At 63.0% G+C, this 57,671-nt stretch carries 52 protein-coding genes and 1 pseudogene (1 of these 53 running past the window's edge); 28 read left to right on the top strand and 25 right to left on the bottom strand.

The features are described from left to right. From NTCA1_RS16095 to coxB, 7 genes are all read right to left on the bottom strand, one after another. A protein-coding gene (locus tag NTCA1_RS16095; protein WP_133084846.1) for an SURF1 family protein crosses the window boundary here: on the bottom strand, positions 1–199 show its beginning. The gene continues 368 nt to the left of window position 1, outside the view; 199 of the gene's 567 nt are visible here — the first part of the coding sequence; the start codon lies at positions 197–199; its stop codon lies off the left edge, out of view. Between the two features lie 98 nt (positions 200–297). Further along, positions 298–1,119, bottom strand: coding sequence for a cytochrome c oxidase subunit 3 (locus NTCA1_RS16090; RefSeq protein ID WP_133084847.1), 822 nt, complete (start codon positions 1,117–1,119; stop codon positions 298–300). A gap of 87 nt (positions 1,120–1,206) precedes the next feature. Further along, positions 1,207–1,839 (bottom strand): cytochrome c oxidase assembly protein, encoded by a 633-nt coding sequence (locus NTCA1_RS16085; RefSeq protein WP_086492992.1) that lies wholly within the window; start codon positions 1,837–1,839, stop codon positions 1,207–1,209. Beyond that, positions 1,839–1,970, bottom strand: a complete 132-nt coding sequence (locus NTCA1_RS28990; protein ID WP_255490511.1) for a hypothetical protein — start codon at positions 1,968–1,970, stop codon at positions 1,839–1,841. The genes NTCA1_RS16085 and NTCA1_RS28990 overlap by 1 nt, the downstream gene beginning before the upstream one ends. A gap of 11 nt (positions 1,971–1,981) precedes the next feature. After that, entirely contained in the window at positions 1,982–2,896 is a 915-nt protein-coding gene (locus tag NTCA1_RS16080) for a heme o synthase (protein ID WP_133084848.1), read from the bottom strand. Between the two features lie 118 nt (positions 2,897–3,014). Further along, on the bottom strand, positions 3,015–4,703 hold the full coding sequence (gene ctaD / locus NTCA1_RS16075; protein ID WP_086492991.1) for a cytochrome c oxidase subunit I: 1,689 nt from the start codon (positions 4,701–4,703) through the stop codon (positions 3,015–3,017). A gap of 28 nt (positions 4,704–4,731) precedes the next feature. Further along, the gene (coxB, locus tag NTCA1_RS16070; protein ID WP_133084849.1) at positions 4,732–5,826 is read right to left on the bottom strand and encodes a cytochrome c oxidase subunit II; all 1,095 of its coding nucleotides are present in this window, start codon (positions 5,824–5,826) and stop codon (positions 4,732–4,734) included. Between the two features lie 206 nt (positions 5,827–6,032). Here coxB and pyrE point away from each other — a divergent pair, with 206 nt between their 5' ends. The 7 genes from pyrE to ruvX all read left to right on the top strand — a co-directional run bounded on the left by pyrE (position 6,033) and on the right by ruvX (position 11,517). Further along, entirely contained in the window at positions 6,033–6,617 is a 585-nt protein-coding gene (pyrE, locus tag NTCA1_RS16065) for an orotate phosphoribosyltransferase (protein ID WP_086492989.1), read from the top strand. A 69-nt stretch (positions 6,618–6,686) separates the two neighbouring features. Then, positions 6,687–7,430 (top strand): pyridoxine 5'-phosphate synthase, encoded by a 744-nt coding sequence (locus NTCA1_RS16060; protein WP_133084850.1) that lies wholly within the window; start codon positions 6,687–6,689, stop codon positions 7,428–7,430. A 15-nt stretch (positions 7,431–7,445) separates the two neighbouring features. Next, entirely contained in the window at positions 7,446–7,856 is a 411-nt protein-coding gene (gene acpS / locus NTCA1_RS16055; RefSeq protein ID WP_133084851.1) for a holo-ACP synthase, read from the top strand. Positions 7,857–7,875: 19 nt separating this feature from the next. Further along, the gene (lepB, locus tag NTCA1_RS16050; protein WP_086492986.1) at positions 7,876–8,802 is read left to right on the top strand and encodes a signal peptidase I; all 927 of its coding nucleotides are present in this window, start codon (positions 7,876–7,878) and stop codon (positions 8,800–8,802) included. After that, positions 8,802–9,890 carry an AI-2E family transporter gene (locus NTCA1_RS16045; RefSeq protein WP_133084852.1) on the top strand — a complete coding sequence of 363 codons (1,089 nt, stop codon included), beginning with the start codon at positions 8,802–8,804 and terminating at the stop codon, positions 9,888–9,890. Before lepB ends, NTCA1_RS16045 begins: the two co-directional genes overlap by 1 nt. 32 nt (positions 9,891–9,922) lie before the next feature. Then, positions 9,923–11,050: a DUF3089 domain-containing protein gene (locus tag NTCA1_RS16040; protein ID WP_133084853.1), complete on the top strand. Its 1,128-nt coding sequence runs from the start codon at positions 9,923–9,925 to the stop codon at positions 11,048–11,050. Then, entirely contained in the window at positions 11,032–11,517 is a 486-nt protein-coding gene (ruvX, locus tag NTCA1_RS16035; protein ID WP_086492983.1) for a Holliday junction resolvase RuvX, read from the top strand. Before NTCA1_RS16040 ends, ruvX begins: the two co-directional genes overlap by 19 nt. Before the next feature lie 130 nt (positions 11,518–11,647). On the opposite strand, the gene NTCA1_RS16030 is transcribed toward ruvX, so the two are convergent. From NTCA1_RS16030 to argH, 7 genes are all read right to left on the bottom strand, one after another. Next, positions 11,648–12,544: a transposase gene (locus NTCA1_RS16030; protein WP_236549378.1), complete on the bottom strand. Its 897-nt coding sequence runs from the start codon at positions 12,542–12,544 to the stop codon at positions 11,648–11,650. After that, positions 12,544–13,527 (bottom strand): hypothetical protein, encoded by a 984-nt coding sequence (locus NTCA1_RS16025; protein WP_133084855.1) that lies wholly within the window; start codon positions 13,525–13,527, stop codon positions 12,544–12,546. Before NTCA1_RS16025 ends, NTCA1_RS16030 begins: the two co-directional genes overlap by 1 nt. Positions 13,528–13,535: 8 nt before the next feature. Then, positions 13,536–13,724 (bottom strand): hypothetical protein, encoded by a 189-nt coding sequence (locus tag NTCA1_RS16020; protein ID WP_133084856.1) that lies wholly within the window; start codon positions 13,722–13,724, stop codon positions 13,536–13,538. 111 nt (positions 13,725–13,835) lie between these two features. Continuing rightward, complete coding sequence (locus NTCA1_RS16015) at positions 13,836–14,615, bottom strand: bifunctional precorrin-2 dehydrogenase/sirohydrochlorin ferrochelatase (protein ID WP_133084857.1); 780 nt, start codon at positions 14,613–14,615, stop codon at positions 13,836–13,838. Between the two features lie 13 nt (positions 14,616–14,628). Next, positions 14,629–15,888, bottom strand: coding sequence for a diaminopimelate decarboxylase (gene lysA / locus NTCA1_RS16010; RefSeq protein WP_133084858.1), 1,260 nt, complete (start codon positions 15,886–15,888; stop codon positions 14,629–14,631). 38 nt (positions 15,889–15,926) lie between these two features. After that, positions 15,927–16,166 (bottom strand): hypothetical protein, encoded by a 240-nt coding sequence (locus NTCA1_RS16005; RefSeq protein ID WP_086493060.1) that lies wholly within the window; start codon positions 16,164–16,166, stop codon positions 15,927–15,929. 5 nt (positions 16,167–16,171) lie between these two features. After that, the gene (gene argH / locus NTCA1_RS16000; RefSeq protein ID WP_133084887.1) at positions 16,172–17,545 is read right to left on the bottom strand and encodes an argininosuccinate lyase; all 1,374 of its coding nucleotides are present in this window, start codon (positions 17,543–17,545) and stop codon (positions 16,172–16,174) included. Positions 17,546–17,564: 19 nt separating this feature from the next. Here argH and NTCA1_RS15995 point away from each other — a divergent pair, with 19 nt between their 5' ends. After that, a complete protein-coding gene (locus NTCA1_RS15995) occupies positions 17,565–18,161 on the top strand; it encodes a TlpA disulfide reductase family protein (RefSeq protein WP_086493059.1) in 597 nt (198 codons plus the stop codon). Positions 18,162–18,189: 28 nt separating this feature from the next. Here NTCA1_RS15995 and NTCA1_RS15990 read toward each other — a convergent pair whose 3' ends face one another. The 5 genes from NTCA1_RS15990 to NTCA1_RS15970 are packed head-to-tail and all read right to left on the bottom strand — an operon-like array spanning position 18,190 to position 23,783. Further along, positions 18,190–19,104 carry a glyoxalase gene (locus NTCA1_RS15990; RefSeq protein ID WP_133084859.1) on the bottom strand — a complete coding sequence of 305 codons (915 nt, stop codon included), beginning with the start codon at positions 19,102–19,104 and terminating at the stop codon, positions 18,190–18,192. Positions 19,105–19,112: 8 nt separating this feature from the next. Next, a complete protein-coding gene (locus NTCA1_RS15985) occupies positions 19,113–20,471 on the bottom strand; it encodes an SRPBCC family protein (RefSeq protein WP_133084860.1) in 1,359 nt (452 codons plus the stop codon). A 45-nt stretch (positions 20,472–20,516) separates the two neighbouring features. Next, complete coding sequence (locus NTCA1_RS15980; RefSeq protein WP_236549377.1) at positions 20,517–21,755, bottom strand: MFS transporter; 1,239 nt, start codon at positions 21,753–21,755, stop codon at positions 20,517–20,519. A gap of 1 nt (position 21,756) precedes the next feature. Continuing rightward, positions 21,757–22,170 (bottom strand): EthD domain-containing protein, encoded by a 414-nt coding sequence (locus tag NTCA1_RS15975; protein ID WP_133084888.1) that lies wholly within the window; start codon positions 22,168–22,170, stop codon positions 21,757–21,759. Positions 22,171–22,172: 2 nt separating this feature from the next. After that, positions 22,173–23,783, bottom strand: a complete 1,611-nt coding sequence (locus NTCA1_RS15970; protein ID WP_133084862.1) for an SMP-30/gluconolactonase/LRE family protein — start codon at positions 23,781–23,783, stop codon at positions 22,173–22,175. Between the two features lie 238 nt (positions 23,784–24,021). Between NTCA1_RS15970 and NTCA1_RS15965 the strand changes: the two genes are divergently transcribed. Both NTCA1_RS15965 and NTCA1_RS15960 read left to right on the top strand, forming a co-directional pair. Then, positions 24,022–24,948, top strand: coding sequence for an SDR family NAD(P)-dependent oxidoreductase (locus tag NTCA1_RS15965; RefSeq protein ID WP_133084863.1), 927 nt, complete (start codon positions 24,022–24,024; stop codon positions 24,946–24,948). Between the two features lie 116 nt (positions 24,949–25,064). After that, positions 25,065–26,948 carry an NAD(P)/FAD-dependent oxidoreductase gene (locus NTCA1_RS15960; RefSeq protein ID WP_236549376.1) on the top strand — a complete coding sequence of 628 codons (1,884 nt, stop codon included), beginning with the start codon at positions 25,065–25,067 and terminating at the stop codon, positions 26,946–26,948. A gap of 63 nt (positions 26,949–27,011) precedes the next feature. Here the strand turns inward: NTCA1_RS15960 and NTCA1_RS15955 are convergent, their stop codons facing one another. The 4 genes from NTCA1_RS15955 to NTCA1_RS15940 form a co-directional block, all read right to left on the bottom strand. After that, positions 27,012–27,779, bottom strand: coding sequence for an enoyl-CoA hydratase/isomerase family protein (locus NTCA1_RS15955; protein ID WP_133084864.1), 768 nt, complete (start codon positions 27,777–27,779; stop codon positions 27,012–27,014). Position 27,780: 1 nt separating this feature from the next. After that, positions 27,781–29,052 (bottom strand): acetyl-CoA hydrolase/transferase family protein, encoded by a 1,272-nt coding sequence (locus NTCA1_RS15950; RefSeq protein WP_133084865.1) that lies wholly within the window; start codon positions 29,050–29,052, stop codon positions 27,781–27,783. Between the two features lies 1 nt (position 29,053). Then, a complete protein-coding gene (locus NTCA1_RS15945; protein ID WP_133084866.1) occupies positions 29,054–29,959 on the bottom strand; it encodes a CoA ester lyase in 906 nt (301 codons plus the stop codon). 115 nt (positions 29,960–30,074) lie between these two features. Further along, positions 30,075–31,241, bottom strand: coding sequence for an acyl-CoA dehydrogenase family protein (locus NTCA1_RS15940; protein WP_133084867.1), 1,167 nt, complete (start codon positions 31,239–31,241; stop codon positions 30,075–30,077). Positions 31,242–31,392: 151 nt separating this feature from the next. Between NTCA1_RS15940 and NTCA1_RS15935 the strand changes: the two genes are divergently transcribed. The 4 genes from NTCA1_RS15935 (at position 31,393) to NTCA1_RS15920 (ending at position 39,291) form a co-directional block, all read left to right on the top strand. Then, entirely contained in the window at positions 31,393–32,619 is a 1,227-nt protein-coding gene (locus NTCA1_RS15935; RefSeq protein WP_133084868.1) for a CaiB/BaiF CoA-transferase family protein, read from the top strand. Positions 32,620–32,762: 143 nt separating this feature from the next. Beyond that, positions 32,763–34,538 (top strand): thiamine pyrophosphate-binding protein, encoded by a 1,776-nt coding sequence (locus NTCA1_RS15930; protein ID WP_133084869.1) that lies wholly within the window; start codon positions 32,763–32,765, stop codon positions 34,536–34,538. Positions 34,539–34,708: 170 nt separating this feature from the next. Further along, positions 34,709–36,130: an aldehyde dehydrogenase family protein gene (locus NTCA1_RS15925; RefSeq protein WP_133084870.1), complete on the top strand. Its 1,422-nt coding sequence runs from the start codon at positions 34,709–34,711 to the stop codon at positions 36,128–36,130. Positions 36,131–36,342: 212 nt separating this feature from the next. Beyond that, entirely contained in the window at positions 36,343–39,291 is a 2,949-nt protein-coding gene (locus tag NTCA1_RS15920; RefSeq protein WP_133084871.1) for a TonB-dependent siderophore receptor, read from the top strand. 55 nt (positions 39,292–39,346) lie between these two features. On the opposite strand, the gene NTCA1_RS15915 is transcribed toward NTCA1_RS15920, so the two are convergent. Further along, complete coding sequence (locus NTCA1_RS15915) at positions 39,347–39,613, bottom strand: hypothetical protein (RefSeq protein ID WP_086492964.1); 267 nt, start codon at positions 39,611–39,613, stop codon at positions 39,347–39,349. 491 nt (positions 39,614–40,104) lie between these two features. Here NTCA1_RS15915 and NTCA1_RS15910 point away from each other — a divergent pair, with 491 nt between their 5' ends. From NTCA1_RS15910 to NTCA1_RS15840, 14 genes and pseudogenes are all read left to right on the top strand, one after another. Next, positions 40,105–41,184, top strand: coding sequence for a GSCFA domain-containing protein (locus NTCA1_RS15910; RefSeq protein ID WP_159831177.1), 1,080 nt, complete (start codon positions 40,105–40,107; stop codon positions 41,182–41,184). 23 nt (positions 41,185–41,207) lie between these two features. After that, positions 41,208–42,038: pseudogene (locus tag NTCA1_RS28740) on the top strand (WcbI family polysaccharide biosynthesis putative acetyltransferase). Positions 42,039–42,824: 786 nt separating this feature from the next. Continuing rightward, positions 42,825–44,063, top strand: coding sequence for a capsule biosynthesis protein (locus tag NTCA1_RS15895; protein WP_159831175.1), 1,239 nt, complete (start codon positions 42,825–42,827; stop codon positions 44,061–44,063). An 85-nt stretch (positions 44,064–44,148) separates the two neighbouring features. Further along, on the top strand, positions 44,149–44,328 hold the full coding sequence (locus tag NTCA1_RS15890) for a hypothetical protein (RefSeq protein ID WP_159831174.1): 180 nt from the start codon (positions 44,149–44,151) through the stop codon (positions 44,326–44,328). 198 nt (positions 44,329–44,526) lie between these two features. Continuing rightward, positions 44,527–46,026, top strand: coding sequence for a glycosyltransferase (locus tag NTCA1_RS15885; RefSeq protein WP_236549375.1), 1,500 nt, complete (start codon positions 44,527–44,529; stop codon positions 46,024–46,026). After that, positions 46,023–46,808 (top strand): DUF5672 family protein, encoded by a 786-nt coding sequence (locus NTCA1_RS15880; RefSeq protein WP_305080995.1) that lies wholly within the window; start codon positions 46,023–46,025, stop codon positions 46,806–46,808. Before NTCA1_RS15885 ends, NTCA1_RS15880 begins: the two co-directional genes overlap by 4 nt. Before the next feature lie 85 nt (positions 46,809–46,893). Continuing rightward, positions 46,894–47,841, top strand: coding sequence for a phytanoyl-CoA dioxygenase family protein (locus NTCA1_RS15875; protein ID WP_159831183.1), 948 nt, complete (start codon positions 46,894–46,896; stop codon positions 47,839–47,841). Between the two features lie 141 nt (positions 47,842–47,982). Then, complete coding sequence (locus NTCA1_RS15870; RefSeq protein WP_159831172.1) at positions 47,983–49,128, top strand: hypothetical protein; 1,146 nt, start codon at positions 47,983–47,985, stop codon at positions 49,126–49,128. Between the two features lie 427 nt (positions 49,129–49,555). Then, a complete protein-coding gene (locus tag NTCA1_RS15865) occupies positions 49,556–51,799 on the top strand; it encodes a hypothetical protein (RefSeq protein ID WP_159831171.1) in 2,244 nt (747 codons plus the stop codon). After that, a complete protein-coding gene (locus NTCA1_RS15860; RefSeq protein WP_159831170.1) occupies positions 51,796–53,724 on the top strand; it encodes a hypothetical protein in 1,929 nt (642 codons plus the stop codon). Before NTCA1_RS15865 ends, NTCA1_RS15860 begins: the two co-directional genes overlap by 4 nt. Then, a complete protein-coding gene (locus NTCA1_RS15855) occupies positions 53,721–54,767 on the top strand; it encodes a hypothetical protein (RefSeq protein ID WP_201282515.1) in 1,047 nt (348 codons plus the stop codon). Before NTCA1_RS15860 ends, NTCA1_RS15855 begins: the two co-directional genes overlap by 4 nt. Before the next feature lie 60 nt (positions 54,768–54,827). Beyond that, positions 54,828–55,949, top strand: coding sequence for a capsule biosynthesis protein (locus NTCA1_RS15850; RefSeq protein ID WP_236549374.1), 1,122 nt, complete (start codon positions 54,828–54,830; stop codon positions 55,947–55,949). After that, positions 55,950–56,732 carry an ABC transporter permease gene (locus NTCA1_RS15845; protein ID WP_159831169.1) on the top strand — a complete coding sequence of 261 codons (783 nt, stop codon included), beginning with the start codon at positions 55,950–55,952 and terminating at the stop codon, positions 56,730–56,732. Beyond that, on the top strand, positions 56,729–57,376 hold the full coding sequence (locus NTCA1_RS15840) for an ABC transporter ATP-binding protein (protein ID WP_159831168.1): 648 nt from the start codon (positions 56,729–56,731) through the stop codon (positions 57,374–57,376). Before NTCA1_RS15845 ends, NTCA1_RS15840 begins: the two co-directional genes overlap by 4 nt. A 102-nt stretch (positions 57,377–57,478) precedes the next feature. Here the strand turns inward: NTCA1_RS15840 and NTCA1_RS28735 are convergent. Next, on the bottom strand, positions 57,479–57,671 hold a 193-nt coding region (locus tag NTCA1_RS28735), incomplete at its 5' end, for a transposase domain-containing protein (protein WP_236549373.1).

Raw genomic sequence — 57,671 nt, 5'->3', positions numbered from 1 at the left:
CATGGCGATAGAGCAGGTCTTCCTGCCCGCGGGCGTCGCGCGGCCAGTCCACTTCCTGCGCCAGGCGCTGCGCCCCGGCGTAGTGCGCCAGCAGCGCCTCCTTCTGGTGCAGCCGGTCAAGCTGCCAGAAGCCGAGCGCGATCATGACGGCCACGGCGACAAGGACGAGCACAGTGGCGATGACGGGAATTCGGCGCATGGTGATCCCCCGGGCGCTGCAACGGGAAAGAGGGCAGACCGGCGCGCGGCTGCCCTCTTTGCGAACCTTAGGCGGTAAGTGCCCTTATCCGCCGAACGTCAGTGCGTCGGATAGCCCCAGCCGCCCCAGACGTAGACGGCCATGAACAAGAACAGCCAGACGACGTCGACGAAGTGCCAGTACCAGGCTGCCGCTTCGAAGCCGAAGTGCTGGCGCGGCGTGAAATCGCCGTTGTAGGCGCGCTTCAGGCAGACGATCAGCATGATCGTGCCGACGATGACGTGGAAGCCGTGGAAGCCCGTCGCCATGTAGAAGGCCGAACCGTAAGTGTTCTGGCCGAAGGGGAACGGCGCGTGGATATATTCGTAGGCCTGGATGCACGAGAACAGCACGCCCAGCAGGATCGTCGCCCAGAGGCCTTTCTTCAGCCCGTCACGATCGCCGTGGATCAGCGAATGATGCGCCCAGGTGACGGTGGTGCCCGAGCAGAGCAGGATCAGCGTGTTGAGCAGCGGCAGGTCGAAGGGGTCCATGACCGCCTCGATCGCCTTGGGCGGCCATTGCCCGCCGACCGCTTCGGCGAGGGTCGAAGGGAACAGCGAGAAATCGAAGAAGGCCCAGAACCAGCCGACGAAGAACATCACTTCCGAAGCGATGAACAGGATCATCCCGTAACGCTGGTGCAGCTGCACCACCGGCGTGTGATCGCCGGCGTGCGCTTCCTTGATGATCTTGGAGAACCACATGAACATCGAGGCGATCAGGATGGCGAGGCCCAGCCACGGCACGAACTTTCCGCCCGCCATGTCGTGCATGAACAGAACCATGCCCGAGGTGAAGGTCAGGGCGCCGATGGTCGTGGCCAGCGGTGCAATGTCCGGCGGAAGAATGTGATAATCGTGATTCTTTGTACCGGCCATGGTGCCTTCGTCCCCGTTCTCGACTTCCGTGTTCGATTCGTCCGGTGGGGTAATGCTCCCCCCGTGATTTGTATCCCGTACCGGGACTTAACCGCCCGTTCGGCTGTGGTCCAGTGTCTTTGCGTCCGAAACGCTGGTGACATGGAAGGTGTAGCTCAGCGTGATCTGCTCGACGTCCTTGTTGTCGGGATCGTTCAGGATCGCCGGATCGACGTAGTAGATCACGGGCATCTTCACCGCCTCGCCCGGCTGGAGCGTCTGTTCGGTAAAGCAGAAACACTGGATCTTGTTGAAGTAGCGCGCGGCCTGCTCGGGCTCGACATTGAAGCTCGCGGTGCCGGTGATCACCTTGTCCGAATCGTTCTTGGCCCAGAAAAGCGCCATGTCGCGCTCGCCGATGGTCACCGTGTCGGTGCGCTGGAGCGGCTTGAACTGCCACGGCATGCCGCGTTCGACATTGGCGTCGAAACGGATCGACATCGTCCTGTCGGTCACCTGCACACCCGCAGCCTTGGTCTCATCGGCGCGCTGGGTGGTGCCGCCGTAACCGGTCACCTGACAGAAGATGCGGTAGAGCGGAACCGAAGCGTAGCCGAGGCCCAGCATCAGCAAAGCCATCGACAGGGCGATCAAACCGACCCGCCGGTTGCTGCGACGGCCTTCGGTAAGCGAGGCGGCAGCTTCGGAGGGGGCGGCTTCGGAAGCGGCAGCCTGGACCATCAGCTCATCTTCGCAATGGAGATCAGGAACACCAGAACCACGAAAGCCGCCAGGCTGAGCGCCAGCACCCGGTTGCGACTGCGGCGAATCTCTTCCGGGGTGCGAGGGTCGGGTTGCTGGACGTCTTTCATGCTTCGATCCCTCAGAGGACGATGAAGCGATCCACCACCAGCACGGCGAAGAGTGCGAAGAGGTAGAGCACCGAATAACCGAAAAGCTGCTTTTCCGGCTTCATGCTGTCGTCCGCTCCGCTGCGGCGACGCAGGCCGACACGGATCGAGAGCGCCAGGAAAAGCGAGGACAGCAGGATCGCCGAAACGCCGTAGATCGCGCCGGTTCCGCCGATCCACCAGGGCAGCACCGAAAGCGGCAGCAGCAGCACGGCATAGATCAGGATCTGCTGGCGGGTAGCCTTCTCGCCCGCGACCACCGGCATCATCGGGATGCCGACTTTGGCGTAGTCGCTCTTCACGAAGAGCGCGAGTGCCCAGAAGTGCGGCGGCGTCCAGAAGAAGATGATCGCGAAGAGCAGGACCGGCATGAGCGAGACGTGGCCGGTCACCGCGACCCAGCCGATCAGCGGCGGGAAGGCCCCGGCGCCACCGCCGATGACGATGTTCTGCGGCGTGCGCGGCTTCAGCCAGATCGTGTAGATCACGGCATAGTAGATGATCGAGATCGCCAGGATCGCGGCGGGCAGCCAGCCGACCGCGAAGCCCATCAGGAACACCGAGACCGCGCAGAGCACGCCAGCGAAATCGCGCGCGGTGGTGCGGTCGAGGCGGCCCTGCGGCAGGGGGCGTCCGGCGGTGCGCTTCATCCCGGCGTCGAGATCGGCCTCCCACCACTGGTTGAGCGCGGCGGCGCCGCCCGCACCCATGGCGATGCACAGGATCGCGGTGAAGGCGATGACCGGATTGATCCGCTCGGGTGCGGCAAGCAGGCCGCAAAGGCCGGTAAAGATGACAAGACTCATCACCCGCGGCTTGGTCAGCGCAAGAAGATCGCGCCAGTCGGCAGGCAGGGATGCGGCTTGGGAGGGACTCGTTGTCGTCATGATGGCTGGCCCCATACACCTGCCCCCTTCAACGCGCAAAGCCCAGAAAAGCGAGGTCCTTGCGAATCGAGGGCCGTCCCGGTGCCGCAAATCGCGCGAATCCGGGACGGCGCATCGATCAATGGTGCGCCGCTTCCTCGATCACCGGCAGCGTTTCGAACTGGTGGAACGGCGGCGGGCTGGTCAGCGTCCATTCCAGCGTCGTCGCGCCTTCGCCCCAGTAGCTGTCCTCGGCCTTGCGGCCCGCCAGGAAGGCATAGGCGATGTTGATGAACCAGATCACCAGGCTGCTGGCCATGACCATGTAGCCGATCGTCGCGACGTGGTTCCAGTGCTGGTAGGCTTCCGCATAGTCCGGGTAGCGGCGCGGCATACCCTGCAGCCCGAGGAAGTGCATCGGGAAGAAGATCATGTTCACGCCGACGAAGAAGATCCAGAAATGGACGTGGGCGAGGAACTCGGAATGCATCCGGCCGCTCATCTTCGGGAACCAGTAGTAGAACCCGGCGAAGAGCGCGGTCACGGCACCCAGCGAGAGCACGTAGTGGAAGTGGGCGACGACGTAGTAGGTGTCGTGCAGGACGTCGTCGACGCCGCCGTTCGCCAGCACCACGCCGGTCACGCCGCCGACGGTGAAGAGGAAGATGAAGCCCAGCGCCCAGACCATCGGGCTCTTGAACTCCAGCGAGCCGCCCCACATCGTCGCGATCCACGAGAAGATCTTCACGCCGGTCGGCACTGCGATCACCATGGTGGCGGCGGTGAAATACATCTTCGTGTTCACCGACATGCCGGTGGCGTACATGTGGTGCGCCCAGACGATGAAGCCCACCACGCCGATCGCGACCATGGCATAGGCCATGCCGAGATAGCCGAAGACCGGCTTTTTCGAGAAGGTCGAGACGATCTGCGAGATGATGCCGAAGCCCGGCAGGATCATGATGTAGACTTCGGGGTGGCCGAAGAACCAGAACAGGTGCTGGTAGAGCACCGGATCGCCGCCACCCGAGGGATCGAAGAAGGTGGTGCCGAAGTTGCGGTCCGTCAGCAGCATGGTGATCGCCGCGGCCAGGACCGGCAGCGAGAGCAGCAGCAGGAAGGCGGTGACCAGCATCGACCACACGAAGAGCGGCATCTTGTGCATGGTCATGCCGGGGGCACGCATGTTGAAGATCGTGGTGATGAAGTTGATCGCGCCCATGATCGAGCCCGCGCCGGAAAGGTGCAGCGCGAAGATGCCGAAGTCCACCGCAGGCCCGGGCGAGCCGGAGGTGGAGAGCGGCGCATAGACGGTCCAGCCGGTGCCCGCGCCCAGCCCCGTGCCGCCCGGCACGAAAGCGGAGCACAGCAGCGAGATGAAGCCTGCCACGGTCAGCCAGAACGAGATGTTGTTCATGCGCGGGAAGGCCATGTCCGGCGCGCCGATCATCAGCGGCACGAACCAGTTGCCGAAGCCGCCGATCATCGCGGGCATGACCATGAAGAACACCATGATCAGGCCGTGGGCGGTGATCAGCACGTTCCAGACATGCAGCGTGGAGTTGAAGTCGGGATTGGTGGCGCCGAACCAGCGGGCGAAGATATCCAGGTACTGGATGCCCGGCTCGGCAAGTTCGACGCGCATCATGCCCGAGAACAGGCCGCCGATGATCCCCGCGATGATCGCGAAGATCAGGTACATCGTGCCGATGTCCTTGTGGTTGGTGGACATGAACCAGCGCGCGAAGAAGCTCGGCTTGTGGTCGTGATCGGCGTGCCCGTGGTGATCCACGTGACCTTGGAAATGCTCGGGAGCGGTGGTTGCCATGGTGAGGGCCCTGTCCTTCGATTCGCTCTTATTCGGCTGATGCGGCGGCTGTGGAAGCTGCGGCTGTGGAAGCGGCTGCTTCCGTCGCTTCACCCGTGGCGGCTGCACCCGGGTCCGCGGACGCGGCCGGTGCAGGTTCAGCCCCAGTGGCGGGCGCACCGGCGGGTGCGGCAGCAGCGGGCTGCGCCTGACCGTCGATCACGCCGCCGGCGTGGGTCAGCACCCAGGCGTCGTATTGCGCGCGGGGAAGTGCCTCCACCGCGATCGGCATGTAGCCGTGCTTGGCGCCGCAAAGCTCGGAGCACTGCCCGTAGTAGACGCCCGGCTTCTCGACAAAGAGGACCTTCTCGTTGATCCGGCCCGGAACCGCGTCCAGCTTGAACCAGAGCGAGGGCACGGCGAAGGAGTGGATCACGTCGGCCGCGGTGATCTGCAGGCGGACCGGCTCGCCCACGGGCACGACCATACGGTTGTCCACTTCGAGGTGCGAGGGGCCGTCCCAGGGCTTGGAGCCCACTTCGCGCACGCCGTTGTTGATGGTCGGCTGGCCCGGCAGGTTCAGCATGTTCGACACGACCTCGAAATCGCCGTTATCGGGATAGCCGTAAGTCCAGAACCACTGGTTGCCGGTGACCTTGATGGTCAGCGCGCCCTTGGGAGCGGGCTTGTACTGCTTGGCGATCAGGTCGATCGAGGGCACCGCGATGCCGATCAGGATCAGCACCGGAACCAGCGTCCACACCACTTCGAGGATGGTGTTGTGGCTGGTCTTGGAGGCCACCGGATTGGCGCGGCGGTTGTAGCGCACCGCGATGATCACCAGCAGCAGCAGCACGAACAGCGTGATGACCGTGATGATCGGCATCAGCACGCCGTCATGGATCCACTCGCCATATTCGCCGAGCTTGGAAAACTGCTGTTGCAGGCCGATCCCGCCTTCCACCGGCATGCCGATGCCCGGCGTGGGCTTCATCGGCGTGTAGCTGGCGACGGCCTCGGGAGCGGGCGCTGCGATTGCGGAAGACGCTGCAAGACTTGACGAAAACGCCATGGCCGCGACGGAATAAAGACCGAGAGCTTTCGCAGCCTCGCCCAAAGTACGAACGGTTTTGCCCAATATCATGGTTATAGCGCTTCCGTTTTCTTATGATCGCGCAAGTGAGTCGCCTCCCAAGCGCGCACCCCTATTGCGGAGGCTTTTTGCCCCCGTTCACAGGGGGCTATACGCGGCCTTGCCGCCTGTCTCAAGCGCCTCTAGGGGATTTTTGACGCAAGGGGCCGTCAGCCCCCACCAGAACATTGCAATTTGCACCAAAGGATTACCCCCCGATGCAGGAAGAAGAAGTCCTCTCCGAGTTCCGCGCCAGCAAGGCCTTGCTTGAAGGGCATTTCCTGCTTTCCTCGGGTCGTCACAGCGCATACTACCTCCAGTGCGCACGGGTTCTGATGAACCCCGACCGGGCCGGGCGACTCGCCGTGGCCCTCGCCGCAAAACTTCCCCACGATATTCGCAAGGCGATCACCAAGGTCGTATCGCCCGCCATGGGCGGCGTCATCATCGGCCAGGAGATGGGCCGTGCGCTTCAGGTCGACGCGATGTTCGTCGAACGCCCCACCGGCACTTTCGAGCTGCGCCGCGGCTTCAGCCTGGAACCGGGCGACAAGGTGCTGATGGTCGAGGACGTGGTGACCACCGGCCTCTCCAGCCGCGAGGCCATCAAGGCCATCGAGGAAGCCGGCGGCGAAGTGATCGCGGCGGCATCGCTGATCGACCGTTCGGCGGGCGCGGTGGACCTGGGCGTGCCGTTCTTCCCGTTGGTGGCGCTCAACTTCCCGACTTACGCGGCCGACGAACTGCCGGCCGAACTGGCCGCTACCCCTGCCGTCAAGCCCGGCAGCCGCGCCCAACCCTGATATTGCCCCGGATACTGTCCCGGATATTGCCCACTCACCCGGTGTACCTGAACTAGGGAACTCGCAGACTTGGCCAACGTCCTCACTCCCGCGCGCCTGCGTCTCGGCGTCAATATCGACCACGTCGCCACCATCCGCAACGCGCGGGGCGGCGAGCATCCCGACCCGGCCCGCGCGGCGCGCATCGTCGCCGAGGCCGGGGGCGACGGCATCACCGTCCACTTGCGCGAGGACCGCCGCCACATCCGCGACGAGGATCTCGAACGCGTCGCCTCCGCCACCGGCCTGCCCATCAACCTGGAAATGGCGGCGACCGACGAGATGCTGGAAATCGCGCTGCGGCACCGCCCGCACGCGGCCTGCATCGTGCCCGAACGCCGCGAGGAGCGCACTACCGAAGGCGGCCTCGACGCGGCGGGACAGCACAACCGCCTGGCGCCGATCGTCGCGCGGCTTTCCGACGCGGGCATTCGCGTCAGCCTGTTCATCGCCCCCGAGCCGCGCCAGATCGAGGCCGCGATGAAGCTCGGCGCGCCGGTCGTGGAATTCCACACGGGCGAATATGCCCATGCCGAAGGCGAGCAGGTGGCCATCGAACTGCGCCGCATCGTCGACATGGCCGCGCTCGCCGCGAAGAACGGCATCGAGCCCCATGCCGGACACGGCCTCACTTACGAGAACGTTCAGCCGATCGCGGCGATTCCGCAACTGGCGGAACTGAACATCGGCCACTACCTTATCGGCGAGGCGATATTCTGCGGGCTCGAAACGAGCGTGAAGAAGATGCGCCTGCTGATGGACGAGGTTCGCTGAAAGGACCGTAATTTCATGATCATCGGTCTCGGCTCCGACCTCTGCAACATCGAGCGGATCCAGAATTCGCTCAACCGCTTCGGCGAACGCTTCCTCGCCCGCGTCTTCACCGATGTCGAGCGGGCGAAAGCCGCGCGGCGGCCGCATACCGTGGCGGGCACTCTCGCCAAGCGCTTCGCGGCCAAGGAGGCTTTCTCCAAGGCGGTCGGCACCGGCTTCAAGGCGGGCGTGTTCATGAAGGACATCGGCGTGATCAATGCCCCCTCCGGCGCGCCCACCCTGGCGCTGACCGGCGGCGCGAAAACGCGGCTGGACGCCCTGATTCCGGCCGGTCACGAAGCCGTGGTTCACCTTACGCTCACCGACGATCATCCATGGGCACAGGCCTTCGTGATCATCGAAGCGCGCCCCCTTCCCCAATCCTGACGCCGAGTATTCCCGGGACATGATCCAACAGCCCAAGCCGACCATGAGCCAGGCCCCCGTTCAGGCCCCGCCGGCTGCGGAAAAGGTCAACTGGTTCCAGGAGCTGCGCGGCCTCGCGCTGATGCTGCTGGGCGTGCTGGCATTCCATTCGTTCATCGCCAAGCCGTTCTACATCCCTTCGATCTCGATGATGCCGGGGCTGCTGGTGGGCGACCGGCTGGTGGTTTCGAAGTATCCCTATGGCTGGGACTGGTCCTCGATCAGTTTCCACCTGCTGCCGCGCGGCACCTGGCGCCTGCTCGGCCGCACCCCGGAATACGGCGATATCGTCATCGTCGTGCCGGGCAACCGCAAGGCCGACCTGATCAAGCGCGTGGTCGCCCTGCCCGGCGACCGCATCGCCGTGATCGACGGGCGCATCCGCCTCAACGGCCGGTTCATCCCGCGCGAGATGGTGCCGCCGGTCCGCATCGCCGCCGACGATTCGCTGACCTGCGAAGGGGATGCCGAACCCGGCCACTGCTACGACGGCTTCGGCCAGTTCCGCACCCGCCTGCCGAGCGGCAAGGACGTCTACGAAATGCCGACCTACCGTGAAACATTGCCCAACGGCGCCAGTTATCAGGTGATCGACTACCTGAACCAGGAGCTGGACAATTACGCCGAAATCACGGTTCCCGAAGGCCATGTCTTCCTGATGGGCGACGACCGCGATCGCTCGGCGGACAGCCGCGCCCCGTTCGAGACCGACATGTTCGGCAACCCCGGCGGCGGCCTCGGCGGCCCGGTGCCGCTGTCCGACGTCGGCGGGCGCGCCGAGTTCATCACCTTCTCGCTGGACGGCACCCAGAGCTGGAACCCGCTGACCTGGTGGAGCGCCCTGCGCCCCGGTCGTTCCTTCACCAGCCTGCGACCTCCTGTAGATCCCGCGAAAGCCGCCAACTGATGGCGTCGGGACCGGAGCGGGAGGCGGGAGCCGAGCGTGCCGGTCCCACCGACATTGCCGATCCGCTGATCCGCACCGAGGCGCGCAAGGCCTTCGTCTGGATCGGCATGGCCGCGCTGCTGGCGCTGGCCGTATTCCTTTCGCAATCGCTTCTGGTGATCTTCGGCGGCATCGTCTTCGGTGCGCTGATCGACGGCGGCGCGCGGGTGATCCGTAAGGTCCTGCGCCTGCCGCGCGGTCTCTGCGTGGTGCTGGTGCTGCTCCTGGCCATGCTGTTCCTGCTCTGGGTCGCGCGCTTCGCCGGCAGCCAGATCGCCTTGCAGGCGGCGGAACTGCCCGCCACCATCGAAAGCCAGTTCCGCCACGGGTTGAGCTGGCTCCACGCCCACGGCATCCAGCCGCGCATCACCGATCTTCGCAGCGTCGCCCAGGAGGCGGTCGGCGGCATCAGCCAGGTCACGCGGGTGGTCGGCGGCCTCATCGGCGTGTTCACCACGCTGTTCCTGATCCTGGTGCTGGGCATCTATTTCGCACTGGAGCCGCGGCTCTATCGGCGCGGCGTGGGCTGGATGCTGCCGATCGACCGGCGCGACCACTTCGAAAGCACCGTGGCGATCATGGGCCAGGCCCTGCGCCGCCTGCTGTTCGGCCGCCTCATCGGCATGACCGTCGAAGGCCTGTTCACCTGGGCCATGCTCCAGTTCTACGGCGTGCCGATGGCCGCCCTGCTCGGGCTCATCACCGGCCTGCTGGCCTTCCTGCCCAACATCGGCGCGCCGATTTCCGGCATGATCATGATTCTCGTCGGTTTTTCCGGCGGCTACGAGATGGGGCTCTACACCATCATCGTCTACGTGCTGATCCACCTGATCGACGGCTACCTGATCGTGCCGATGATCGCGCGCAAGACCGTGGACCTGCCCCCCGCGCTGGTGCTGGCGGCGCAGCTCATCATGGGCGTGCTGTTCGGCCTGCTCGGCCTGGCCCTGGCCGATCCGCTGGTGGCGATGATCAAGATCTGGTTGGAACGCGAGGCCGATCGCAACGGCGTACCCTCCCCCGGCGACCCTGTGGACGCCGCCGCTTGACCGGCGGCTCCCCGCGGGCGAGACCCTGAACCATGGCCCGCAAGTTCCTCTACGTCATCGCCATTGTCGTCCTGCTGGTGATCGGCCTGCTGGTGGCCTTGCGGCTGTGGTCCGAAGACCTGACCGAACTGGCTTTCGTGCCGAACGTCGAATATGCGCAGAAAGACGCGCTCGGCCCCGAGGCATGGCGCGATGCCAAGATGTGGCTTGCCCGGCCCGACATGCCGGACGACCCATCCCGCTGGCTGCCCCCCGGCGTGGAGGCGCCCAAGAGCCGTCTCAAGGTGGCGGTGTTCTTCGTCCATCCCACCAGCCTGGTCGCCCGCAGCGCCTGGAACGGGGACGTGACGGACGCCTTCTCGCAGGACCGTGCCGCGCTGTTCGTGAAAGGCATGGCCAGCCCCTTCAACCGCGCCGAAATCTGGGCGCCGCGCTATCGGCAGGCGGCGATCGGCGCCTTCCTGACCGCCGCACCCGAAGCCAACCGCGCCATCGACCTTGCCTATTCCGACGTTCTCGCCGCTTTCGACCAGTTCGTGAAGAGCGTGCCGCGCGGCCGTCCGATCGTCGTGGCCGGACACAGCCAGGGCGCCTTCCTGCTGCGCCGCGTGCTGCGCGACCGGGTGGCGGACAAGCCGCTCGCCCGGCGCGTGATCGCGGCCTATGTGATCGGCTGGCCGGTCTCGCTGGCGCATGACCTGCCGAAGATGGGCCTGCCCGCCTGCGCCGGGGCGGAGCAGACCGGCTGCGTCGTCAGCTGGCTCTCGGTGGCCGATCCGGCCGACACCAAGATGCTGCTGGCCGCCTATGGACGACGCACCGGGCTGGACGGCCAAGGCGTGGCCGCAAGTCCCTTCCTCTGCACTAATCCGCTCACCGGAAGCGAGGGCGGCAGCGCCGATGCGGCGGCCAATCTCGGCACGCTTGTCCCCCAGTTCCGCGCCGATTCCCGCGCCGCATCGGGCACCCTGGCCATGGCGACTGTGCCCGCGACCTGCGGTCCCGACCATTTTCTCCACATCGGACCGCCTCCCGCGCTCGACATGGGGCCTTACGTGCTTCCCGGAAACAACTACCATCTCTATGACGTGACCCTGTTCTGGGCGAACCTTCGCGCAGATTTCGAAAGACGGGTTGCGACATGGCAGAAGGCACAGTGATCACCACCAGCGCGCTGGACTATCGCGATGCCCTGCCGGAATCCGGCGGCGCGCTGCTTGGGCTGGACCTCGGCACGCAGACCATCGGCACCGCCTTCTGCGACGCGGGCTGGCGCTTCGCCTCCCCCGGCAAGACACTGAAACGCGGCAAGTTCGGCGCCGACCGCGAGCTCATGGTCGAACTGATCCGCGAACGCGCGATCAAGGGTATCGTCATCGGCCTGCCGCTCAACATGGACGGTTCCGAAGGCCCCCGCGCGCAATCGAGCCGCGCCTATGCCCGCAACCTCGGCGTTCTGGGCCTGCCGATCCTGCTCTGGGACGAACGCTGGTCCACCACCGGCGCCGAGCGGGGGCTGTTGGAACAGGACATGAGCCGGGCGAAACGCGCCACCCGCATCGATTCCGCCGCCGCCGCCGTCATACTGCAAGGCGCGATCGACGCGCTGGCGGGGGGGATGTTCTGACATTGCGCGCATCGTCCCGGACCTGATCCGGGACCGCTGGCAATTCTTGAGGCGTACGCTAACCGCAAGGCGCCCATCTGCGCGCTCGGCCGTTCACGGCCAGCGGTCCCGGATCAAGTCCGGGACGACGTTATTCTGCCGCCCCCCGCAGCGCCCGTGCCTCGGCGGCGACTAACCGGCTGCCGCACCGTTCCGCCTCGGCCCATACCGCATCGCGCGCCTCGGCGCTTGCCGCATGGGCCGCCAGCGCCTGCCAGGCGACCAGCCGCATGCGGTCGCTCGGGTGCCCCTTGCCGAAGCGCGAGGCGAGATCGCGCGCTTCCTCGCCGCCGAGCGCCACGGCAATGCGCAGGAAGCTCTCGCTGGGGCCATGGCCGTGAAGCCGGGTCACGGCGGCGCGTTCCACGTCGAAATCGTAGCGGTCCAGCCATCCCTGCGCGGGCTCGGTATGGACGAGGTTCAGCGCCACCGACAGCGATTGCGGCGGATACTGGACATGCACGTCGCGCCGCGCCCGGTAATGGATCATCCGCCCCGGTTCGAGCACGACCCGGCCCGTGGGCAGGAGCGTCACGGCTTCCCCCGCGTGACCGGCGACCTCTTCGTAGTCGTATTCGAACTCCTCCGCCGCGTAGCCGGGACCGAAATAGCCCAGAGCCAGCATGTCGCAGCCGTGGTCGTGTCCCCGGCCGTAGCCGAAGGCCTCGGGGCCGCTGGCGCGGTAGAGCGCGTCCTGCTCGCAAGGCCAGATGCGGGCGTTCAGGAAGAAATTGCCCTGCCCCGGCGTCACCAGCATGATCGACTGCGGCCCGACGCCTTCCAGCGCATCGGCGCCGTCCGGCACCGGGGCCAGCCCGGCGATCAGGTCCACCAGCAGATCGCCCAGGAAGGCCCGGTCGTTGCCCAGCCGTTGCAGCCAGTTCGCGGCGTGGGACAGGCTCACCTCGTCACGCGGGTCGAAACCCCAGCCGGACAGGGCATCGACGAATTCGGCCAGCGAGGCGCTCGTCGGATCGCGCTGAGTCATTATCCGCGCCATTGCGCCACTTTCTCCAGCTCGGGCCACTGCGCGACCAGGGCGCGGTGCAGATCCCGCGCGGGCTGCGCAAGGTCGCCGTCCTCCCCGGCGGCCATGGCGCCCAGCAGGACCAGCCCGGCGCGCGTGTCCATCGCCAGGATCGCGCGCAGGGCCTGCCAGCGCAAGGCGGCCGGCCCCGTGCCATGGGCGATGCGCGACAACACCGGCACGGCATCCTGCCGCCCGAGGCCGACCAGTACCGCCATGGCAAGCTCCAGCCGGTTGAATTCCGCCGTCGGTGCCGACTGTCCTTGCAGCGCGCCGTCCGCCAGCGCGAACGCCCTGACCGGTTCGTGCAGCGAGGCAAGCCGCTGCAGGCGCAGGATGACCAGGCTTCCCTCCACGCCGCGAACCTGGATCGCCTCGCGCGCGCCGTCCCGGTGCAGCACGGTTCCCGGGCGCAGTTCCACCGGTGTGCCGGGGAGCAAGGGGCCGGGAAGCAAGGAAGGTGCCGGACAAGCGATGCGCTCCGCCCTGCCGCCGCCGGAGAGCACCCGCCACCAGACTTCCATCGGCGCGAACTGCACCGTTCGTGGTTCAGGCTGACGCCGCAGGCTCTCGCCGTCATAGACCGCCAAGGCCAGCGTCGCGGTTCCCGAATGGGCCAGGAGCAGGGTGTCCGCCTCCTGCCGGTGGGCATGGCGAAACGGCATCTGCCCCAGCGGCAGGTCCGCCAGCGCCGTCACGCCCCGCGTCATGAGTGCGTCAACGAAAGCCCCGGCAGGATCGCCGTCCGCGCCGAACAGCGCGGCCAGCGGCGCGCAGGCTTCCAGCGCTGTGCCCCGCCCGAAACGGTCAAGCGCGGTAAGCACCGGGGCGACATGCGGCAGGGCGCGCCATTCGGAAACGATCCTGGCCAGTTCCCGCTGGCCTTGCGCCCATGCCTCATCGCTGCGGGCAAGCGCTCTCAGGTCCTCATGCACTTTGCCCATCGCCGCGCTCAGGTGCCGGGGTGCAGCTCGTAAAGGCAGGGCATGAGCAGCGCGTGGTTATCGTCGTGGCGCGAACAATCGGCGCGCGATCCATGCAGGCCGGTTACCGCCTTCGGCCCGGAAAAGCTGGCGAGAACCGGCAATGCGGCGAATGCGATCTGCGGCAAATCCAGTGTCGTCACGTCGGGTCGTTGCAAGTCTGTCCCTTTCGGCATTCCTTCGCCGCAAGGGTCGAGGATGCCGCAGGCCCGCGTTTTGAATGAGTTAAATCCCTGAAATCATAAACCCGGATTTAACCGTGCGGGTACTCAGCCCATCCGCAGGACGACGATCAGACCGCCCGCCGCCTGGGTCTGAGCGCCGATCGGGCCACGCGCGGCATCGGCGCGGGCGCGGTCCAGGATCGCAGCGGGGACATCGGCGCCGTGCAGCAGCATGTCTGCCGACCCCAGAAGCCGCGCTTCCCGCAAGGTAAGGTCCTCGGGGTCCGCGCTGCGCAGCACGATCTCGACCCTGCCACCTTCCGGCTCGTCCGCATCGGCCAACCACGCCGCCACCCGTTCCGGCCCGCCTTCTGCCAGGGGATCGAGCGCGCCCCCCTGCCCGAGCGCCGCGTCGAGCGCCTGCCGCCGCTGGCCGGGATCGGGAAAACGCGCCCTCAATGCGGGCCGCGCCGCCAGCAGGCTGCGGGCCAGCACGCCCAGCGATTGCGGCAGCAGGTCTTCGAGCCGCAGGCGCAGCTGCTTGGCCAGCCCCGCCGAAGCGCCGCCCGTGCCGATGGCGACGAGCACAGGCGTCCGGTCGAGAAGCGAAGGCACGGTGAAATCGCAAAGCAGGGGCCGGTCCGGCGCATTGACCAGCAGCCCCGCCGCCTGCGCCTGCCGGACGGCGGCGCGGGCGACCGCTTCGTCCTCTTCCGCGATGAAGGCGATCCGCGCGCCGCGTTCGATGCCCTGTGCTAGGTCGCGAACGACCTGCCCCCCGGCCCGCTCGACCAGCCGCCGCTTCGCCTCGGCCGCCTCTCCGCTGCCGGTCACCACTACCGGACGATCGGCGATGCGGTGGAACAACGGGAGGCTCTCGATCATGGCAGCAGGGCCGTCAGGCGAGCCAGTCCGGCACGGTCTCGGCCGCGAGAATGGTCTCGGGCTCGATACGCGCGGCCACGACCGCCCACTTGTCGCCGTCCACCATGACTTCGGGCACCAGCGCGCGGCTGTTGTAGGTATTGGCCATCGTCGCACCGTAAGCGCCGGCCGTGCGGAAGATCGCCAGATCGCCCGCGCCGACTTCGTCGATCTCGCGGCCCATCGCGAAGGTATCCGAGCTTTCGCAGATCGGGCCGACGATGTTGGCGGTCATAGTCCTGCCGCTGGGCTTCACCGCCGCGAAATCGTGCCAGGCATCGTACATCGCGGGGCGGGCGAGGTCGTTCATCGCCGCGTCCACGACCACGAAGGGATTCACCACGCCTTCCTTCACGCGGACCACTTCGGTCACCAGTACGCCGGAGTTGCCGGTGATCACGCGGCCCGGCTCGAACATCAGGGTGACGCCCCAGTCCTTCGCGACCGAAGTCACCATCGCGCCGTAATCCTGCGGGGTCGGCAGCGAATCGCCTGCCTTGTACGGCACGCCGAGGCCGCCGCCGAGGTCCATGTGGGTCACCGAATGCCCTTCGGCGCGGATCGCCTCCATCAGCTCGCCCATCTTGATGAAGGCGAGGCGCGAGGGTTCAAGGTCGGAAATCTGGCTGCCGATGTGGACGGCAAGGCCCTTCATGTCGAGCCCCGGCAGGCCCGAGAGGCGGGCATAGATCGCGCCCGCACGGTCATAGGCGACGCCGAACTTGTTGTCCGCCTTGCCGGTGGAGATCTTGGCGTGGGTGCGGGCGTCCACGTCCGGGTTGACGCGTAGCGCGCAAGGCGCGCGCAGGCCCAGCGAAGTGGCGATTTCCGCCAGTTCCACGCCCTCTTCCTCGCTTTCGAGGTTGAACTGGCCGATCCCCGCCTTGACCGCGGCGGTCAGTTCGCGGCGGGTCTTGCCGACGCCCGAGAAGACGATGTCGGCGGCCGGAATTCCGGCCGCCAGCGCGCGGTTCATCTCGCCTTCGGAAACGACGTCGGCGCCGTAGCCTTCGCTCGCCAGCAGGCGCAGCACGGCGAGGTTGGGGTTGGACTTCACCGCGAAGGCGATGTGGACGCTGGGCAGCTGCGCCAGCGCCTCGCGAAAGACGCGGGCATGGCGGCTGAGCGTCGCGCGGGAATAGACGTAGACGGGCGTGCCGACTTCGCGGGCGATCGCGGCCAGCGGCACGTCTTCGGCGAAGAGCTCGCCGTTGGTCAGGGCAAAATGGTCCATGGGTGTCTCGGTATCTGGAAGCTTATTCAGCCTGAAAATTATTCTGGAGGCGGAAGATCGAAGGGATCGTCGTTCCGTGGCTCCGAGCGGGTGCGCAATTCGACGCTGCGTTCGGGAATCGCCAGCGTCGGCGTCTGGAGCAGCTCGGTGCTGGCCGGTTTCTGCTCGCGGCCGTAAGGCGCGGGCGGAAGCTGCTGCCCCGGTTTCAATGCCAGCGCCGACCTCTGCCCGCAGGCCGAGAGCGCGAGAAGCAGGATCAGGGCGGCAGTCTTGCGCATCAGGCTCACTCCAGACCGAGCGCGAGCCGGGCTTCGGCTACGCGCAGGCGTACCTGGTCGGGCGCGGTGCCGCCGTGCGATTTGCGCGCGGCAACCGAAGCCTCGACCGAGAGCGCCTTGAATACGCGCTCGTCGATGCGGCTGTCGATGGCCTTGAGGTCTTCCAGCGGCAATTGATCGAGCGCGACACCGCGCTGCTCGGCCAGCTTCACGGCGGAGCCGGTGATGTGGTGCGCCTCGCGGAAGGGAATGTTGCCCTCGCGCACCAGCCAGTCGGCCAGATCGGTGGCGGTGGCGAAGCCCAGTTCGGCGGCGCCGCGCATGCGATCGGTGCGGAAGCGGGTTTCCGCGACCATGCCGGTCATCGCCGCAATGGAGAGCGCCAGCAGACCGGCAGCCTCGAACACCGGCGGCTTGTCGTCCTGCATGTCCTTCGAATAGGCCAGCGGCAGGCCCTTCATGGTGATCATCAGGCTGGTCAGGCAACCGACGATCCGGCCCGAATGGCCGCGCACCAGTTCCGCCGCGTCGGGGTTCTTCTTCTGCGGCATGATCGAGCTGCCGGTGGACAGCGAATCGGGCAGCGCCACGAAGCCAAAGGGCTGGCTGGCCCAGATGATGAACTCTTCGGCCAGACGCGAAAGGTGCAGCGAGCACTGGCTGGCCGCCATCAGGTAATCGAGCGCGAAGTCGCGGTCCGACACCGAATCGAGGCTGTTGTCGGTCGGCGCGTCGAAGCCCAGCGCCTGCGCGGTCATCGTGCGGTCGATCGGGAAGCCGGTTCCGGCCAGCGCCGCCGCGCCGAGCGGGCTGCGGTTCATGCGCCTCCGCGCATCGGCGAAGCGCGAACGGTCACGCCCGATCATCTCGTAGTAGGCCATGAGGTGGTGGCCCAGCGTCACCGGCTGCGCGGTCTGGAGATGGGTGAAGCCGGGCATGATCGAATCGGCATGCTCACCCGCGCGGGAAACGAGCGCCTTCTGGAGCGCTTCGAGCCCCGCATCGGCCTGATCGACAGCATCGCGCACCCAGAGGCGGAAATCCGTGGCGACCTGGTCGTTGCGCGAGCGGGCCGTGTGCAGGCGGCCGGCGACCGGGCCGATCAGCTCGGCCAGACGGCCCTCGGTGGTCATGTGGATGTCCTCGAGGTCCCAGTTCTCGGGGACCCCGGAGACTTCGTACTCGGCCGCAACCTTGTCCAGACCGTCGCGAATCGTGATCGCATCCTCGGCCGAAACCACGCCGCAGGCGCCCAGCATCGCGACGTGCGCTTTGCTGGCCGCGATGTCCTGCCGCCACAATGCCTTGTCGAAGGGGATCGAGGCATTTATCTCGCGCATGATCGCAGACGGTCCACCTTCGAACCGTCCACCCCACATCTGGTTGGAGCCCGCCGCCTTGCTGTCTTCCAAATCGCTCAAGTCGCTCGTCCTGTATTCCGTCGCGGGGGCAGGCGCCCTCCTGATCGCGGGCTGCGATAGGCAAAGCGGCAAGGACGCGCAACAAAAGGCTTCCGAAAGCGCCGCTCCGGCAACACAGGCCGCCGAAAAGCCGACTGGCAAGGTCGATCGCTCGCACAAGGGCGATCCGATGCCCGACGTGACCCTGGTGGACAATACCGGCGAAAGCCTCGACCTCATGTCGCTGAAGGGCAAGCCGCTGCTGATCAACCTCTGGGCCACCTGGTGCGCCCCCTGCATCGCCGAGATGCCGACGCTGGAAGCGCTCGCCAAGGACCCGAACGGCAAGGTCCAGATCCTGCCGATTTCCGAGGATACCGGCGATACCTACAAGGTCGTCGAGATCCTGCGCCGCCGCAAGCTCGACAATATCCAGCCCTGGGTGGACGAGAACGGCGACCTCGGTTTCCAGTACGGCGGCAATCTGCCGGTCACGGTGCTGTTCGACAGCCAGGGCCGCGAAGTCTGGCGCTATACCGGCGGCAACGACTGGTCCTCGCCCGAAGCCGCCAAGCTGCTGGCGGAAGCCAAGTAGGATCGCCCGAGCGTCTGCCCAGCCGGGTTTACGGCTGGGCAGCAAACTCCGCCAGCCGTGATCCCAGCGCCGGATAGCCGGGCGGCGTCGTTTCGGTAAACCAGATCAACCGCCCCTGCGCGGCATCGGGCGCTATGGCGAAGCGATCCTCGACATCGCCGGTCAGCGGCAGGCCAAGGCCGCGCAAGTAATGCGCCGCGCGGCGCGCATCGCGGACCTTGAACGCGAGGTGGCAGATGCCTTTCACGTCGCGGGCATGATGCGCGACAGGGCCGTCTTCCCGGCGATCCGTCAACACTTCCAGCACCGTATCGCCCATCGCGAAGGCCTGACACTTCGCCTCGGGAAGGTCGCGCGGGCCCAACTGCGGCCAGGAAAGTTTCCCGTGGAACAATTCGGCAGCTTTTTCCGGCGAGTCGCACGAGATGCCGATAGCCTGGAGGCCTTCTATCCCGAGCCGATGATCGTCGGCCGGTCGCCATGACGGATCGCGGCGCGGATCGCCCGGCATATCCTGCTTCACGATCTCCAGCCGCATGCCCATGACCTGCCCGCGCGGAACGAGGAAGTAGAACGCCTCCATCCCCGGATCGTAATGCCGCTTGAACCCGCGCGCGGCGAACCATGCGTCGGCCTCCGCCAGATCGCGGACTTTCAGCGCCACGCCGATCCAGCAGTGCGGCGCGGCCGAGCGGCGCAGCATGTCGCCCAGCGGATGGCCTTCCTGCGCCCCGCGACCGGCCGGAGCGATGGGAATCACCATGGTGTCGCCGATCATGAGCAGGCTCTCCTCGCGATCGAGCCCCATCTTCTCCGTTTCCGGCGTGATCAGGATCTCATGCGCGGTGCCCGCCCCGAACACCTCGCGAAAGAAGGCGTCGCAAGCGGGCCGCTGGGCATTATCGGCCAGAGACCAGCTTACGTGGACCAGTGGAAACTGCATGTTCCGGCTCAGTACTTCTCCGGGGAGCCGGTGCCCATGAACCGGGCGAGATTCATGTGCAGCGATGCCACCGATCGCTCCATATAGGGATTGGGCTGCGCGCCCCGGAAACCGACGTTCTTCATGCCCTGCTGGACCGCCGCCATGTTCGCGAAGTCCTGCTGCAACACCGGCGGCCAGTCGGCAGGCGGCGTGTAATCCCACTCCGTCTCGGGCGCCTCGCCCTCTGGCCAGAGTTCGTAGACGGCGGCCTCGAAAATGCACTTGTCCGGGTCGGTGCCGTAGGGCCGCGCCTGATAGCAGAGCATGTTGTTGACCGCGTGCCCGATCTGGAAGTTCGGGAAGATCTGCCAGGCCGTGCCCGCCTGCGCGGTGTGCTGCGGATCGACTTGTGCCCAGACCACGCCGCGCTCCGCGTCTTCCTTGCGCGCGGTGCCGATCCAGTAGGCCGAGACTTCCGCCGCAGGGGTGCCTTCGGGCAGTTCGTCCTTCAGGCGGTTGGCGACGCCGACCAGCGTCATCGTCGTGTTGGTATTGGCGTTGGCCCAGGTGAAATTCTGCATTTCCGCCGTGGTCAGGCGCGGGTCTTCACCGGCGCCGAGGCGGAGTTTGCCGGAGTCCTCTTCCTGCCCCTTCGGCGCATCATAGCCGATGTTGGAATGGAGCCCCTGATTGCGCGCCCAGCCCCGAAACTGGCCGAATTCCATGAATTCCGGGTGCGTGGTGGCGACGTGGTAGGTCTCGCAGAAGGCCTCCATCGCGACCTTCCAGTTGCATTCGAACACCACCCACTTGCGCCAGCGCGGGCGCATGTTTTGCAGGCCATAGGGATCGAGCATGCCCGCCGCCGGGTGCAGATAGTCGGCCAGCGGCATCGAATCGGGGTCCAGATTGATCCAGATCCACCCGCCCCAGGTATCGACCTTGACGACACCCAGGTCGGCCCTGCCGGCACAGAGATGGCCCTGCCAGTCTTCCTGATGCTCCAGATAGGTGTTCGCTCCGTCGAGCCCGAAGGTCCAGCCGTGATAGCCGCAGATGAAGCTGCGACGATGCCCTCGCGCATTGCGTTTTCCGGCCGGGGTATCGATGAGCTTGCGGCCACGATGCGGGCAGACGTTGTGGAAGGCGTGGATTTCGGTTTCGGAGGCGCGGACCACGATCACCGAATCGTCGATGATGTCGAACGTGATGAAATCGCCCACTTCCGGGATGTCTTCCAGTCGCCCGGCCTGGAGCCAGACATTGCGCCACAGCCTGTCACGCTCCGCCTTGGCGTAGTCCGGCGAGATGTAGGCCTCGGCCGGGACGCGGACCGGGACGGTCAGGTCCTCGGCAGCCTGCACGATCCTACCCTGCTCACCCATTGCTTTTTCCATTCTTATTCGCGCGGATTTGCGGCCGTTATCCCACTATTCGCACGCAGCGCCAATCGCCGTGGCGTATTTGCGGTCCCCGCGCGGCAGAGTGCCGATGGCCAGGCTGCTGGCCGCCATCGTGCCGATCGCCAGGTAGAGGAACATCTCGTAGCTGCCCGTTCGGTCATGGATCAGCGCCGCCACCAGGGGGCCGACCGCCGTACCGATCGAGAGCGCCGCCAGCACGCCGCCGTAGAGCCCGCCGAAGTTCCTGAGGCCGAAGTGCCGGGTGATCAGGTAGACCACCACGTCGATCTCCGCCCCCAGGGTCAGCCCGATCAGCCCCGAAGCCAGCGCCAGTGCCAGAAACGAGGTACCCGATCCCAGCAGCAGCAGGCAGCCGATTACCGGCAGCATGAATACCGCCGCGCCCACCAGCGAGGCGGGGAAGCGGTCCAGCAAGACACCCGTCCCCAGTCGCCCGGCGAGCGAGAACCAGCCGACGAACGAGGCGATCGCCGCCGCCGTCATCGCATCCGCGCCCCGGTCCCCCAGGATCGAGACGAAGTGGACGACGATGGCGATGATCGTGAACGTGAACAGCAGGCTGGCCACGAAGAGGCGGTGATAGACGCTGGAGCGCAGCCCTTCCCCCAATGTCGCGCCCGGAAGATCGCGCTTGGCAGGCGCCGGTTCCTTGCGCGCCCCGCGATCGTGCGCGCCGCGAAAGAACAGGAAAATCACCGGGGCCGCCACGACGAACCACAGCCCGCCGTGGACCGCGAAGGCCATACGCCAGCCGAAAGTCTTGATCGCCCAAGTCCCCAGAATCGGGAACAGCCCCGCCGCAATCGACGCACCGCAGAGCGTCACTGCCAGCGCCAGCCCGCGCGATAGTTCGAAGCGCGATGCCACCGCGCTGGTCCAGACCGAGGCCTGCACCGGCAGCGAAACCATCGCGATCAGCCCCCAGAGCAGATACCACTGCGACAGGCTGGCCCCCACCGCGCCGAGCAGCGCGAACGCCACAGTCAGCAGCACGATACCGATCACACCGAAACGGCGCGGGCCAAAGCGGTCGACCGCAAGGCCGATGAAAATGCCGCCGATAGCCTGCACCAATGTGGCGATGGTCAGCCCGAAGGTGACTTCGGTGCGGCTCCACCCCATCGCTTCGGCCACCGGGCCGATGTAGGGGCCGATGCCGTAGATATGGATCACGCTGGTCGCGTAGCCGAGCCCGGCCGCAACCGGCACCAGCCCGAACTGCCGCCACTCGTCACGTGCGGACACGTCAGTCACCGTAGGAAAGCTCGACCCGCGTCGCCTCGCCATTCGGCCCCATCGGCGAATCGTATTCGATGCAGGTGCAGACCGGGTTGGCGTGGCTGGCGAACAGTTTCTCCTCATCCGCCTTGGTCATCGGCAGACGCGCGGGATCGCTGATGATCGCCTGCGAGCGTTCGAAATCCTCGCGGCTGTTCCACCAGATTTCCATCACGCAGTCGTAGCCGGGATCGTGCACTTCGCCGGTGATCGGGTTCTTCTCCGGCACCAGATAGCGCCGCACATAGCGCACCGCGCCGGGGATCGCCGGTGCCGCGCCCATCTTCTTGGCAAGCTGCGAGTGCTGGTTCTCGTAGTAGTCCATGAACTCGTCCATGGTCATGTCGGCGCGCTTGCGGAAAAAGCATAGCTGTTTGAGCATGGTCACGCCCTCCTGAGTGCGAGCACGGTGCCTTCAAGGTCGCCGCAGATCCACACGGTGCCATCCGGCCCCACGTCGAGCCCGGTCATGTTGCCCATCGGCCCGCACATGTGGCCCACACCGCCGAGCGGCTTGGGATCGGTGCCTTCCGGCGGCCCGACCGGCAGACCCAGTGCGATCACTTCGCGCGCGCCGCCCGAAAGGTCCGACTGCACCACTTCGCGGCGCTTCACGTCGAGCACGGTGATTCGGCCATCGCGGATCGCCAGCCCCTCGGGCCGGACCAGATCCTCGATCACCGCTTCCGCGCGCCCGCCGACCAGCTTGACCACCCGGCCCGCGCCGCTTTCCGCGACATAGACCGTGCCGTCCCCGGCCACCGCGACGCCCTTGGGACGGTCGAGCCCGGAGACCAGCTCCTCCACTTTGCCGCCCGCAACCGAATGGACCTTGCCGGTGCCGTATTCGGCGAAGACCACCGCGCCAGAGGGGGCAATCGCCACGCCCATCAGCTGGTCGAACCCGCTGGCCAGCAGCTCCATCGACGGCCCGGCGGGATGGAACTTCGCGACTTCGCCACTGGCGGTCGTCACGATCATCTCGCCCGCTCCCGCCGCGACGACACCGCGCGAATATCCGGGGAAGTTCGGGCTGAACAGCATGCCTTCCAGCTTCACCGCCTCCCCCGCGCGCAGCGAGAAGACGAAGCCGCCATCGGCGATCCACAGCACCCCATCCGCGCCCATCGAGACATCGAGCGGCCATTGCAGGCCCTTCTCGATCAGCGGCTTCACCAGACCGCCCGCAGCCTTGGGCGTGGTGATCTCATGGATCGAGCCGAGAATGTGCGAGATGAACAGCCGGTCGCCCACGAATGTGCAGTTGTCCAGCCCCGCGCCGATATCGGCCAGCACCGTCTTGGCGCCGGTGCGCGGATCGATGCGCAGCACTTGCCCGCTGGCGACCTGGGTGGAGACGATCATGCCCTCTGCATCGAACTTCACCGAATCGGGCACGCCCAGATCGCCGCAGACCACTTCGGGCTCCCCGCTGCCGTCCAGATTGACGCGCCAGATCGCATTGGCGCCCATCACCGGCATGTAGAGCTTGCCGTCAGGGCCTACCTCGAAGGCGTTGGGCATCGGCACATTGTCCGCGATCACGCGCGGCGCGCCGCCGTTCCGGTCCAGTTCGAGCACTTGCGCGCCCATTTCGCAGCCCCCCGCGATCAGGCGGCCCTGCGAATAGGTGATCGGGTTGGCGACGGGCAAGTCGCCGTAGACGACCGCACTGGTGCCGTTCGGGCGCAGCACCGAAACGCGGTCCTCGGTGATTTCGGTGGCGTAGAGGTTGCCCTCCTCATCGAAGGCAAGATCATCAGGCGCGGTGATGCCGCCGCCCATCGGGCTGATCACTTCCACCGCGCCGCTGTCGGGATCGACCGCGCTGATCTGGCTGCCGCCCACTTGTGCGACGTAGATCCGGCCATCCGCCCCGGTGCGCAGGCCATTGGCGCTATAGAGCCGCGTCGGCGGCGTCATGCGGTGCAGCATCCAGCCTTCGGCCGGGCGGGCGGAGACGACGCCGTGGTTGCGTCCTGCGGGTTCGAGCATCGGTGAAATCGTCCTCTCGTCCGGCGCTCTTGCGGCCGTTCTTTTCCCTTCGAGCCTATCCAGCACACCCGAAGCAGGCAACGCGAGGACCCGGGCCAGAGCCTCTCGGGCACGTACTATCGCCCCGGCGACGTTCACAGGGCTTTGTTCGATTGCCCCGCCCTCCCCCGTGCGCATATTCGATCGTCAGACGGAAAAGAGACCGCCTCCATCAGAGACGGTCAGCCGGGAGAGTTCCATGGAAGAGATGCGCTTTGATGGCCGCGTGGCCGTGATCACCGGAGCCGGACGCGGGCTTGGCCGGGCCTATGCGCTGCTGCTGGCCACGCGCGGGGCCAAAGTGGTGGTCAACGATCTGGGCGGCGCGATCCGGGGCGATCTCGACGCACCGGGCGCGGATATCAGTGTGGCGCAGAGCGTGGTGGACGAGATCGTGGCGGCGGGCGGCGAGGCCATCGCCAATACCGATTCCGTCGCCACGCCCGAAGGCGGCAAGGCCATCGTCCAGGCCGCGCTGGACAAGTGGGGCCGGATCGACGTGCTGGTCCATAATGCCGGCAACGTGCGCTACGGATCGATCCGCGAGCTTTCCAGCGGCGACCTACACGCCGTGCTCGACGTCCATCTGCTGGGCGCGTTCCATGTGGTGCAGGCGGCGTTCGGGCCGATGTGCGACGCCGGGTACGGCCGCATCGTGCTGACCAGTTCGGTCGGCGGGCTCTACGGCAACGAGCGCTGCGTGAACTACGGCATCTCGAAGTCGGCGATGCTGGGCCTGAACAACATCGCCGCGCTGGAGGGTGAAGCGCACAATGTGAAGTGCAATGTGATCGTGCCCGGCGCAGTGACGCGCATGGCCGAGGGGCTCGACATCTCGCAGTATCCGCCGATGGAGCCCGAACTGGTCGCCCCGGTGGTCGGCTGGCTTTCGCACGAGGATTGCCCGGTGACCGGCGAGATGATCGCATCGATGGCGGGCCGCGTGGCGCGGATGTTCGTTGCGGAAACCGAGGGCGTCTATCGCCCGCACTGGACGATCGAGGATGTCGCGGCGGCGTCCGACGCCTTCCACGACAAGGCGAAGCTGCACGATTTCGGGCTCCACGGGCATATCGATCACATCGGCTACTCGTTCAAGATGGCGACTGCTGGAGCCGACGCTTGAGGGAACGCCCGATCATCACTAATAAACAACACTGTTGACAACTAACGGGCCGCTGCGCCAGATTCAGCGGTAACGGGCGACCGGAGCAGAGTCGCCGCCAAGAGGATGCCCATTCGATGGAAATGACCTGCCTCAAGTCCGATGTGCCAAGCCCTGAGGAACTCGATATCCCGGCGCTGAAGGCGAAGTATCGTCAGGAGCGCGACAAGCGCATGCGGCGCGAGGGCGGCGAGCAGTATGTGCGGCCGACCGACGACTTTTCGGACAATTACGCCCACGATCCCTTTACCCCGGTGGCCGAGCGTGAGCCGCTGGTGGAGGATATCGACGTCGCCATCCTCGGCGCCGGGTTCTCGGGCATTCTCGCCGGTTATCACCTGCACAAGCAGGGCGTTTCCAACGTGCGCAACATCGATCACGCGGGCGGCTTCGGCGGCGTGTGGTACTGGAACCGCTATCCCGGCGTGCAGTGCGACAACGATGCCTACTGCTATCTGCCGCTGCTGGAAGAGACGGGCTTCATGCCCAGCAAGAAGTTCTCTGACGGCTGGGAAATCCAGCAGTACTGCCAGGACATGGCCGAGCGTTTCGACCTTACCGACAAGGCGCTGTTCCACACGCTGGTCACCGGCATCCGCTGGGATGAGGGGCTGAAGCGCTGGCACGTGACCACCAATCGCGGCGACGACATCCGCGCGCGCTTCGTGGTGATGGCGGGCGGCGTGATGAACATGCCCAAGCTGCCGGGCATCCCCGGCATTCACGACTTCAAGGGCAAGATGTTCCACACTAGCCGGTGGGAGCATGACTATACCGGCGGTTCATGGACCGCGCCGGAGCTGGAAAAGCTGCGCGACAAGCGTGTGGCCATCGTCGGCACCGGGGCAACTTCGGTCCAGGCGGTGCCCTATCTCGCCAAGTATGCGAAGCACCTCTACGTGCTGCAGCGCACGCCTTCGAATATCGACGAGCGGCCCAATCCGCCGACCGATGCCGCATGGGCGGCCTCGCTCCAACCCGGCTGGCAGCAGGAGCGCATGGCGAACTTCCACCGCGCCGCGCAAGCCTTCTTCATCCCCGGCGAGCCCGACCTGATCTGCGACATCTGGACCGAGATCAGCCGCAACCTCGCCATCGAACTGGGCGAGGAAGGCTGGCCCGCGCTCGATCCGCTGGAATTCATGGATCGCCGCGAAGTAGTGGACTTCCAGGTGATGGAACGCCTGCGCCGCCGCGTGGATTCGATCGTGGAGGACAAGGACACGGCGGAGAAGCTGAAGCCCTACTTCCGCTTCATGTGCAAGCGGCCGCTGTCGAACAACGATTACTACCCGGCGTTCAACCAGCCCAACGTCACGCTGATCGACGTGTCCGGCACGCAGGGCGTGGAGCGGATGACCGAGAAGGGCTTCATCGCCGATGGCGTGGAGCACGAAGTGGACCTGATGATCTTCGCCTCCGGCTTCGAAGTGACCAGCGACCTGAAGCGCCGCTGGGGCATCGACACCGTGGAAGGGCGCGGTGGCAAGTCGATCTACGACCACTGGACCAATGGCGCGAGCACGTTCCACGGCGTGATCACCGATGAATTCCCGGCGATGTTCACCATGGGCTACATCCAGGGCGCGACGAACTCCTCCACCACCGAGCAGTTCGGGCGGCAGGCGGAGCATATCGCCTTCATGGTGGGCGAAACGCTGCGCCGGGGCGCCAGCACGATCTCGGCCACGAAGGAGGGCGTCGAAAGGTACTGCGCGCACTGCAAGGAGAACGAAGTCGACATGTCCGGCTTCCAGAACGATTGCACGCCCAGCTACTTCAACAACGAGGGCGACAAGGAACTGAAGTGGGCGCTGTTCCGGGGCTATCTGGCCGGTTGGGACGCCTTCCGCCAGATGCTGGCCGACTGGCGCGCAGGCGGCACCCATGAGGGCGTCACGTTTGAAGATGCTTCATCTTCGCCCCACCAGGCGAGCGCTACCGCGGAAAGCGCGCTTTAAGTGCGCTAAGGCGCCGCGGATAGACGATACCTCTCCTCATGTCCTGGTCGGGAGAGGTTTCGTCTATCGCCCTTTCCATACCGGCTTGCGCTTTTCCGCGAAGGCACGCGGGCCTTCCTGCGCGTCTTCGCTGCTATAAGTGTGCTCATGTGCCGCACGCGCGGCTGCAAGCGCGGCGGAGCGGCCCATTTCGGTCGAAAGCATCACCGTCTCGCGCGCGGCCTTTACCGAGAGGGGAGCGCCTTCCAGCACTTCCAGCGCCAGTTCGATGGCCGCGTCCAGCACCGCGCCGGGCTCGGCAAGGCGGTTGACGAGGCCGATCTCGTAGGCACGCTGGGCGGTGATCGGCTTTCCGGTCAGCATGATCTCCATCATGATCCGCTGCGGGATCATGTGGATCAGCGGCGAGGCCCAGGGGCTGCCGCGACCCACCTTCACTTCGGTAATCGCGAACTTCGCATTGGTGCTGGCGACGCAGAGGTCGCAAGCCTGCGCGATCATCCAGCCGCCGGCGAAGGCGTGGCCGCCCACGGCAGCGATGGTCGGCTTGGTCAGTTCGATGGTATCATAAGGCAGCGCGTAGAGGTCGCGCGGCGGCACCGCCATTCCGGTTTCGACCATCTCCTTCAGATCGCCGCCTGCGCAGAAGGCCTTGTCGCCGCTGCCGGTGAGGATGGCGATGCGGGCGGAGGCGTCGGCCTCGAACGTCGCCCAGGCCTCGCGCAGCCCTTCGCGCACTTCGCGGCTGAGGCAATTGCGCTGTTCGGGGCGGTTGATGGTGATGACCGCGATGCCGTCGTCATGGGCATCGTAGAGGACAGCTTGAGTCACGTTAGAAGCCCCTTTTCTCGATCTCGTGGGCGGTGCGCGACAGGTCTTCGCGGAAGTCGGGATGAGCGATGGCGACCAGCCGCTTCGCGCGTTCGGCCAGAGTCTGGCCCTTCAATTGCGCCGCGCCGTATTCGGTGACGATCACGTCCACCTCGGTGCGCGCGGTGGTGACGGGGCCGGAAAGGGTGGGGACGATCTTGCTCAGTGTGCCGCCCTTGGCGGTGGAGGCCAGCACGATCAGCGAGGCGCCGCCCGGCACGCGCGATCCGGCGCGGACGAAATCGACCTGCCCGCCGGTGCCACCGAGGTAGGTCGCGCCCGATTGCTCGGCATTGACCTGCCCGGTGAGGTCCACTTCCAGCGCGGCGTTGATCGTCACCAGCCGGGTCAGCTGGATGATCGGTTTCACACCGTGGGTGTAGCTGCTGGGCGCCATGCGGATCGCCGGATTGTGCGCGGCCCAGTCATAGAGCCGCCGCGTGCCGATCAGCGCACCGTTGATCGAGATGCCCCGATCGATCTCCTTGCGGGCATTGGTCAGCACGCCGGCTTCGGCAAGATCGACAAGGCCGTCACCCAGCATGCCCGAATGGACGCCAAGGTCGCGGCGGTCGTGCAGCAGGCGCAGGATCGCGTCCGGCACCGCGCCCACGCCGGTCTGCAGCACCGCGCCGTCACCGATGAATTCGGCGCAGTGGCGTGCGATGGCTTGGTCGGTGGGGCCGATCTTCGCAGGCGCCACTTCCACGGGCGCGCGGCTGACGTGGACGGCCACGTCGATCAACGCGCCGGGGATCGTCTCGCCCGGAACGTAAGGCACCTGCTCGTTGACTTCGGCGATCACGAGGCGGGCCTTGTCCACCGCCGCGCGGACGTAGTCGGAGATCAGGCCGCAGCTGTGGTTGCCCTGCGCATCGGCCGGGCTGACCTGAATCATCGCCACGTCGCAGGGCATGATCCCGGCCTCGATCAGGCAGGCGATCTGGCTGACGTGGACGGGGATGACGTCGAGCGCATTCGCCTTGGTCATGCTCCGCAGCGCGCCGATCGCGCCCATGCTGGAGAGGCGGAAGGCGCGCGCGCTTTCGGGCGTGAACAGGCCGGAAAAGCTGGTGGCGATGAAGGCGTGGAGGCCGCCGATGGCCTCCCCCTGTTCGATCAGCGCTTCCACCAGCGTGGTCGGCTCGCCGCAGGCCTGGCCGAACACGATGCGGTCACCCGGTTTCAGGAACCGCGAAAGGTCGAGTTCGGATGCGGCAAGCCGAAGCGTCATCTTACAGCTTCCCTGCCTGCCGCAGCAGCCGTTCGGCGCGGGCGAGGTAGGGACGGTCGAGCATTCCGCCCTTCCAGCCGATAGCGCCCACGCCCGGATTGGCGGCGAAAATATCGACGATTTCCTGCGCCTCGGCGATCTCGGCCTCGGTCGGCGTGAACGCCTCGTTGATCACCGGAACCTGCGCCGGGTGGATCGCCATCATCCCGCGATAGCCGTCGCGGCGGACCTTTTCGGCGCGGGCCTTGAGTGCTTCCAGATCCTTGAAGTCGGCGCTGATCGTCTCGATCGCGGTGACGCCGGCGGTCGCCGCGCCCAGCACGGTCAGGCTGCGGGCCAGTTCGTAGGTGAAGGAGTACGATCCGTCCGCATTGCGGTTGGACGATGCGCCGATGGAATCGGCCAGATCTTCCGCGCCCCAGGTCAGCGCCACCACGCGCGGGGCGCCCTTGTAGTCGCCGGTGTGGAACATCGCTTCGGCCGTTTCGGTGATCAGCACGATCACCGGGGTCGATCCCTGTTCGATGCCGTTCGCCACTTCCAGCGCTTCCAGATAGCGGTCCAGCGTCTCCACATCCTGCCGGCCATAGACCTTGGGCAGCATGATCCCGCCGGGACGCGCCGGCATGATCGCCACGAGGTCGTCCAGCGTGTGCGGCCCGTCCAGCGGGTTGATACGCACCCAGAGACGGCCGCGCTGTTCGGGGTTGGCCTTGATGAAGTCATGCACCATCGGGCGTGCGGCGGCCTTGGCATCGGGCGCGACAGCGTCTTCCAGGTCGATGAGGACGATGTCCGCCTCACCCTCCATGGCCTTGGTCATCTTCTTCTCGCTGTCGCCCGGCGCGAAAAGCCAGGAGCGGGCGGCGATAGGGCCATGTTTCGGGGTTTCGTGGATCACGGGCATGTTCTCTCCAGTCGTCATCCCAGCGAAAGCTGGGATCGCGGGCGGCCATGCCCCGCGCTGCCGATTACGATCCCAGCTTTCGCTGGGATGACGGGGTTTCTCAAGTGGAGCGGCGTCAATAACTCTTGGGCAGTTCCAAAACCCTCTCGGCGATGAAATTCATGATCTGGTGCGGGCTGACCGGCGCGATGCGCGGGATCATCACTTCGCGCAGGTAACGCTCCACATGGTATTCCTGCGCATAGCCCATGCCGCCCATCGACATGACGGCGGTCTGGCACGCCTCGAACCCGGCCTCTGCGGCCAGATACTTGGCGGCATTGGCCTCCACGCCGCAGTCCAGCCCCTTGTCGAACAGGGTGGCGGCCTTGAACACCATCAGGCTGGCGGCCTCCACCTGCATCCACGCCTTGGCAAGCGGGTGCTGGATGCCCTGATTCTGGCCGATCGGCCGCCCGAACACCACGCGTTCGCGGGCATAGCGGGAGGCGCGCTGGATCGCGACGCGGCCGAGGCCCGTAGCCTCCGCACCCAGCAGCACGCGTTCGGGGTTCAGGCCCTTGAGCAGGATGCGGAAGCCCTGACCTTCTTCACCGATCAGATCCTCGTCCGGGATGAACAGGTCGGTGATGAACATCATGTTCGATCCCACCGCGTGGCGGCCCATCTTCGGGATGATCCGCGTCTCGATGTGGTTGCGATCGAGCTTGGTGTAGAAAAGGCTGAGGCCCTCGGTCTTCTTCTTCACCTCTTCCAGCGGGGTGGTGCGGGCGATGATCAGCATCCGGTCGGCCACGTGGGCCTGCGTGATCCAAACCTTCTCGCCATTGACGCGGTAGCCGCCCGGCACCTTTTCGGCGCGGGTCTTGAGGCTGGTGGTGTCGAGGCCGGTGTTCGGCTCGGTCACGGCGAAGCACATCTTCTCCTCGCCCGAAAGGATCGGCGGGATCATGCGCTGCTGCTGTTCCTCGGTGCCGAACAGCATCACCGGCTCCAGCCCGAACACGGGCAAGTGGATGGAGGAGGCCGCGCTCATGCCGCCGCCGCTTTCCGCCACCGCCTGCATCATCACCGCTGCTTCGGTAATGCCCAGCCCTGCGCCGCCCACGCTTTCGGGCATGGCGACGCCCAGCCAGCCGGCATCGGCCATCGACTTGTGGAACTCGGTGGGGAATTCGCCGCTGCGATCCTTTTCCAGCCAGTACTCGTCAGAGAACTGCGAACAGTGCTTGAGAACCGCCTCGCGGATGTTCTGCTGGTCGTCGGTAAAGGCGAAATCCATGGCAATCCTCTTGTCTTCCCGCTGACCGAACTAGCAGCGCGGCCCATCGCTCACAACCATCATCGTGCCGATATGCGTCCAGCAAACGCAAATACGAATGGTTTTCGCTCCGGCGGTGCGTTACCCATAGGCTAACGAGAAGGAGAGGGCCTTGACCGCGAGCAAGGAAAACAAGGGTAAGGGGGCGGCAGGTGGACCGCTGGCGGGGCTGCGCGTGGTGGACCTTACCAGCGTGGTCTTCGGCCCCTATGCCACGCAGATCATGGCGGACATGGGCGCCGAAGTGATCAAGGTGGAGCCGCCGGAGGGTGACAATACCCGCTGGATCACCAAGGGCCCGGTGCCCGGCATGGGCGGCATCTACGTCAATGTGAATCGCGGCAAGCGTGGGCTGATGCTCGATCTGCGGCAGGATCGGGACCGCGAATCGCTGCGCCGGCTGATCGCCACGGCGGACGTCTTCATCCATTCGATGCGCGGCAGCGCGATCCGCAAGCTGGGCTTCGACTACGAAGCGGTGCGCGCGATCCGGCCGGACATCGTCTACACCAATTGCTACGGCTATTCGCGGCGTGGGCCGGAGGGCGACAAGCCCGCCTATGACGATACCATCCAGGCCGAATGCGGCATCCCGCATGTGCAGGGCCTGATGAATGGAGAACCCGGCTATGTCGCCACGATCATGGCGGACAAAGTGGCGGGCCTCCACGCGCTCTACGCGACGATGATGGCGCTCTATCATCGGGAGCGTACAGGTGGCAGAGGGGCGGGAGAGGGGCAGGAAGTCGAAGTCACCATGTTCGAGGCGATGACCTCGTTCATGCTGGTGGAGCACGCCAACGGCGCGATGTTCACGCCGCCGACCACGCCCGCGCACTATCACCGCGCGGTCGAGCCCAACCGGCGGCCCTACAAGACCAAGGACGGCTACGTCGCGGCGCTGGTCTACAACGACAAGCACTGGAGCGCCTTCGTCGAATCGGTGCAGCCGGAATGGGCGCGAGGTGAACTGGGTGATGAGTTCTCCACGCTGGAAAAGCGCGCGCGCCAGATCGGAAGAGTTTACGGGCTGCTGGGCGAAACGTTCCTGACCCGCACCACGCAGGAATGGCTGGATACCCTGCGCGGCCTGCACATCCCCTGCGCGCCGCTGCGTTCCACCGACGAGCTTTTCGATAACGCGCACCTGAACGCCATCGGTTTCTTCGAAGACGTCGAGACCGAGCAGGGCCCGGTGCGCTTTCCCGGCGTGCCGACGTGGTTTTCGGCCACCCCCGGCAAGGTTCGCGGACCTGCGCCGACACTCGGGCAGGACAACGAAAGCGTCCTGTCCGAACTCGAAAGCGTCGCCCCGGCGATAGCAGTCGATTCGAAGTAAACAGTACTGTTGATTTCACCTGACAGCGTCCCGAGGCTTGCGCTAACCACCTGTTCAAGCCGGGCGCTGCGATAGCGGTGGAGGGGCAGGTCCCCCCGAGAACCGCCGGCAACGATATTGGGATCGAGAAGGAAGGCACCACCATGTACGACGACCAACCGCAGGCCGAAGCACCGGCAAAGGCGCGCAAGGGCACCCCGGTCTACAAGCGCATTCTCGACCTGTTCGAGGCTGAGGGCATCAAGACCCTGTTCGGCATCCCGGACCCCAACTTCGTCCACCTGTTCCTGGAAGCGGAAGCGCGCGGCTGGACCGTCGTTTCGCCGCACCACGAAGCATCGGCCGGCCACATGGCGGCTGCCGCTGCGCGCATCACCGGCAAGCCGGCACTCTGCATCGGCACCCTCGGGCCGGGCATGGCGAACATGATGCCGGCGGTGCAGTGCGCCAAAGTAGAGAACGATCCGGTGATCTTCATGGGCGGCCAGCGCGCCCGCATCACCGAGCGCCGCGTGCGCCGCGGCCGCATCCAGTTCGTTCGGCAGGAGCCGATGATCGAGGATTCGGTGAAGTTCTCCAGCTCGATCGAATATGCCGACCAGACCGATGAAATCGTCCGCGAGGCGATCCGCGTCGCCATGTCGGGCACGCCGGGGCCGGCCTATATCGAATACCCCGCGCACGTCATTCTCGAAGAACTCGACCTGCCGCCGGTGCTGCCGCCGCATCGCTACCGCCTGACCATGCAGGGCGCCGATGGCGACCGCATTGCCGAAGCGGCCGAGATCATCCGCAATGCCAAGAACCCGGTGCTGCTGGTCGGCCACGGCGTCTACACCGCCAAGGCGGGCGCTTCGGTCAAGGAACTGGCCGAACTGATGCAGTGCCCGGTGATCCAGACCTCGGGCGGCACTTCGTTCATCGACGGGATCGAGGATCGCACTTTCCCCTACGGCTTCTCGGAAGCCTCGATCGACGCCGTCGTCGAAAGCGACTGCTGCGTGGCGCTGGCCACCGAACTGGGCGAGCCGAGCCACTATGGCCGCTGGCGCCACTGGGTGGACAACGAAGCCAACCGCAAGTGGATCTACGTCCAGCAGGACCCGACCGCTATCGGCGTCAACCGCCCGATCGACGTGCCGCTGGTGGGCGACGTCCGCGCCGTGGTGCCGCAGCTCGTCCGCGCGCTGAAGGATACCCCGCGCAAGGCTGCGCCGTCGCTGGCCGAATATATCCAGCGCGATGCCGATCAGCTTGTCGAACTGGCCGAGGAAGCCGCGACCAAGCCCGATGGCTCGACCGCGAAGATGCACACCAGCCAGTTCGTCACCGAAGCGACCAAGGCCTTCCCGAAGGACGGCATCCTGATCCGCGACGGCGGCGCCACCGTGATCTTCCAGTGGACCTACTCGCAGGCCAAGCCGCATGACGTGATCTGGAACCAGAACTACGGCCACATCGGCACCGGCCTGCCCTATGCCACCGGCGCCATGCTTGCCGACCAGGCAGAGACGGGCAAGGTCCGTCCGGGCATGCTGCTCACCTCGGACTCGTCGTTCCTGTTCCACGTCGGCGAACTGGAAGTGGCGGTGCGCAAGAACCTGCCGTTGGTGATCGTGGTTGGCGTCGACTTCCAGTGGGGCCTCGAAGTGGGCGTCTACAAGCGCACTTTCGGCAAGGGCACCAAGGAAACCGGCGTCCACTGGTCCGACAAGGTCCGCTTCGACAAGATCGCCGAAGGCTTCGGCGCAGCGGGCGAATATGTCGAGAAGGCGGCGGACATCAGCCCGGCCATCAAGCGCGCTTACGAGCGTGGCGGCTGCACCGTGATCCACGTGCCGATCGACCCGGCCGCGAACTCGGAAGAAATGCCGAATTACTCCGAATTCCGCACCTGGTATGCCGAGGGCACGCAATAAAGCGCATTTTCCCCCTCCCCATCAGGGGAGGGGCAGCGAGACTTGGGGATCGCGAAGCGGGCCCCTTAGTCGCAGCGGGGTGGGGGCAAGCCTCTAGCGCAACGCTTGGACGAAAGCCCCCACCCCAACCCCTCCCCTGAAGGAGAGGGGCTTTCGGGAGAGAGCCAGTCATGCGCAATTACACCCAGTTCTACATCGACGGTCAGTGGGTCGATCCCATCGCGCCGCGCACCGCACAAGTCGTCAATCCGGCCACCGAGGAAGTCTCCGGCACGATCTCGCTGGGGTCGGCTGCCGATGTCGACAAGGCCGTCGTCGCCGCGCGCCGCGCCTTCGCCACGTTCGGGGAGACGAGCGCGAAGGAACGCCTCGACCTGCTCGAAGTGATCCTGGCCGAATATCTGAAGCGCGAAACCGAACTGGGTGAGGCCGTCAGCGAGGAAATGGGCGCGCCGATGTCGCTCGCCTGCGGGTTCCACACGCTGCTGGGCAAGGGCCACCTCTCCACCGCGATCGAGGTGCTGAAGGAATTCAAGTTCGAGGAACAGCGCGGCGTCACCCTGATCCGCAAGGAGCCGATCGGCGTCTGCGGGCTGATCACGCCGTGGAACTGGCCGATGAACCAGACGTGCGTGAAGATCTTCCCCGCACTTGCCGCCGGTTGCACGATGATCCTGAAGCCGCCGCAACTCGCCCCCTATTCGGCGCAGATCCTTGCCGAAATCCTGCACGACGCGGGTGTCCCCGCTGGCGTGTTCAACATGGTGCAGGGCAAGGGCAGCGAGATCGGCACCGCGCTCTCCACCCATGAGGACGTGGACATGATCTCCTTTACCGGCTCCGAACCGGTGGGCGTGCAGATCCAGAAGGACGCCGCCGACACGGTCAAGCGCGTCGGCCTCGAACTCGGCGGCAAGTCGGCCTGGATCGTGCTCGACGACGCCTCGCTCGCCGCCAATGTGGCCGCCGCCACCGGGGGCATGATGGGCAATTCCGGCCAGACCTGCTCGGCCGGATCGCGCCTGCTGGTGCCCAGCGCGCGCATGGACGACGCCATCGCCGCCGCCACCGAGGCCGCGAACGGCGTGACCGTGGGCGATCCCAAGGGCAATTTCGCGATGGGCCCGGTCGTCTCCAAGAGCCAGTACGAGATCATCCAGGGCTACATCGAAAAGGGCATTGAGGAAGGCGCGAAACTGATCGCCGGCGGCCCCGGCAAGCCCGAGGGACTGGACAAGGGCTACTACGTCAAGCCCACCGTCTTCGTCGGCACCAATGACATGGTCATCGCGCGAGAGGAAATCTTCGGCCCGGTGCTTGTCATCATCGGCTACGACGATGTGGACCACGCGGTTGAAATCGCCAACGATTCCAACTTCGGCCTGGGCGGCTACGTTTCGGGCGAGGACCTCGACGCCGCCCGCGCCGTCTCGCGGCGCATGCGCACCGGGGCGATCTGGGTCAACGGCGGCTTCGACTTCCACGCGCCCTTCGGCGGATACAAGCGTTCCGGCAACGGCCGCGAGTGGGGCGAGCACGGTTTCGCCGAATATCTGGAAGTGAAGGCCGTGATCGGATGGAATCCGGCCTGATCGCGATTCGCAACCACCGGCGGGATGCATCGATATCCCGCCGGCGGCACAGCATTAAACTGTTGCAATCCTACAACGGGCCGCCGCGATAATTCCGCCGATCCATCATTACAATCCATGTTAAGAGCTGCGTAAATCTCTTCGCGTACCGCCGCCGCAAACGCCCCGTCCTGTCCCGGCCGGGCCGATGCGACTGTCTAAGGAACGCGAAAATGATGACCCGCAAGGACAAGGTCCTGCTCGGCGGAACGCTGGTGTCCGCCCTCGCCCTGCTCTTTCCGCAAGCCGTACTGGCGCAGGAAGCGGCCGGGGACGGTGAGGCGATCGTCGTGACCGGTTCGCGCATCGCCCAGGCACCGTCCGACACGCCCAACCCCGTCACCACCATGACCGCGCAGGACATCGCCGAGGCAGGCACCACCAACCTGACCGATTTCCTCAAGACCGTGCCCGCCCTGCAGAACTCGGTCTCTTCCTTCGACAGCAGCGGCAACCGCGCCGGGATCGGCTTCACCGGCCTCAACCTGCTCAACTTGCGCAATCTCGGCACCCAGCGCACGCTGGTGCTGATCGACGGCCGACGTCAGGTGGCCTCGGTATCCGGCACGCAGTCGGTCGATATCAACACGATCCCGCTCGACCTCGTCGAGCGCGTCGAAGTGCTGACCGGCGGCGCCTCGGCCGTCTACGGCGCCGACGGCGTCTCGGGCGTGGTGAACTTCATCCAGAAGCAGGACTTCGAAGGCGTGACCGCGCGCGTCCAGACCGGCATTTCCGGTCGCGGCGATGCCGGGCAGCGCCTGATCGCACTGACCGCCGGGCACAACTTCGCAGGCGGGCGCGGCAATATTGCGCTCGCCTGGGAGCATGGCGAGGAGGACCGGCTCAGCGCCCATTCGCGCGGCTATCTCGACGGCGAGAACAAGGTCGATTTCTACCTGAACCCCGCCGACACCGAAGCCGGGCTGACGAATAACGACGGCATTCCCGACTACGTGCCCCTGCGCGGCGTCCGCTATTTCGACACCTCGCGCGCGGGCGGCATCGACGTCAATTTCGACGGCATGCCGGACTTCGTCGGCGCCGACGGCCAGCCTTTCGACCATGGCACCTATATCGCCCCCGCCTATCAGCAGGGCGGTTCCGGCACGCTCGCCTCCGACTACGGCAACGACCTCCTGCCCCGCATCCGCCGCGACGTCGTCAGCGGTTCGGCCCATTTCGACGTCAGCAGCGCCCTGACGCTCTATGCCGAGGGCAAATATGCCCGCAGCCGTTCCTACACGCTCGGCCAGCCGACGTTCGACTATTACCTCTTCATCCCCGAGGACAATCCCTACCTGCCCGAGGCAGTCCGGCCTTACATCGACCCGGCCATGGGCGGCGTGCTGGTCAACCGCGACAACTTCGATTTCGGCCGCCGGGGCGAGGACATCACCCGCGAGACGATCCGCAGCGTGATCGGCGCGAAGGGCCGGATCAGCCCGAACCTGCGCTACGACTTGTCCTACGTCTTCGGCCGCACGGACATCACCGCACGCTACGTCAACAACATGCTGACCGACCGCTACCTCGCCGCGATCGACGCGGTAAGCGACGGCAACGGAAATGTAACCTGCCGGGTCAACACCCAGGCCGGATGGACGCCCTACCAGCCGTTCAACCGCAACCGCGCGCCGATCCCCCCGGTGACCTTCGCACCGGGCGAGTGCCAGCCGCTCAACCTCTTCGGAGAGAACAACGCCGCCAACCAGGCCGCGATCGACTGGATCATGGCCGATACCGTGGATCGCACCCGGATGACCCAGCATGTCGTCAGCGGCACGCTGACCGGCGATACCCGTGGCATTCTCGAACTTCCCGGCGGCCCGCTCTCCTTTGCGGTCGGCGGCGAATATCGCAAGGAATCGAGCCGCTTCACGGCCGATCCGCTCGCTGCGCAGGGCCTGACCTTCACCAATGCGCTCGGCGATACCAGCGGCGCGTTCGACGTCTGGGAGCTTTTCGGCGAAGTCGAAGTGCCGATCCTGGCCGACCTGCCTTTCGCGCATCGCCTTTCTGCCAACGGCGCCTTGCGCTATTCGGACTATTCCAGCGTGGGTTCGACTTCGGCCTGGAAGCTTGGCGGCGAATGGGCGCCGGTGCGGGATCTGGCCTTCCGCGGCTCCTATTCGAAATCGGTCCGCGCCCCGAACATCAGCGAACTCTACACCGGCACGACGCAGACCTTCCAGGCGATCAACGATCCCTGCGCCGTCACCAACCTCCAGAACGGTTCGCCCTACCGCGCCGCCAATTGCCGCGCCCTGCTCACCGGGTTGGGCGCCGATCCGGCAACTCACCAAGGCACCAGCGGCCAGGGCGTGCCCGGCTATGCCAGCGGCAACCCCGACCTCACCGAGGAAACCGCGAAGACCTGGACCGCGGGCGCGGTGCTCCAGCCCGCCTTCCTCCCGCGCCTGACGCTCTCGGCCGACTGGTACGACATCCGCATCCGCAACGCGATCAGCGTCGTGTCCGGCCAGACCCTGGCCGACCTCTGCGTGGACCAGGCCAGCCTCGACAATCCCTATTGCAGCGTGATCACCCGCCAGAACGGCGGAACCGGCGCAGGCAATATCACCGCCTTCACCCTGACGCCGTTCAACGTCGCGCAGATCCGCACTTCGGGGCTCGACGTTGCACTGGCCTATTCCCTGCCGACCGCGCGCGCGGGCACGTTCGGCGCCCGCGTCATGGCCAACTACCTGCACCGTCTGACCGCCGTGCCGGTGCCCGGCGCCGCCCCGGTAAACAACGCCTATGTGGCCGGCGCCCCCAAATACCAGGTAACCGCCGACCTCACCTGGCAGAGCGGCTCCTTCGCGCTCGACTGGCAGATCAACTACGCCTCGGCCGTCTATCGCTACGACCGCCAGACGATCGCCGCCAACCCCGACGTGGTCGCGCCCGAATACCTCAAGTACAAGGCCCGCTTCACGCACGACCTCAGCCTCTCCTATGACGTGGGCGAGCAGTTCACCCTCTACGGCGGCGTCACCAACCTGTTCGACCGCAAGCCCGACATCGGCAGCCTCAACACCCCGGTCAGCGCGGTGGGCCGCTACGTGTTCCTCGGCGCAAAAGTGAAACTGGCCGACCTGTTCGGCGGCGCGCGCTGAAATCGATCACAAGAAAGCGGGGGCCGTTGCACGACGGTCCCTTTTTTTTTTTGGCTCAGTCCTGCGCCACGGCAGCAGCGATCATGAAGCGCCAGATGTTCGCGGCATCGTTGCGATAGGCTTCCTCGCTTTCGCCCTCGTGGACATGGCGGACGATCTCCGCCCCCGCTTCCATCATCAGCGCGTCCGGCTCCCGCATCGCCTCCAGCATGGCATGCGCCGCCCCGGCGAAACGTTCACGCGAGGCGCTGTCGAGCGCTTCCCAATCCCCCGCCCCAAGCGCGACCGCCAGAGCCTGCATTCCACGTTCCACCGGCGTCATCGCAGCCCCTTTCCTGCTTCCCGTTGCCTTTCAACGAAAAGATGCGGTCAAAGGACACACCAAGGGCGCCGTCTTGTCCAGTCGGAGAGGTGGAAAAATGGAGCGGGTAGCGTGAGTCACATTCACTAAGCAAGCATCTGCTTTATTGAGATATTCACAAAAATTTCGCCAAATCGATCCATTGAATATACCTTTGTCAAGAAAGAAATACTTGGTTCGATTCTGATTTGCCGCTTCGAATCACTTTAATTCGCCTGACGGAACGGTGACACGGCAAGGGATGCCAGCAGGCCGGAATGGAAAACTGAACTCCGGGCCACTGGCACTATCAAACTGGGAAAAACGCAAATCTATTCGGATTGATGCAATCGATCTCAGCACTGGAAATGAGTGAAAACCAGATGCGTCAATGGCTTGTAGAGCATCATGAATTTCGTCTAGCGTGACGCTGCATCATTCCGGTGCGTTCTTGACGCGCGTAAATTTCCGCCATGTCCGACTTTGAAAAGCCGCCCCATCCCTACGCCGGGCTACCGTATTATCAATTCTGGGACCGCTCCGTTTCTGCGATCGAGCCGCATCTGGTCGATCCGGTGACGCATCCGCGCTTCACGATCGGCCGCGATGCACGGGTGGCAACGGCAGGCAGTTGCTTTGCCCAGCACATCTCGCGCGCGATCTCGAAAGCCGGATTCAATTATCTCGTGGTCGAAAGCGCATCCGGTCCGCAAGACGAAAGCGGCGGCTATGGTGTGTTCTCCGCGCGCTATGGCAACGTCTATACTACCATCCAACTGCTCCAACTTTTCGAGGAGGCGTTCGGCACGCGCAAGTCAGACATCGCGCCCTGGCTGCGCCCTGACGGCCGCTACGTCGACCCCCTACGCCAGCAAGCTGAGCCGCGCGGCTTCGCCAGCGCCGATGCCGCCAGGGAGGATCGTCAGAAGCATATAGCCGCCGTGCGCCGCATGTTTCTAGAAGCGGACGTTTTTGTCTTCACGCTCGGACTGACCGAAGCGTGGCGTCTGCGTGAAGATGGCACGGTGCTCTCGGCAGCGCCGGGAGTCGTCGGCGGGCGGTTCGATCCCGAACTGCACGAATTCGTGAACTTCAGCGTGGACGATACGAGCGGCGCGCTCATCGCGTTCCTGGAGCAACTTCATGGGGTGAACCCCGCCTGCAAGGTGCTGCTGACTGTCTCGCCGGTGCCGCTAATCGCAACGTATGAGGATAAGTCGGTCTTATTGTCGACCACCTACAGCAAATCGGTGCTGCGCGTTGCAGCAGAAATGGCGACGCGCAATTTTGACTGGGTGGATTATTTCCCGTCTTACGAGATCATCACCGGCAGTTTTTCGGGCGGCCTTTATTATGAGGAGGACCGCAGGAACGTGAGCGCGTTGGGCGTTGCCCATGCGATTCGCTGTTTCATGCGTCATTATGCCGAGGGCGGCGGCCAAACCGCTGCACAGCCCATTCCCGCCTCGCCCTTCGACCATTCAATGGGGAGCCATCAGCGGGCGCGAGATATTGTGTGCGACGACGAAATCCTCGAACGAGCAAGGACATAGGACACGTGGAGCAGTGGCTCGTCATGTCGAACTGCCAGACCATGGGACTGGCGAACTGCATTCAAGCGCAGACCCCTGAAGTTGCCGTCACCGCGCTCGACCCTGGGATGTTCAAGGCGCGGCCGATGCGCCTGAACGCGCTGATGGGAAAGTTCGACAAGCTGCTAATCTATCCGGGCATCCGACCGGAAGTTCGCAAGGCCAAGCTGGAAAGAATCGCAGCACATGTCGAGTTGCCAATCGTCACTTTCCGCGCCTATCACCCGGATCTTATCTACATCTTTGATCGCGGTCGGCCGCTATCAGGGCCACTGAGCCATTACCACTCTGCTATCGCTTTCGCCTGTCACCGCAAGGGTCTCGCCGTCGCCGATGCGCAAGAATAGTTTAACGGCGCATTCTATGAAACATGCGGCTATCTGGACTTATGGGCTCGCGAGCGGGACCGTCTGCTAGCCGAGTTCGACGCCTGCGGCCTCGACATCCGGACGCGCTTTCGCAACTGGGGCCGCGAGCGCGCGTTCATGTATTCGTACAATCACCCGCGCATCGGCCCGCTTTACGACATGGCCTCAGCGCTCCTTTCCTCGGCGGGGCTGGAGCCGCGCCGCTCAGACCTTATCCCTCAAGATAATCTGGCAAGCAGCGCGATCTTCGCGGTCTATCCCGAGATCGGCGAGGCGCTGGGGGTGGCGGGTAACTACGAATTTCGCGCAGTGGGCGATTACCGGCCGATGGGGCTACGCGAGTATCTTACCCGTTGCTATGCTCTTTATGACAGCCTCCCGGCTGAAAACCTGACGCCATTCCCCGAATTCAGCGACCAAGTAGACCGGATTTCGAACCTTTTGTGAAAGGGCTTGCGTGCGCGGGGCATTTAAGTGACATCTATAAAAGCCGTCAGGCGCTCGATGGATAGGTGAACAGTCAATGGCTCGCGTGATGGACTTCACGAAGCACATTTAGCGCAAGCCCTTGAAGAATAAGTCCTTGATCAGGTTGACCCGCTCAGCGGCACGGATGATCGCACTCACCGACGAGGATCACGACGCTAAAGATAATAGCCGCTACCTTTTCGGCGGATATCCGCTGTCAAATTTGGGCAGCGAAAAGATTAATCTGTGGATGACGGAGTTTCGCTCGGGTGGAGGGAGTTCCAGAAGGAGCGGAGGTTCACCGAGTATGACAGGTTTGCATTCGACGAACTGCGAGCTAGACAAGAGGTGAAGGGCAAATTCTGTTAGTACTGCGACATTGTCTCAAGCAGCCGTAAAACCGCGAGTAAATAGGGCATTATTTTTCAAGAAGCCGTGATTCTGCTATCATTTTCGCCAAACCAGCCCGCGCAGCATGAGCGCTCCGAGGAGGCGCATTTGCGAAACAGCAGCCAGTCGATCGTCGTTATCCTGGCCCATTTAGACCTTACTCGTGCTCTGTTCGACCGCGTTTCAGCGGATGACGCCAAGGTTGTCATCAAACGTCTACGTCTGAAGGATGTGAAAGAGCCAAGCGAAGGCGGCACTTGCCGCGATTCGTACGGCGGACTAACGGCTTAAATCTTAGCCCCGTCTCTTCGTGTCGGTGACTAGGTCGAGGAGCACTGCGTCTCCCGAATGTGATGATGGAGCGATTTTCTGAGGATGTCTGACCTCCCCCCCGGAACCGGAAAACGTACCGTTATGATGCTCCAGGGCCTGATGGGGCCGTTGTTCCGCCGCCTCGGTCAAGGGCTGATGGAAGCTGGGCACACGGTCCACAAGGTCAACTTCAATGGCGGCGATCGCTTGTTCTGGCGCCTTCCCAACGGGATCGACTACCGCGGATCGCTCGATGAATGGCCACAGAACTTCGAAGCGCTGGTGTGCGAACACGGCATTACGGATGTGACGCTGTTCGGTGATTGCCGGGACTACCATCGGCCCGCAATCGAGGTTTGCCGCCGGCTCGGCATCCCGGTTCATGTGTTCGAGGAAGGCTATATTCGTCCGGACTGGGTTACGCTGGAGCTCGGCGGCGTCAACGGCCATTCCTCACTGCCGCGCGACCCGGCTTGGTACCGCGAGACGGCTGCCGCCCTGCCCCCGGTGCCGCCGCATGCGCAAGTCCCCGCCTCGTTCCGCCGCCGCGCGACCGAAGGCTTACTTTACAATGCGACCGACGTGTTGACCCGCTGGCACTATCCACACTGGAACAACCACCGGCCCTGGCATCCCGCCGTCGAGGGCGTGGGTTGGTTCCGCAAGCTGCGCCGGCGCAAGGAGCGCGAAGCTTACAGCGGACAGCTAATCGCAGACCTCGAGGCATCGGGCGCGCCTTACTTCCTGTTCCCGCTGCAACTTGATTCTGACGCACAAATCCGCTTGCACTCGCCCTTCACCGGCATCGGCCCGGCCTTGCAGATGATCGTTAAATCCTTCGCTCGACATGCGCCGGCAGATACTCGCTTGGTAGTAAAGGAACACCCGCTTGATAACGGTGTGCGCGACTGGCAGCAGGAGACCGCCGACATGGCTACGCGCTTCGGCGTGGGGGACCGTGTGGATTACCTCCCCTGGGGCGACATCGTCCCCGTCGCCCAGCGGGCACGCGGAATGGTCACGGTGAACAGCACCAGCGGCACGCTCGGCCTCGCTATGGGGGTGCCGGTAGTGGCTCTTGGCCACGCAGTTTACGACATTCCGGACATTACCAACCAAGACGGCCTTGATGCCTTCTGGCAAAATCCAGTTGCGCCCGATGAAGAGACTTTCGCCGCCTTCCGCCGTGTGTTGGTGGAGCGCTGCCTAATCCCTGGGGGATTCTTCTCGGAGGAAGCGATCGCCAAAGTCGTGCGTCACGCCGTAGCTCGTTTCGAAGGCAAAGCTCTGCTGCCGGAATGAGTTGCTACCCGGCAGATATAGCTAGCCAATTTGCACGATCGGGCCAAGTTGCCGAACTGACTCCTGATCCATAGCACAAGCGGTAGTGCGTTTTCGCGACAACAGAATTGTTGCAAAATTCGCACGCGCCGTTTTGCGGAACCGAATTCTTGAAAATCTGAAAAATGAGGTGCAGCGCCGCAGCCAAGGCCGCGATCGCATGATTGGGATCGGCATCGATCACGGCAACCGGCGCGGCGAGGTCCGATTCCGAGGCAAGCTGTAATGAAGCGATGGTTTTCCCTTGTTGCGGCCCTGCAAAAGGCTATCGCGAACCAAGATGCAAACAAACCGGACAGATACGAAGAGGGAAAAATGCACCTGCGGTAGCGTATGGCTGTCTTGTATGGTGCATTTTGACGCTGCGCGTTTAGCTCCCCGTGCGTGGCTGACCGCCTTGTGGTGGCGAGTGCTGGGAAAGAGAGTGCGATCCAGAGCGCAGTTCGCGCCGCTTCTGGCTGCGTCGCCGCGTGCCTATCGGCTTTGGCTTCTGGGCGAACCAACGCCAGAATTATCCGATGCACCGGAGGAACCTGCCATCTATGTGTTGATCGACAACGGACCGGGGCAGTCCGACACGATCGACAGCCTTCGCGGGCAGGCTGCAACGATATTGCCACTCGGAACCCCGGCAGTTCCCGACCTTGCCGCAGCAACTGCGCAGATCGACTGGAATGCGTCTCCTTGGCTTATGCCTTTAATGGCCGGGGATATTCTAGCTCCCGATGCTGTCGCCGCGTACCAGGTAGCCGCTAGTCGCGCGGGGGGGCGTGTTATCTATGCTGACGACGACATCCTCGGCCTCGGAGGACGGCGGACTGCGCCACACTTCAAGCCCGCGTGGAATGCCGAACTGTTCCGCCATTTTGACTACCTGACCGGCGCGTGCATCGTCCAGGTCGCGCAGGACGAACTTATCAGCCTGTCAGGTGCGAACTGGGCTACGGAACTTATTGTAGGAGCAGCAGATGGGAGGGGAGACGGCGATGCTCCGGTGCGCTTGCCGCATGTCCTGCACCATCGCCTCTCCCGACCAGTGCCGAAGATTCCTGCGATATTCGAACCGGAACAGTCCACGCTGCCCAAAGTCAGCATCATCGTGCCGACCCGAAATCGGCTCGACTTGCTGCGCAATTGTCTGGAGGGAATTGAACGCACCGATTATCCGGACCTCGAAGTGATCGTGGTCGACAACGGCAGCGATGATCCCGCAACTCTGGATTATCTCGCAAATCTCGATCCCGGCCGCTATCGAGTGTTAGCCGCACCGGGGCCCTTCAATTTCTCGACGCTCAACAATCGCGCCGCGAAGCAGGCGACAGGTGAATTGCTCTGCCTGCTCAACAACGACATCGAGGTTCTCGCGCCGGATTGGCTAGCGATAATGGCGCGGCAGGCCCTGCGTCCGGAAGTCGGTGCAGTGGGGGCACGGCTGCTTTACCCAGACGGGCGCATTCAGCATGCTGGCGTGGTGCTTGGGATATGCGGCGGAGCAGCTCATGCCCACCGGCTGTTACACCCGGATGATGAGGGTTACTTCCGCCGCCATGCGCTTCCGCAGTTTGTTTCAGCAGTGACGGCGGCTTGCCTTGTTGTCAGACGAAAGAGCTTCGAGGTGATCGGTGGATTGGACGAGCAAAATTTCGCGGTCGCTTTCAATGATGTGGATTTGTGTATGCGCTTGAATACGCAAGGCTGGCAGTCGCTCTATGAGCCGCGCGCGACGCTGGTCCATCATGAATCGGTTTCGCGCGGCCTGGATCGGGATCCAGTCGGAGCGGCGCGCTTTGCGGGAGAGTTGGCAGCACTCAAGGCAGCATGGGGGACGGATAGAAAGTCGGGCGAACAAATCGACCCCTACCATCACCCTCAGATCAGCCGATTCAGCGAGCGTTTCGCAGTAAAACTCCAGGATTATTCGTGACTGCTACCCGTTGGGAAAAGCGCCTGAAACTACCGCAAGTGACGATCTGCGCGGTAACTTCAGTGAACGTGAAGGCGACCATGCGTGCTTTGGAGGCCTCTTTGGGGCAGATTGCCTTTGCAGAATGCCTCCTGCTGACCGATGCTGACTTGCTTTCCGACAACCGGGAGGTCCGGGTCGTACCGATCGAGCGGATCGGATCTTCGGCAGCCTACTCTGATTTTGTTTTGAACCAACTCGTCGATCATGTTGATACCTCGCATTGCCTCATCGTGCAGTGGGACGGGCATGTGCTGGACGCGGGGCGCTGGGCATCAGCCTTTCTTGATTACGACTACATCGGTGCGAGCTGGCCGCAGTTCGATGATGGATATGATGTGGGGAACGGTGGTTTTTCGCTGCGGTCACGGCGGCTGATGGAAGTTTGTCGCACATCTGGATTCCGACAAATCCACCCGGAAGACTTGGCAATAGGCCGCATAAACCGTCAGTTACTGGAAGAGCGGGGAATGCGCTTCGCTCCACGACACCTCGCCGATAGGTTCGCTGCGGAACGTGCGGGAAACGTGCAAGAAACGTTCGGTTATCACGGCGTTTTCAACATGCCGCAGGCATTGGGTGTGGAATCTTTTTGGCAAATCTACAGCGACTTAGATAACTGGGGTACGGTAAGGCATGATTTCAAAAGCATCTTTCAAGATGTACGCCGCGGGCCTGGAGGGCTCGGCCGCGCAGTCCAGATGTTGAAGGATCGATTGAGTTATGCGCTGCGAAAACGCTGACTTGCAGCAAAAGAGCATTGATTGCAGCATATGAAGTTGTACGGCTTCAGCAGCGACAACAGCAACATGGATGTTGGTTCCCCGCGTGACAAACCCTTTTCCAGGCATACCCCTGATCGAATCTCCGCTGTTTCCGGCTTTGCTGGAGACCATGGGATTAACTCCAGAAGAGCAGAAGGTTGCCTGCGATCTACACGAGCAAGGTTATGCTGTAATCGATTTCCCAGATCCGGAGATCGGAGAGCGGATAGATCGTATCAAGGCAAACTTGGGTCCGCGTTTCACCGGCATCGACTTGGCTGACCCACAAAGCAACAAGACTGTTGGTGATCGCCGGATTCAGGATGCTTGGAAATTCGACGAGGATGTGCACGAAATCGCCAAAAACCAGCATATGCTGGACCTTCTAGCCAAGCTTTACGGTCGGCCCGCCTTTCCTTTCCAGACACTCAACTTTCCCGTAGGAACGCAGCAGGAAGCACATACGGATGCGGTCCACTTTTCCAGTCTCCCCGAGCGCTTTATGTGCGGGGTATGGCTTGCTATGGAGGATATCGGACCAAACGCCGGACCGCTCTTCTACCTGCCGGGTTCGCACCGCTGGCCACTTCTGACGAACAGCATGATTGGCAGGCGTGGGTACGGCAGTAAGCTGGCGTCCGCACAGCAACCCTTCGAAGAAGGCTGGCGGGCGCTGCGTGAAGTCTATGGTGCGACGGAAGAACCTTTCATCGCGCGCAAGGGGCAGGCGCTGATATGGACAGCCAATCTCCTGCATGGAGGCTGCTACCAAAAAGACCAGACCCTGACACGCTGGTCGCAGGTGACGCATTATTATTTCGATGACTGTATCTACTATACGCCGGCATTTTCAGATGAGGCGGTGGGACGGCTCGATCTGCGAAATCTTGTCGCCATTCAGGACGGTCTGCCAAGGCCGAATACATTTCTGGGCGAAGTGATCCAGCGTCCGAAGGGCAAGAAGAAGCTATCTGCTCGAAGCATTATCAGGCGCCTTCGAGACATCGCCTGATTACGACTAATTAGCGCAGTTCGTTTTGTACATCGTAGCCGAAAGGTGCGAACAATGCCATGAAGGGCTCAGATGTATGAAAATCCGGGCACGTCCTTCCTGAGGAGGGTGACGGACCTCGAGAAAAACAGGAAATGACCATTGAGGTGGCTTTGTAGTTACGCGATTTTGGGTTTGGCGCTTTTCCCGTTCCACCAAGGATTCGCGCAGCCGGTGGGCCGTGGCGGCCCGGATGCGCTTTCGAAAAATATCCAGACTGATGTCAGGATGAAAAACATCGTCCGCGAACTTCCTCAGGACAGCGCCCAAAGCATAAAGCCCGACCATCCCGATGGCCTGGATGCCCAAGTGATCGCCGCAAGTTCTAGCATCGATGGCAGCGAGACACTCGGCAGGCCGCGTACAGGTTATCTCTGGTCCACGGGGGCTGCGCAATATTCGACAAGGCTGGTCAATTCCAGTGGCTGGAACCAGTCGCTGACAGGAAATGACGGACGTACGGGGGTTGCAGCAGTCCGAACATCTGTGCAGCAGAATGGCAATGGGGATGCTGGTGCCTACTATGGGATGTGCCAGATTGGCGGCTCGGGACGAAAAGGCGCTTCTCATTGGCTGGCGCAGCCAGCTTGTGTAATCCTGAACGGCGATGTCGCAACGACGGTGCCACATTCCTATCTCAATGTTCAGGAGTTCTCGCTTTCCGATAATGGCCGGGATGTTGCGGGTGTCGGTACAGTCTATCGGTTTGGGCGTACGGAAAATGCGGCAACGCAAGGCGAAGTCTGGTTTGGTATCAGAAACCAGTCTGTCGGTACGAAGGCGATAGATGTCGGGATTTCGAATGCGGGACCGATTAATATTGGCTTGGATATGACAATGGCTACTGCCGATCCCGATTTCAATCGTGGCCAATCTGTGGGCCTGAACATGTCTTCGGGACAAGCCATTGTTTACAATTCCCGAGGAACAGCCATGAATGGCATCGCTTGGTACGGAAACCAGCTTGGAAAAGCGTACGACAGCTATTCCAGTACATCACATTCACTTGACCGCTGTAATGTAAAAGCCTGCCTGCAAGTTGAAGAGAAGGCAGTGGCAGTTTCCTCCGCGGGGTTGCGCCTGACCGTTGTTAAAGTCGAGGCGTTACCTCTGTGTAATGCGGTGGTGGAAGGGACTCTCTATGGCGTTCGCGATTCAAAAAGTCGGTCCTACGGCGCCTCGCTTGTCGGCGGAGGTGATAATCATGTTATGGCATACTGTGATGGGGTTGCATGGACGATCCATTGACGCTCTTTCCAATTTGAGCCCAAGATCAAGTAAGTTTGCAAGCAGAAGGATGGCGCAACCGCGAAATCACCTTCGAGCCTTTGTGTCCACTTATATGCATCTCCCTAGGTCTTATCCCTGAGGGGTTTTAAGGTCACTGGTCCGTATTTGGCCATGCGGGGCGGGGCATTGTTTGTTCAAAATGGTTGCTGATACTACGAGGTGCCGCGTAAGGGGCTGTTTGGAAATACCTGAATGGTGTGTCGGGGATGCCACAGACCCGCGCTTTTCCCGATGACCCATGAATGCATTTTATAGGATTTCGGGAAAAGCGTGGGCCTGTGGCGAGAAATTCGCTTTCAGTAAATTTCCAAACAGGCTCTAAGCATGGCGGTCGCGGGGCCAGCCTCTGGTAGAGGTTGCACCGTATGGTTGGAGGTTAATTGTGATGGGTCTGGATGCGAGCGCACCCGACAACACCAAGATTGCTGCGGTTGGCGCACAGGGAACGACAGCAGACGGAAAAAGCCGTCGTGCTGCTTCTCGCACATGTGTCCTTGTTTTGGGCATGCATCGTTCGGGAACGAGCATCTTTGCGCGGATCGCCAGTCTGTTGGGATGCGATTTGCCAGGCAATCTCATGGGTGCGAGCGAGGGCAACCATCATGGGCACTGGGAATCGAACGCGGTAGTCACCCTCAATGATCAGCTTCTTGCGTCGGCAGGAAGCCATTGGGATGACTGGCTCCCCATGAATGCGGCCTGGAACGCTTCGAGCGTCCGCGAGAATTTTTTTGAGCGGGCCGTCGATGTTTTGCGGGAAGAATATGGCAACTCGCCGCTTTTCGTTCTGAAAGATCCGCGCATTTGCCGCTTGACGCCGTTCTGGATGGATACGCTGGAAGAATTCGGTGTGCAAACTGTTGTCGCAATGCCGATCCGCAATCCCTTTGAGGTCGCGGCCTCTCTCGGCGCGCGAGATGGATCGCAGCAGGGCCTTGGTCTTTTGCTCTGGCTCCGCAACGCGCTTGAAGCGGAAAAAGCTACGCGGGAAGTGCCGCGATTGATCTTCAGTTACGAACAGGTGCTTGAAGACTGGAACGCTGTTAGCACGCGGTTCGAACAGAGCACAGGACTTGTCTGGCCACGCCAAACTGTGCGTTCGGCAGGGGAGATCGATAAATTTCTTGAGCGAGACGCCCGCCACCAACGGGTGGATGACGATCTTGCGCTCGGACATCGCTCACCGGACTGGATACGGCGTGCTTATTCGATTTTTCTGCGCTGGGCCGAGGAAGGCGAAAAAGCCGCAGATTATGCCGAACTGGACAAGATCCTCGATGAGCTCAATGCTGCATCTCCGTCATTTGCGCAGGTTATCATGCAGGGGACCGGCGCGAGCGAGGCAGTCGGGCACGCGGAACGTCAGCGGAACGAGCTTCAGGCGGAAGTGGAACGCCTGAAGCAAGAACTGGATGGGCGTGGCGACCAGCACGGTGAACTTGAACATTTGCGCGAGCGTATTGAGGCGGTCACGCGAGAGCGAGATGAGATTGAACGGGTGAGCGGCGAAATAGCGGCTGAACTGGAAAAAGTGCGCACTGAAAGTCATGCGTCTGCCGCGAACTGGGCCAATTTGGATGGCGAACTTGGCGCATTGCGCGAGCAGTTTGCGGAACGTCAAACCGATTTGCAGCGGCAGCTTGATGCGACCCGAAGCGAACATCAGGCAGCGGCCAAGACGAGTGCTGAGAGGGAAGGAGAAGTGTCTGCTCTGCGTGTTCAGGCGAATGCCTTTGAAGCGCGGGTCGACCAACTTTCCAGCGCCTTGCGCCAGCGCGAGGAAGAGGCTGTGCAGGCATGGGGTGAAGTCGCAAGCGAGAAACGGCAACGCGAAACGCTGAGTTTGGAAGTGGAGCGCTTCGAGACTTCCAGCAAGGCATTGCGCGATAAGGTTAGTCTTCTTGAGGACCGATTGCAGGCGAGAACCCAGGAGTTTCTTGCAAGCGAAGCAGAGGTGCTTAAGGCTCGTTGGGAAGCCAAAGAGGCATCCTGGCGTGCCGATGTCGCGGAAAAGGCCTTGGAGCGCAGCGAAGCAGAACTCGACAAGGTGCGCGATGAGCATGGTGCCGCGTTGGGTCGTGTTTCACGCTACGAAAGCGAGATTGCCCACCTTGTCCAGCTCAAGATGCAGTTTCAGCATCAGCTTCAGCTTCAGCTCGAGCAGGCCACTACGGAGATCGCCAGCACCAAGGACGCCCTTTCGCATCGTGAATGGGAAATCTCCGAACTGGTCCGCGCACAGGCGCAGCTTGAAGAACGTCTCAGTGAAGCCAAGGCTCACCGCAACGAGACGAACAAAACCGACGATGTGGTACGACGCATAGAGCAGCAGCACGGGGAGATCGCTCAACTGACGCGCCTTGTTGCGGAGGAGTCAGGCCGTGCACTTGATCTCAAGATGCGAACGGAGTGGCTTAGCCAGCTGTCTGAAGCACAGCAGAGGCAGCCCCGTTGGTGGGTGTTCCTTTCTGAAACAGAACGAAAAAAGCGTGTGAAGGAGAGGATCGAACGCATGGGCTTGTTCGATTCAGGATCTTATTACTCAAAGAACGAAGATGTGGCGGCGTCAGGAATGGATGCTCTTGAGCATTACATTCGGCACGGAATTTTTGAAGGAAGATCGTGGTGACTTCTCTATCGCAGTATCTGTTGGCGACTGATATTTCCAATGATGATGTCGAAGCGTTCAAGGCCTCGGGACAGTTTGATGAGGCGTGGTATCTGAGCGAATACCCTGACGTCACGATGTCGGGTATCGAGCCGGCGCGGCATTTCCTCTGGATCGGCCGTAGGCTCAATCGCCGACCATCGCGCGAGAGCCTCGTCGTATCTTTGGAACACGGGAAAAAGTTACCAACTCCTGTGGCGAATGCGATGCACGTACCTCAGCCGACTGCTGCCATGGGCGAAGCGACCCCGAAGGCGGGAGCGTTGGGATTTGCAACTCGGATCGCGGAAAAATCGAAAGTCAAATTGAAGGGCAAGTTCAAGAAAATTGACGACAGAATTGACAGTCATGTTCTTGAGGTCGTTCAGCAGGGATTCGACATCGATTTTTATCTGACTACCTATCCGGATGTGGCGGAGGCGGGAGTAGATCCTGTCCAGCATTACATCCTCAACGGTTGGCGAGAAAATCGCGATCCATGTCTGGCTTTTTCGACGAAGTATTATCTCGATAATAATGCAGACATCGTCGAAGCTGGCGTAAATCCTTTCTTTCATTTTCTTGTTGCCGGCCGCAGTGAAGGCCGCGTCGGCCGACATGAGCTAGGCTTCAGATGGGATGTGCTGTCCCGTCTCAAGCCGGTCGCGGAGCAGATCGCCGAATATAAGTCATTTCGGAAGCCTGTCCCGCTGTCTGACAGGCGGGATCTGGCCAATGCCCTTGCCGATCAGCTTGGCCAATACTCCAAGGTTGTTCTTTCCTTCTCGCATGACGATTACACCCACCACATTGGTGGCGTTCAACTGCTGCTGCGTCGGGAATTGAGAGGGTTGCAGGAGCGCGGCTTCCTTCAGTTGCACTTCTATCCCATTCATCCCCTGCCTTTTTTGGATACTTCAGACGAGGCTATCCAACTTGGTGTGCTTCTGAATGGCGTTGAAGTCGGCGTATTCACTGCGGAAGATATTTGCACGAACCTTGCCAATCGTACGCTGTCCGACCCCACGTTCGTCATCCACAGCTTGCTGGGTCACAACATGGAGCAGACGATCCGCATTTTGAAGGCGGCAGGCGTCAAGAATGGTTACCATTGGGTTCATGATTACGCAGCCTTGTACAATAATTACAAGTTGATGCGTAATGACGTCGAATACCGCGGTATTCCCCGCAAGGGGACCGTGGCCTGGGATCTGTGCGAATTTGCGCGTGCCGATTTCAGCCAGGCGGACGAGTTCGCAAAGCTCTTTGGTGAGTTTGAGGTCGATGTGCTTGCGCCGTCGGATGCGGCACTGCAGATCTGGGAAGATTCCGGACTGCATAAAGTCCACGCCAGCAGCGTGGTCCGCCATGCCGAGTTGAAAGAAATCGCCTCGACGCCGGCGCAAAGGTCGGGAAATGGCCCCCTCAAGATTGGTTTCCTGGGCTATCCGACGGACCATAAAGGGTGGTCGGTGTTCCAGGATCTCGTTCTCAAGTTGACAGAGGATCCTCGCTACGAGTTCTATCATCTCGGCAAGGGCCGTCGAGGCGGCTTGCCCATCGAATTCCGCGAGGTTTCTGCCAGTGAGGCACAGCCCGATCTTATGCGGGCAGCCGTGGCGGCCGTTGAACTGGACGTTGCGCTTACGTGGTCGATCTGGCCTGAAACGTTCTGTCTCACAGCTTATGAAGCACTGGCAGGCGGTGCCGTCCTCATCACCAACCCGAGTGCGGGGAATATCGTCGACGTTATCGAGCAGACGGGCGAAGGCGAAGTTCTTGCGGACGAGAGAGCGCTTCAAGCTGCATTCATCTCCGGCAAGATCATGAAGTATGCCCGCAGCCGCCGAACGGTCCGCCAGTTTGACCTCGACTACAGCTCCATCACCCTCGAAGTTCTGGATTGATCATGCGCGTTTTGTGTTTCTCGAGCTTCAGCTTCAGCTATCTCAACCGCGCCCGGGTTCTTTTCCAGAGCCTGCGCAAGCACCATCCCGACTGGCATCTGGTTGCCTTGATGACGGACCGCGTGCCTGAAGCATTCCAATTCGATGTCGCGGACGAACCGTTCGACGAAGTCGTCTGGCAGGATGAACTCGGTATCGAGGGAGTCGACGGTTGGCTTTTCAAGCACGACATCGTCGAAATATGCACGGCGGTTAAGGGACCGTTCCTCGAAATGGCGACCAAGCGTGATTTCGATGCCGTTATCTACCTCGATCCCGATACCTGCCTCTTCAATCCGCTCACACCGGTTCTGGAGAAGCTGGAGGACTTCGACATTGTCCTTACGCCGCACCTTCTCGAACCGGAAGAGGAGCGGACCGCGATCATCGACAACGAGCTTTGCCCGATGTGGGCGGGTGTCTTCAATCTCGGCTTCGTGGCCATTCGTACCACCGGCGAGGGTGCGCGTTTCGCTTCCTGGTGGGCGGAGCGTCTTCGCGAATTCTGCCATGATGACCCTGCAAAGGGGCTCTTTGTGGACCAGAAATGGTGCGACCACGTGCCGGTGTTCTTCGATAAGGTGCATATCCTCAAGGATCCGGGCCACAACACAGCAAGCTGGAACGTGAACCAGCGGAAGATCACGATCGATGACGAAGGCAATGTCCGCGCCAACGACAGTCTGCTGCGCTTCTGGCACTTCACGAAGCTGGGGCCGTTGGGCGACACGATGACCCGCCGCTATGCCCGTGACCAGATCGTCGTTTATGAACTCTGGCGCTGGTATCGGGAACAGGTCGCTGCCGCCACTTCGCCGGACATTCCCGATCGCTATTGGGCATTTGGTCGCTTTGCCGATGGAACGCCGATTGCCCGTTCGCACCGATTACTCTACCGGGATCGCAAAGACCTACAGGCTGCCTTTCCCAATCCGTTCGGAGCGGACGGTAAGAGTGACTTTGTTACATGGCTCGGAGCAGAAGGCCTCCTAGTCAAGCAATAGTGGATGGGGTCTTTGAATTGGTTTTGATTGCTGATGCACCGCCCATATGGAATTGATGCCTTGAAAAGATTCTTTGTTTCGAAGTTGAAGACAAAGCATTGGTTTGCCATAGTTGTTGGCATTCCAACGCTACTTTCCGTTCTGTATTATGGACTGATTGCAAGCGATCAGTACTATTCTCAGTCTCGGTTTATTGTCAAAAGCGTCGATCAGAAAAGCTCTCAGATGAGCACGCTGGCCAACCTCGTTCAGACGACGGGACTGTCAGGTGGTCAGGAGCAGACGAACGAAATTCTGGATTATATCCGTTCGCGCAATGCATTGAACGATGTGCAAAAGCGTATCGGCTTCAGACAGCGCTACGAGATTACCGAGGCCGATTTCCTGTCCGGCTATCCATCGCCGTTTCGGGAGGCAAAGTTCGAGAATCTGTATCGCTACTACGGCGATGTGGTCGACGCCCATCTCGACAAGGATACGGGCAATGCCGTCTTGATGGTGCGGGCCTTTTCCGCGCGCGATGCGCAGCAGATCAATGCCGCACTCCTCAATCTCAGTGAGGATCTGGTCAACCGTTTGAATGCACGGGCAGAACAGCGGGCTGTGTCGGAGGCGATGAAGCAGGTAGAGGCAGCCTCTCACCGAGCGGCGGAGGCTCGCCTTGCCTTGGGGGAGTATAGAAACGCCGAGGATCTCGTCGATCCCGCCAAGCAGGCAGTTGGCGTCTTCGATATTACCTCGAAGCTTATTACCGAAGAGGCGGGCCTTAAGTCCCAACTGCAATTGATGGAGAGGACCGCGCCCGCGCATCCTGCCATCCCTGCGCTGCGAAGCCGCATTGCGGCGATGAACGCCCAGATCGCAGCACAAACCGGGCGCGCCGTTGGCACCCAGGAAGGTATTGCATCGAAAATTGGCGGGTATGAAAATCTCGCCCTTGAACAGGACCTTGCCGAAAAAAATCTAGCAATCGCGACAGGGGCGCTCGAACAGGCGCGCAATGAGGCCGCGAAGCAGAAGTTCTATCTTGAGCGCATTGTCGAACCGGATGCGCCGGACTTGGCACTCTATCCGGCGCGTTTCAGATCGATACTCGTCGTCTTTGGCGCTGCGCTCTGCCTGTTTCTCGTAGGATGGATGCTGACTGTCGGTATCTTGGAACACGCGCCTGAGGATGATTGAGTGAGCGAGCTACTTCCAGCACTGAAAGTGCAGGGCAGGGTGATCCATGCCCTGCTGGTTCGTGAAATGAGCACTCGCTTTGGCCGGGACAATATCGGCTTCCTCTGGATCATGGTCGAGCCACTGCTCTTCGCAATCCTGGTGGGGATCATGTATCGAACCATGCGTGGTCCGGAAGAACACGGGGTGAGTGTCTTTGCCTTTGTCGTTTCCGGTTACATACCTTTGGTGATGTTTCGACATGCCATCAGCCGTAGCGTGATGCTGTTCACAGCAAATGGCGCGCTTATGTACCATCGACAAATCAAGATTTATGATTTCATCTTTGCGCGATTTATTATCGAATGCGTCGGCCATTTGATGGCTTATGTATTTATCGGCATTGTTCTGGGCGCATTTGACTTGTTTCCATTTCCAGCTGATCCCGGAATTTTGCTATTGGGGTACCTCTACTATTCGATTTTTACGCTGGGCGTGTGTTTTGTTTTAACGCCGTTAAGCGAAGTTTCTGAATTTGTTGAGAAACTGATCCCGGTGACAACCTATATAATGGTCCCATTCAGCGGAACATTTTATCTCGTGTCATGGCTGACGCCTTCTGCGCAGGACGTTCTGTATTATTCGCCTCCGGTGCATGCCATGGAAATGATGCGCTACGGTCTGTTTGGCGACGCGATCGCTCCGACCTATGACTTTGTTTATCCGCTGACTTTTTCTGTCATCTGCATGTTGGTTGGCTTGATGTTGTGCCGCCATGTGCGGCGAGATCTGGTGATCGAATGATCCAGTGCGAAAATATATGCAAAGCCTACAAGCATGGCGGAATGACCAAGAGGGTTCTGAAGGATCTGAACCTCACCTTGTATCCGGGTGAAAAAGTCGGGTTGCTCGGACGCAACGGTGCGGGCAAGTCGACGCTGATAAAGCTCATTGGCGGTGTGGAATTGCCGTCATCGGGACGCATCAAGCGGTCCATGAGCACATCTTGGCCACTTGGTTTTGGCGGGGGCTTTCAGGGCAGCCTGACCGGGTTCGACAATGCGCGTTTCATTGCGCGTATCTATGGGCGTGAATATAGGGAAATCAGGGATTTCGTAGCGGAGTTCAGTGAACTCGGCGGTCAACTTCGCATGCCCGTCAAAACGTATTCGTCGGGTATGCGGGCGCGACTGGCCTTCGCTTTGTCACTGGCGATCGAGTTCGATTGCTATCTCATCGACGAGATCATCGCCGTCGGTGACCAGAGCTTTCATCGCAAGTGTCGTTACGAACTGTTCGAGAAGCGTGAGGATCGTGCGATGCTTCTTGCTTCGCACGATACTCAGACCGTTCGCGAGACCTGTGATAAAGCCATTATCGTTCACGGAGGCAAAGCGACCTTGTACTCCGACGTCGCAGAGGCTCTGGATATCTACGACCAGCTCTAATTGACCCTGTCCCAGTTCTGCCACCGGCCAGAACGAGAGATCCGAAGCAAATTCGGCCGGCGTCATGCACCCCAGGGATGTGTGAGGTCGTAAGCGCTGTGCTCAGGCCACGGCGGTCCAAGGCATGAGTTCACCGACGGCGTTGGCGGGATGACCTGCGGCGAGCCTGGAGAGGGTCTCGGCGAGCCAGGCATGCGGGTTGATGGTTAGCGGTGCGAGAGGCCCACGTTGACTCGTAAGCGGTAAAAATCCTCCACGTTGCGGTTGAACCGCCGCGGCAGGTTTGGCGATGTAA

This window comes from Novosphingobium sp. TCA1 (assembly GCF_009811895.1).
GTDB classification, from domain to species: domain Bacteria; phylum Pseudomonadota; class Alphaproteobacteria; order Sphingomonadales; family Sphingomonadaceae; genus Novosphingobium; species Novosphingobium panipatense_A.
This window is presented reverse-complemented; position numbering and strand designations above follow the sequence as displayed.

Excerpts from the sequence above, each read along its gene's own strand:
- NTCA1_RS16090 (WP_133084847.1), bottom strand. The coding sequence starts at position 1,119 with ATGGCCGGTACAAAGAATCACGATTATCACATTCTTCCGCCGGACATT.
- NTCA1_RS16085 (WP_086492992.1), bottom strand. The coding sequence starts at position 1,839 with ATGGTCCAGGCTGCCGCTTCCGAAGCCGCCCCCTCCGAAGCTGCCGCC.
- NTCA1_RS28990 (WP_255490511.1), bottom strand. The coding sequence starts at position 1,970 with ATGAAAGACGTCCAGCAACCCGACCCTCGCACCCCGGAAGAGATTCGC.
- NTCA1_RS16080 (WP_133084848.1), bottom strand. The coding sequence starts at position 2,896 with ATGACGACAACGAGTCCCTCCCAAGCCGCATCCCTGCCTGCCGACTGG.
- ctaD (WP_086492991.1), bottom strand. The coding sequence starts at position 4,703 with ATGGCAACCACCGCTCCCGAGCATTTCCAAGGTCACGTGGATCACCAC.
- coxB (WP_133084849.1), bottom strand. The coding sequence starts at position 5,826 with ATGATATTGGGCAAAACCGTTCGTACTTTGGGCGAGGCTGCGAAAGCT.
- pyrE (WP_086492989.1), top strand. The coding sequence starts at position 6,033 with ATGCAGGAAGAAGAAGTCCTCTCCGAGTTCCGCGCCAGCAAGGCCTTG.
- acpS (WP_133084851.1), top strand. The coding sequence starts at position 7,446 with ATGATCATCGGTCTCGGCTCCGACCTCTGCAACATCGAGCGGATCCAG.
- lepB (WP_086492986.1), top strand. The coding sequence starts at position 7,876 with ATGATCCAACAGCCCAAGCCGACCATGAGCCAGGCCCCCGTTCAGGCC.
- NTCA1_RS16045 (WP_133084852.1), top strand. The coding sequence starts at position 8,802 with ATGGCGTCGGGACCGGAGCGGGAGGCGGGAGCCGAGCGTGCCGGTCCC.
- NTCA1_RS16040 (WP_133084853.1), top strand. The coding sequence starts at position 9,923 with ATGGCCCGCAAGTTCCTCTACGTCATCGCCATTGTCGTCCTGCTGGTG.
- ruvX (WP_086492983.1), top strand. The coding sequence starts at position 11,032 with ATGGCAGAAGGCACAGTGATCACCACCAGCGCGCTGGACTATCGCGAT.
- NTCA1_RS16030 (WP_236549378.1), bottom strand. The coding sequence starts at position 12,544 with ATGACTCAGCGCGATCCGACGAGCGCCTCGCTGGCCGAATTCGTCGAT.
- NTCA1_RS16025 (WP_133084855.1), bottom strand. The coding sequence starts at position 13,527 with ATGGGCAAAGTGCATGAGGACCTGAGAGCGCTTGCCCGCAGCGATGAG.
- NTCA1_RS16015 (WP_133084857.1), bottom strand. The coding sequence starts at position 14,615 with ATGATCGAGAGCCTCCCGTTGTTCCACCGCATCGCCGATCGTCCGGTA.
- lysA (WP_133084858.1), bottom strand. The coding sequence starts at position 15,888 with ATGGACCATTTTGCCCTGACCAACGGCGAGCTCTTCGCCGAAGACGTG.
- NTCA1_RS16005 (WP_086493060.1), bottom strand. The coding sequence starts at position 16,166 with ATGCGCAAGACTGCCGCCCTGATCCTGCTTCTCGCGCTCTCGGCCTGC.
- argH (WP_133084887.1), bottom strand. The coding sequence starts at position 17,545 with ATGTGGGGTGGACGGTTCGAAGGTGGACCGTCTGCGATCATGCGCGAG.
- NTCA1_RS15990 (WP_133084859.1), bottom strand. The coding sequence starts at position 19,104 with ATGCAGTTTCCACTGGTCCACGTAAGCTGGTCTCTGGCCGATAATGCC.
- NTCA1_RS15985 (WP_133084860.1), bottom strand. The coding sequence starts at position 20,471 with ATGGGTGAGCAGGGTAGGATCGTGCAGGCTGCCGAGGACCTGACCGTC.
- NTCA1_RS15975 (WP_133084888.1), bottom strand. The coding sequence starts at position 22,170 with ATGCTCAAACAGCTATGCTTTTTCCGCAAGCGCGCCGACATGACCATG.
- NTCA1_RS15970 (WP_133084862.1), bottom strand. The coding sequence starts at position 23,783 with ATGCTCGAACCCGCAGGACGCAACCACGGCGTCGTCTCCGCCCGCCCG.
- NTCA1_RS15965 (WP_133084863.1), top strand. The coding sequence starts at position 24,022 with ATGGAAGAGATGCGCTTTGATGGCCGCGTGGCCGTGATCACCGGAGCC.
- NTCA1_RS15960 (WP_236549376.1), top strand. The coding sequence starts at position 25,065 with ATGGAAATGACCTGCCTCAAGTCCGATGTGCCAAGCCCTGAGGAACTC.
- NTCA1_RS15950 (WP_133084865.1), bottom strand. The coding sequence starts at position 29,052 with ATGACGCTTCGGCTTGCCGCATCCGAACTCGACCTTTCGCGGTTCCTG.
- NTCA1_RS15945 (WP_133084866.1), bottom strand. The coding sequence starts at position 29,959 with ATGCCCGTGATCCACGAAACCCCGAAACATGGCCCTATCGCCGCCCGC.
- NTCA1_RS15940 (WP_133084867.1), bottom strand. The coding sequence starts at position 31,241 with ATGGATTTCGCCTTTACCGACGACCAGCAGAACATCCGCGAGGCGGTT.
- NTCA1_RS15930 (WP_133084869.1), top strand. The coding sequence starts at position 32,763 with ATGTACGACGACCAACCGCAGGCCGAAGCACCGGCAAAGGCGCGCAAG.
- NTCA1_RS15925 (WP_133084870.1), top strand. The coding sequence starts at position 34,709 with ATGCGCAATTACACCCAGTTCTACATCGACGGTCAGTGGGTCGATCCC.
- NTCA1_RS15920 (WP_133084871.1), top strand. The coding sequence starts at position 36,343 with ATGATGACCCGCAAGGACAAGGTCCTGCTCGGCGGAACGCTGGTGTCC.
- NTCA1_RS15915 (WP_086492964.1), bottom strand. The coding sequence starts at position 39,613 with ATGACGCCGGTGGAACGTGGAATGCAGGCTCTGGCGGTCGCGCTTGGG.
- NTCA1_RS15910 (WP_159831177.1), top strand. The coding sequence starts at position 40,105 with ATGTCCGACTTTGAAAAGCCGCCCCATCCCTACGCCGGGCTACCGTAT.
- NTCA1_RS15895 (WP_159831175.1), top strand. The coding sequence starts at position 42,825 with ATGTCTGACCTCCCCCCCGGAACCGGAAAACGTACCGTTATGATGCTC.
- NTCA1_RS15865 (WP_159831171.1), top strand. The coding sequence starts at position 49,556 with ATGGGTCTGGATGCGAGCGCACCCGACAACACCAAGATTGCTGCGGTT.
- NTCA1_RS15840 (WP_159831168.1), top strand. The coding sequence starts at position 56,729 with ATGATCCAGTGCGAAAATATATGCAAAGCCTACAAGCATGGCGGAATG.